The organism is Domibacillus epiphyticus (assembly GCF_001975785.1).
Lineage (GTDB): Bacteria > Bacillota > Bacilli > Bacillales > Domibacillaceae > Domibacillus > Domibacillus epiphyticus.
The window spans coordinates 1-54827 of sequence record NZ_MSFI01000007.1; the positions used below are offsets into that span (position 1 = coordinate 1).

At 44.1% G+C, this 54827-nt stretch carries 69 protein-coding genes and 2 other annotated features; of the genes, 1 reads left to right on the forward strand and 68 read right to left on the reverse strand.

Going from position 1 to position 54827, the window contains the following annotated elements; translation table 11 throughout:
- Positions 1-253: 253 nt before the first annotated feature.
- Positions 254-946, forward strand: coding sequence for a polysaccharide deacetylase family protein (locus BTO28_RS04215; RefSeq protein ID WP_076764309.1), 693 nt, complete (start codon positions 254-256; stop codon positions 944-946).
- Between the two features lie 18 nt (positions 947-964).
- Here BTO28_RS04215 and BTO28_RS04220 read toward each other — a convergent pair whose 3' ends face one another.
- The 68 genes from BTO28_RS04220 to BTO28_RS04560 all read right to left on the reverse strand — a co-directional run bounded on the left by BTO28_RS04220 (position 965) and on the right by BTO28_RS04560 (position 54686).
- Positions 965-1570 (reverse strand): KinB-signaling pathway activation protein, encoded by a 606-nt coding sequence (locus BTO28_RS04220; RefSeq protein WP_076764310.1) that lies wholly within the window; start codon positions 1568-1570, stop codon positions 965-967.
- Positions 1571-1699: 129 nt separating this feature from the next.
- Positions 1700-2758, reverse strand: a complete 1059-nt coding sequence (locus BTO28_RS04225; RefSeq protein ID WP_076764311.1) for an Mrp/NBP35 family ATP-binding protein — start codon at positions 2756-2758, stop codon at positions 1700-1702.
- A 74-nt stretch (positions 2759-2832) separates the two neighbouring features.
- Positions 2833-3513: an N-acetylmuramoyl-L-alanine amidase CwlD gene (cwlD, locus tag BTO28_RS04230; RefSeq protein WP_076764312.1), complete on the reverse strand. Its 681-nt coding sequence runs from the start codon at positions 3511-3513 to the stop codon at positions 2833-2835.
- A gap of 393 nt (positions 3514-3906) precedes the next feature.
- Complete coding sequence (gene rpsI / locus BTO28_RS04235; RefSeq protein WP_076764313.1) at positions 3907-4299, reverse strand: 30S ribosomal protein S9; 393 nt, start codon at positions 4297-4299, stop codon at positions 3907-3909.
- A gap of 25 nt (positions 4300-4324) precedes the next feature.
- Complete coding sequence (gene rplM, locus BTO28_RS04240; RefSeq protein WP_076764314.1) at positions 4325-4762, reverse strand: 50S ribosomal protein L13; 438 nt, start codon at positions 4760-4762, stop codon at positions 4325-4327.
- 150 nt (positions 4763-4912) lie between these two features.
- The gene (gene truA, locus BTO28_RS04245) at positions 4913-5656 is read right to left on the reverse strand and encodes a tRNA pseudouridine(38-40) synthase TruA (RefSeq protein ID WP_076764364.1); all 744 of its coding nucleotides are present in this window, start codon (positions 5654-5656) and stop codon (positions 4913-4915) included.
- 14 nt (positions 5657-5670) lie between these two features.
- Complete coding sequence (locus BTO28_RS04250) at positions 5671-6468, reverse strand: energy-coupling factor transporter transmembrane component T family protein (RefSeq protein ID WP_076764315.1); 798 nt, start codon at positions 6466-6468, stop codon at positions 5671-5673.
- Positions 6465-7328, reverse strand: coding sequence for an energy-coupling factor ABC transporter ATP-binding protein (locus tag BTO28_RS04255; RefSeq protein ID WP_076764316.1), 864 nt, complete (start codon positions 7326-7328; stop codon positions 6465-6467). The genes BTO28_RS04250 and BTO28_RS04255 overlap by 4 nt, the downstream gene beginning before the upstream one ends.
- Entirely contained in the window at positions 7304-8143 is an 840-nt protein-coding gene (locus BTO28_RS04260) for an energy-coupling factor ABC transporter ATP-binding protein (protein ID WP_076764317.1), read from the reverse strand. The genes BTO28_RS04255 and BTO28_RS04260 overlap by 25 nt, the downstream gene beginning before the upstream one ends.
- Positions 8144-8517: 374 nt before the next feature.
- Complete coding sequence (rplQ, locus tag BTO28_RS04265) at positions 8518-8910, reverse strand: 50S ribosomal protein L17 (protein WP_076764318.1); 393 nt, start codon at positions 8908-8910, stop codon at positions 8518-8520.
- A gap of 35 nt (positions 8911-8945) precedes the next feature.
- The gene (locus tag BTO28_RS04270; protein ID WP_076764319.1) at positions 8946-9890 is read right to left on the reverse strand and encodes a DNA-directed RNA polymerase subunit alpha; all 945 of its coding nucleotides are present in this window, start codon (positions 9888-9890) and stop codon (positions 8946-8948) included.
- Between the two features lie 152 nt (positions 9891-10042).
- Positions 10043-10432 (reverse strand): 30S ribosomal protein S11, encoded by a 390-nt coding sequence (gene rpsK, locus BTO28_RS04275; RefSeq protein ID WP_075397838.1) that lies wholly within the window; start codon positions 10430-10432, stop codon positions 10043-10045.
- 25 nt (positions 10433-10457) lie between these two features.
- Complete coding sequence (rpsM, locus tag BTO28_RS04280; protein ID WP_076764320.1) at positions 10458-10823, reverse strand: 30S ribosomal protein S13; 366 nt, start codon at positions 10821-10823, stop codon at positions 10458-10460.
- A 23-nt stretch (positions 10824-10846) separates the two neighbouring features.
- Positions 10847-10960, reverse strand: coding sequence for a 50S ribosomal protein L36 (rpmJ, locus tag BTO28_RS04285; protein ID WP_000868344.1), 114 nt, complete (start codon positions 10958-10960; stop codon positions 10847-10849).
- Between the two features lie 39 nt (positions 10961-10999).
- Positions 11000-11218, reverse strand: a complete 219-nt coding sequence (infA, locus tag BTO28_RS04290; protein WP_018395177.1) for a translation initiation factor IF-1 — start codon at positions 11216-11218, stop codon at positions 11000-11002.
- Positions 11219-11259: 41 nt separating this feature from the next.
- On the reverse strand, positions 11260-12006 hold the full coding sequence (gene map / locus BTO28_RS04295; protein WP_076764321.1) for a type I methionyl aminopeptidase: 747 nt from the start codon (positions 12004-12006) through the stop codon (positions 11260-11262).
- Positions 12006-12659 (reverse strand): adenylate kinase, encoded by a 654-nt coding sequence (locus tag BTO28_RS04300; RefSeq protein ID WP_076764322.1) that lies wholly within the window; start codon positions 12657-12659, stop codon positions 12006-12008. The genes map and BTO28_RS04300 overlap by 1 nt, the downstream gene beginning before the upstream one ends.
- 47 nt (positions 12660-12706) lie before the next feature.
- Positions 12707-14008 carry a preprotein translocase subunit SecY gene (secY, locus tag BTO28_RS04305; RefSeq protein ID WP_076764323.1) on the reverse strand — a complete coding sequence of 434 codons (1302 nt, stop codon included), beginning with the start codon at positions 14006-14008 and terminating at the stop codon, positions 12707-12709.
- Positions 14008-14448: a 50S ribosomal protein L15 gene (rplO, locus tag BTO28_RS04310; RefSeq protein WP_076764324.1), complete on the reverse strand. Its 441-nt coding sequence runs from the start codon at positions 14446-14448 to the stop codon at positions 14008-14010. Before rplO ends, secY begins: the two co-directional genes overlap by 1 nt.
- A gap of 32 nt (positions 14449-14480) precedes the next feature.
- On the reverse strand, positions 14481-14663 hold the full coding sequence (gene rpmD / locus BTO28_RS04315) for a 50S ribosomal protein L30 (RefSeq protein ID WP_076764325.1): 183 nt from the start codon (positions 14661-14663) through the stop codon (positions 14481-14483).
- 13 nt (positions 14664-14676) lie between these two features.
- Positions 14677-15177, reverse strand: coding sequence for a 30S ribosomal protein S5 (rpsE, locus tag BTO28_RS04320; RefSeq protein WP_076764326.1), 501 nt, complete (start codon positions 15175-15177; stop codon positions 14677-14679).
- 20 nt (positions 15178-15197) lie between these two features.
- Positions 15198-15560, reverse strand: a complete 363-nt coding sequence (gene rplR / locus BTO28_RS04325) for a 50S ribosomal protein L18 (protein ID WP_076764327.1) — start codon at positions 15558-15560, stop codon at positions 15198-15200.
- Positions 15561-15594: 34 nt separating this feature from the next.
- Positions 15595-16131 (reverse strand): 50S ribosomal protein L6, encoded by a 537-nt coding sequence (gene rplF / locus BTO28_RS04330; protein ID WP_076764328.1) that lies wholly within the window; start codon positions 16129-16131, stop codon positions 15595-15597.
- 30 nt (positions 16132-16161) lie between these two features.
- Positions 16162-16557: a 30S ribosomal protein S8 gene (rpsH, locus tag BTO28_RS04335; RefSeq protein ID WP_076764329.1), complete on the reverse strand. Its 396-nt coding sequence runs from the start codon at positions 16555-16557 to the stop codon at positions 16162-16164.
- Positions 16558-16586: 29 nt separating this feature from the next.
- Positions 16587-16772: a 30S ribosomal protein S14 gene (gene rpsN, locus BTO28_RS04340; RefSeq protein ID WP_046176559.1), complete on the reverse strand. Its 186-nt coding sequence runs from the start codon at positions 16770-16772 to the stop codon at positions 16587-16589.
- 24 nt (positions 16773-16796) lie between these two features.
- On the reverse strand, positions 16797-17336 hold the full coding sequence (gene rplE, locus BTO28_RS04345; RefSeq protein ID WP_076764330.1) for a 50S ribosomal protein L5: 540 nt from the start codon (positions 17334-17336) through the stop codon (positions 16797-16799).
- Positions 17337-17363: 27 nt separating this feature from the next.
- Positions 17364-17675, reverse strand: a complete 312-nt coding sequence (gene rplX / locus BTO28_RS04350; RefSeq protein ID WP_075397850.1) for a 50S ribosomal protein L24 — start codon at positions 17673-17675, stop codon at positions 17364-17366.
- Between the two features lie 42 nt (positions 17676-17717).
- A complete protein-coding gene (rplN, locus tag BTO28_RS04355; RefSeq protein ID WP_018395165.1) occupies positions 17718-18086 on the reverse strand; it encodes a 50S ribosomal protein L14 in 369 nt (122 codons plus the stop codon).
- A gap of 44 nt (positions 18087-18130) precedes the next feature.
- Complete coding sequence (gene rpsQ, locus BTO28_RS04360; protein ID WP_050182390.1) at positions 18131-18394, reverse strand: 30S ribosomal protein S17; 264 nt, start codon at positions 18392-18394, stop codon at positions 18131-18133.
- 19 nt (positions 18395-18413) lie between these two features.
- A complete protein-coding gene (rpmC, locus tag BTO28_RS04365; protein ID WP_045851860.1) occupies positions 18414-18611 on the reverse strand; it encodes a 50S ribosomal protein L29 in 198 nt (65 codons plus the stop codon).
- Entirely contained in the window at positions 18601-19035 is a 435-nt protein-coding gene (rplP, locus tag BTO28_RS04370; protein WP_076764331.1) for a 50S ribosomal protein L16, read from the reverse strand. Before rplP ends, rpmC begins: the two co-directional genes overlap by 11 nt.
- 1 nt (position 19036) lies before the next feature.
- Entirely contained in the window at positions 19037-19693 is a 657-nt protein-coding gene (rpsC, locus tag BTO28_RS04375) for a 30S ribosomal protein S3 (protein WP_076764332.1), read from the reverse strand.
- 3 nt (positions 19694-19696) lie between these two features.
- Positions 19697-20038, reverse strand: coding sequence for a 50S ribosomal protein L22 (gene rplV / locus BTO28_RS04380; RefSeq protein ID WP_046176553.1), 342 nt, complete (start codon positions 20036-20038; stop codon positions 19697-19699).
- A 19-nt stretch (positions 20039-20057) separates the two neighbouring features.
- Positions 20058-20336, reverse strand: a complete 279-nt coding sequence (gene rpsS, locus BTO28_RS04385) for a 30S ribosomal protein S19 (protein WP_018395159.1) — start codon at positions 20334-20336, stop codon at positions 20058-20060.
- A 60-nt stretch (positions 20337-20396) separates the two neighbouring features.
- Positions 20397-21227, reverse strand: a complete 831-nt coding sequence (rplB, locus tag BTO28_RS04390; RefSeq protein ID WP_076764333.1) for a 50S ribosomal protein L2 — start codon at positions 21225-21227, stop codon at positions 20397-20399.
- A 33-nt stretch (positions 21228-21260) separates the two neighbouring features.
- The gene (gene rplW / locus BTO28_RS04395; protein WP_076764334.1) at positions 21261-21545 is read right to left on the reverse strand and encodes a 50S ribosomal protein L23; all 285 of its coding nucleotides are present in this window, start codon (positions 21543-21545) and stop codon (positions 21261-21263) included.
- The gene (rplD, locus tag BTO28_RS04400; protein WP_076764335.1) at positions 21545-22168 is read right to left on the reverse strand and encodes a 50S ribosomal protein L4; all 624 of its coding nucleotides are present in this window, start codon (positions 22166-22168) and stop codon (positions 21545-21547) included. The genes rplW and rplD overlap by 1 nt, the downstream gene beginning before the upstream one ends.
- Positions 22169-22198: 30 nt before the next feature.
- The gene (gene rplC, locus BTO28_RS04405; protein WP_076764336.1) at positions 22199-22831 is read right to left on the reverse strand and encodes a 50S ribosomal protein L3; all 633 of its coding nucleotides are present in this window, start codon (positions 22829-22831) and stop codon (positions 22199-22201) included.
- A 35-nt stretch (positions 22832-22866) separates the two neighbouring features.
- Positions 22867-23175, reverse strand: coding sequence for a 30S ribosomal protein S10 (rpsJ, locus tag BTO28_RS04410; protein WP_018395154.1), 309 nt, complete (start codon positions 23173-23175; stop codon positions 22867-22869).
- A 394-nt stretch (positions 23176-23569) separates the two neighbouring features.
- Positions 23570-24757, reverse strand: coding sequence for an elongation factor Tu (gene tuf / locus BTO28_RS04415; RefSeq protein WP_076764337.1), 1188 nt, complete (start codon positions 24755-24757; stop codon positions 23570-23572).
- A 129-nt stretch (positions 24758-24886) separates the two neighbouring features.
- Positions 24887-26965 carry an elongation factor G gene (gene fusA, locus BTO28_RS04420; protein ID WP_076764338.1) on the reverse strand — a complete coding sequence of 693 codons (2079 nt, stop codon included), beginning with the start codon at positions 26963-26965 and terminating at the stop codon, positions 24887-24889.
- Positions 26966-27017: 52 nt separating this feature from the next.
- Positions 27018-27488, reverse strand: a complete 471-nt coding sequence (gene rpsG, locus BTO28_RS04425; protein WP_076764339.1) for a 30S ribosomal protein S7 — start codon at positions 27486-27488, stop codon at positions 27018-27020.
- Positions 27489-27530: 42 nt separating this feature from the next.
- Positions 27531-27953 carry a 30S ribosomal protein S12 gene (rpsL, locus tag BTO28_RS04430; protein ID WP_076764340.1) on the reverse strand — a complete coding sequence of 141 codons (423 nt, stop codon included), beginning with the start codon at positions 27951-27953 and terminating at the stop codon, positions 27531-27533.
- Positions 27954-28208: 255 nt separating this feature from the next.
- Complete coding sequence (gene rpoC / locus BTO28_RS04435) at positions 28209-31802, reverse strand: DNA-directed RNA polymerase subunit beta' (RefSeq protein WP_076764341.1); 3594 nt, start codon at positions 31800-31802, stop codon at positions 28209-28211.
- A 93-nt stretch (positions 31803-31895) separates the two neighbouring features.
- Positions 31896-35450, reverse strand: coding sequence for a DNA-directed RNA polymerase subunit beta (gene rpoB / locus BTO28_RS04440; RefSeq protein WP_076764342.1), 3555 nt, complete (start codon positions 35448-35450; stop codon positions 31896-31898).
- A 241-nt stretch (positions 35451-35691) separates the two neighbouring features.
- Positions 35692-36291, reverse strand: a complete 600-nt coding sequence (locus tag BTO28_RS04445; RefSeq protein WP_076764365.1) for a class I SAM-dependent methyltransferase — start codon at positions 36289-36291, stop codon at positions 35692-35694.
- Positions 36292-36360: 69 nt separating this feature from the next.
- Positions 36361-36723, reverse strand: a complete 363-nt coding sequence (rplL, locus tag BTO28_RS04450; protein WP_076764343.1) for a 50S ribosomal protein L7/L12 — start codon at positions 36721-36723, stop codon at positions 36361-36363.
- 70 nt (positions 36724-36793) lie between these two features.
- The gene (gene rplJ, locus BTO28_RS04455; protein ID WP_076764344.1) at positions 36794-37294 is read right to left on the reverse strand and encodes a 50S ribosomal protein L10; all 501 of its coding nucleotides are present in this window, start codon (positions 37292-37294) and stop codon (positions 36794-36796) included.
- A gap of 59 nt (positions 37295-37353) precedes the next feature.
- Positions 37354-37498: a sequence feature (ribosomal protein L10 leader region), on the reverse strand.
- A 45-nt stretch (positions 37499-37543) separates the two neighbouring features.
- Positions 37544-38245 carry a 50S ribosomal protein L1 gene (rplA, locus tag BTO28_RS04460; RefSeq protein WP_076764345.1) on the reverse strand — a complete coding sequence of 234 codons (702 nt, stop codon included), beginning with the start codon at positions 38243-38245 and terminating at the stop codon, positions 37544-37546.
- Between the two features lie 103 nt (positions 38246-38348).
- On the reverse strand, positions 38349-38774 hold the full coding sequence (gene rplK, locus BTO28_RS04465) for a 50S ribosomal protein L11 (RefSeq protein WP_045851841.1): 426 nt from the start codon (positions 38772-38774) through the stop codon (positions 38349-38351).
- A 164-nt stretch (positions 38775-38938) separates the two neighbouring features.
- A complete protein-coding gene (gene nusG, locus BTO28_RS04470; RefSeq protein ID WP_076764346.1) occupies positions 38939-39475 on the reverse strand; it encodes a transcription termination/antitermination protein NusG in 537 nt (178 codons plus the stop codon).
- 202 nt (positions 39476-39677) lie between these two features.
- The gene (gene secE, locus BTO28_RS04480; RefSeq protein ID WP_076764348.1) at positions 39678-39863 is read right to left on the reverse strand and encodes a preprotein translocase subunit SecE; all 186 of its coding nucleotides are present in this window, start codon (positions 39861-39863) and stop codon (positions 39678-39680) included.
- A gap of 34 nt (positions 39864-39897) precedes the next feature.
- Positions 39898-40044, reverse strand: coding sequence for a 50S ribosomal protein L33 (rpmG, locus tag BTO28_RS04485; RefSeq protein WP_076764349.1), 147 nt, complete (start codon positions 40042-40044; stop codon positions 39898-39900).
- Between the two features lie 66 nt (positions 40045-40110).
- Entirely contained in the window at positions 40111-40725 is a 615-nt protein-coding gene (sigH, locus tag BTO28_RS04490) for an RNA polymerase sporulation sigma factor SigH (protein WP_076764366.1), read from the reverse strand.
- A gap of 98 nt (positions 40726-40823) precedes the next feature.
- The gene (locus BTO28_RS04495) at positions 40824-41333 is read right to left on the reverse strand and encodes an NYN domain-containing protein (protein WP_076764350.1); all 510 of its coding nucleotides are present in this window, start codon (positions 41331-41333) and stop codon (positions 40824-40826) included.
- A 2-nt stretch (positions 41334-41335) separates the two neighbouring features.
- Positions 41336-42085, reverse strand: a complete 750-nt coding sequence (gene rlmB / locus BTO28_RS04500; RefSeq protein ID WP_076764351.1) for a 23S rRNA (guanosine(2251)-2'-O)-methyltransferase RlmB — start codon at positions 42083-42085, stop codon at positions 41336-41338.
- The gene (locus BTO28_RS04505) at positions 42082-42507 is read right to left on the reverse strand and encodes a Mini-ribonuclease 3 (RefSeq protein ID WP_095532645.1); all 426 of its coding nucleotides are present in this window, start codon (positions 42505-42507) and stop codon (positions 42082-42084) included. Before BTO28_RS04505 ends, rlmB begins: the two co-directional genes overlap by 4 nt.
- A complete protein-coding gene (gene cysS / locus BTO28_RS04510) occupies positions 42507-43904 on the reverse strand; it encodes a cysteine--tRNA ligase (protein ID WP_076764353.1) in 1398 nt (465 codons plus the stop codon). Before cysS ends, BTO28_RS04505 begins: the two co-directional genes overlap by 1 nt.
- Entirely contained in the window at positions 43895-44551 is a 657-nt protein-coding gene (cysE, locus tag BTO28_RS04515; RefSeq protein WP_076764354.1) for a serine O-acetyltransferase, read from the reverse strand. Before cysE ends, cysS begins: the two co-directional genes overlap by 10 nt.
- A 54-nt stretch (positions 44552-44605) precedes the next feature.
- Positions 44606-44831: a binding site (T-box leader), on the reverse strand.
- A 34-nt stretch (positions 44832-44865) separates the two neighbouring features.
- Positions 44866-46326 (reverse strand): glutamate--tRNA ligase, encoded by a 1461-nt coding sequence (gltX, locus tag BTO28_RS04520; RefSeq protein WP_076764355.1) that lies wholly within the window; start codon positions 46324-46326, stop codon positions 44866-44868.
- Between the two features lie 22 nt (positions 46327-46348).
- The gene (ispF, locus tag BTO28_RS04525; RefSeq protein ID WP_076764356.1) at positions 46349-46831 is read right to left on the reverse strand and encodes a 2-C-methyl-D-erythritol 2,4-cyclodiphosphate synthase; all 483 of its coding nucleotides are present in this window, start codon (positions 46829-46831) and stop codon (positions 46349-46351) included.
- Positions 46832-46836: 5 nt separating this feature from the next.
- On the reverse strand, positions 46837-47532 hold the full coding sequence (ispD, locus tag BTO28_RS04530; RefSeq protein WP_076764357.1) for a 2-C-methyl-D-erythritol 4-phosphate cytidylyltransferase: 696 nt from the start codon (positions 47530-47532) through the stop codon (positions 46837-46839).
- 22 nt (positions 47533-47554) lie between these two features.
- Positions 47555-48637: a PIN/TRAM domain-containing protein gene (locus tag BTO28_RS04535; protein ID WP_076764358.1), complete on the reverse strand. Its 1083-nt coding sequence runs from the start codon at positions 48635-48637 to the stop codon at positions 47555-47557.
- Positions 48638-48729: 92 nt separating this feature from the next.
- The gene (gene radA, locus BTO28_RS04540) at positions 48730-50103 is read right to left on the reverse strand and encodes a DNA repair protein RadA (RefSeq protein ID WP_076764359.1); all 1374 of its coding nucleotides are present in this window, start codon (positions 50101-50103) and stop codon (positions 48730-48732) included.
- 60 nt (positions 50104-50163) lie between these two features.
- Entirely contained in the window at positions 50164-52602 is a 2439-nt protein-coding gene (gene clpC, locus BTO28_RS04545) for an ATP-dependent protease ATP-binding subunit ClpC (RefSeq protein WP_076764360.1), read from the reverse strand.
- Positions 52603-52621: 19 nt separating this feature from the next.
- Entirely contained in the window at positions 52622-53677 is a 1056-nt protein-coding gene (locus BTO28_RS04550; RefSeq protein ID WP_076764361.1) for a protein arginine kinase, read from the reverse strand.
- A complete protein-coding gene (locus BTO28_RS04555) occupies positions 53677-54210 on the reverse strand; it encodes a UvrB/UvrC motif-containing protein (protein ID WP_076764362.1) in 534 nt (177 codons plus the stop codon). Before BTO28_RS04555 ends, BTO28_RS04550 begins: the two co-directional genes overlap by 1 nt.
- 14 nt (positions 54211-54224) lie before the next feature.
- Entirely contained in the window at positions 54225-54686 is a 462-nt protein-coding gene (locus tag BTO28_RS04560; protein ID WP_076764363.1) for a CtsR family transcriptional regulator, read from the reverse strand.
- Positions 54687-54827 lie beyond the last annotated feature (141 nt).

The following is a 54827-nucleotide window of genomic DNA, read 5'->3' on the forward strand; positions in this document are numbered from 1 at the left end:
CGTTGACGTTTTTATTGATTTTGTTCAGTTTTCAATGTTCAATTATGCTGTCTGACAGCAACTTTTATATAATACCATTTCGCCGTTTTCGTTGTCAACAACTTTTTTAAATTGTTATAACACGTTTGCGTCTTGCGCAGCGGCAAGATTTAATTTAACACGATTCGTTATAATAGGTCAATTGTTTTTTCGTATTTTTTTATTTTTTATCCATATACTCTTATTAATCCTTTTAAATCGGGGGCTTTAAACGATGATTCCATTCCTGTTTATACAAGCGAAACAACTCAAATGGGTCGCTTTTCTTCTTTTTTCAGTTTGTCTTTTTTTATTATCTCTTCACCCGGAAAGCGATCAGCCAGTGATTTCGACAAATGGTCCGATGAAGGCTATTTATGCCGGCCAAGATGGTATTTCTTTAACAGTGAATGCGGATCAGCAAGACCAAAACATCGGAAAATTAGTTAAACTGCTTATAGAAAATGAAACAACCGCTTCTTTTTTCGTAACATCTTCCTGGCTTGAACATCATCCTAAAACAACCAAATTGCTCGTCGACAGAGCATTTGACATAGGCGTTCTTATTACGGATTCTTCGAACGAAGACGTAATCGTTCAAGAGATCAACGCAGTCAAAAAAATCCTTTCCTCACACGGGAAAATTAATATTGTATTTTTGCGGGCAGCCGATGGTGTGGAACAGGATGGCATACTGCGTGTTGCGGAATCTAACGGGTACTTGCCAGTACAGTGGAGTGTGGATTTAAGAAACCGCCCCGCTTCATCTTTTGTCGAAAATGCTAAAAAAGGGGATATTGTCTTATTAAATCTTGATTCAGATCAACAGGTGACCAAAAAAATGATTTCTATATTGTCTGCCAAAGAGACACCGATCAGTCTATCTGAAATGATCGGCGGCCGAGCGGATATTCAGTACATTCCATAAAAAAAAGAAAGCCGGCGACTATCCGGCTTTCAGGATTTTTTTGTTGTATTTCGGTAAAAATAATAGTTGGAATGCATTACATGGCAATAATGTAAAGAGCATTAAATAGAGCCAGCTTTCTTCGTTTGCCTGCAGGACTGGAAGCCATTCAAGTGTTGTAACGACGACCATGAAAAAGAAAGCCGCAATAAATACGTTTTTATTTTTTCCTTTCCCTTTCAACCAGGCAACTGCCAGACCAACGATTAAAAGGATGAATGCAAGTATAAAATAAGATCCGATTGCTTCCCCTTCACTGCTGAATGCTTTAAATCGGAAATAGACAAGATCAAACAGTACGACAATAATTAATGCAATCTGAATAAAGCTCCAGTAAGAACGGAATAATCCTAGTCCAAATTGATGAATGGTTAAGTAAGCAAAGAAGCCCATTTGACTGATTACGCTAAATGTAAAACCAACGCCGATCAGCCAAGCAAGAACGGACAGCACTTCCCCCCATTCTCCATTTGCAAAAAGCGGTGCGAACTCGTTCCAACGGATAATAAATCCAAGAACGCCTGTTACCGCTCCGCCGATAAGCAATGTATGTGTAAAAAATCGTATCCAGTTTCGTATACCCACGTATAAATCCCCCTGTACATTCTTCTGTTACGATTGTATCAATACACCTGTGAAAAAGAAAGACGATGACAAGTGGACAATTCTTGTCTTTCATAAAAAAAACTTCCGGACCGCAGTCCGGAAGTTTTCTTATTTTGCCAGCTTTGTATCGAGCTTTTTAGCGATTTCCTGATAAATGGCACCCAGTGGATGGTCTTCTGCGTAAACAGATGGAGCGAAATCATTCTCGTTCCAGTCTGGCTGTTGCAGTGGAAGACGTCCAAGTAATTCAGTACGCAGTTCGTCAGCCAGCTTGTCTCCGCCTCCCTGGCCAAAAATGTATTCTTTTTCACCTGTGGCTTTATTTTCAAAGTAGGCCATGTTTTCAATAACACCTACAACCTCATGATCAGTCTGCAGTGCCATCGCGCCTGCGCGTGCTGCGACGAATGCAGCAGTCGGATGCGGTGTAGAAACGATAACTTCTTTACAATGCGGCAGCATCGTATGCACATCAAGCGCAACGTCACCTGTTCCTGGCGGCAAATCGAGCAGCAGGTAGTCAAGATCGCCCCACTCGACTTGTGAGAAAAAGTTGTTTAGCATTTTTCCAAGCATCGGCCCGCGCCAAATAACGGGTGCGTTGTCATCGACGAAAAACCCCATGGAAATGACTTTCACACCGAATCGTTCAACCGGCATTATTTTTTCTCCATTAATAGTCGGGCGTACTGCTATGCCCATCATATCCGGAACGCTGAATCCATATATATCGGCATCGACCAAGCCTACTTTTTTTCCTAGTCGGGCTAGGGAAATCGCCAGGTTGACGGATACGGTTGATTTACCGACGCCGCCTTTTCCACTTGCGATCGCTAAAAAGGTCGTCCCGCTTTCAGGAGAAAGCAAGTTTTTATTTTCACCTGCTGCCTTTGTTCCACGGAACTGGGCAATCTTCTCTTCTGACAGCTCAGTAAAACGGATACCAACTGATTCAACACCCGCTTCTTTTAAGGTGTTAACGATTCTCATTTGCAGCTGCAGCTGTTCAGGTGTGCCTGTTTGAGCAATAGCGACCTTCACGCTTACATGATTTTTTTCTTCTTTAATTGAAATTTCTACGATACCGTCTGTTTCCGCTAATGTTTTATGTAAAAAAGGGTCTTCTAGGGCATTTACGATATCGCGTACTTGTGATTCTGTAATCAATGGGTGCACCATCCTTCGTTTAAAGTTTTCGCATTCATTAGTATAGCATACTCTTCTATAGAAGGATGGAAAAGCTACTTAGTTTGAAAATATCGTAATATGCCCCGAGAAACGGAAGCCGCCGTTTTTTCCTGATATTCTTCATCCAGCAGCAAGCGCCGCTCTTGTGGATTTGACAAGAACCCGATTTCGACCAATGCACCAGGTATATCCGCTTCTTTTAAAATATAGACATGTCCAATCTCTGCAGGTGTTCGGTCTGTATTTTCTAAATTCCTTGTCAATTCCTTCTGAATCGATACAGCCACTTTTTTGTTTTCAGGCAGATGAGGAGCATAAAAGGTTTGTGCACCGCGCCAATCTTCTGTTGGAATCGCATTTAAATGAATGCTGATAAACAAATCTGCACCTGATTCGTTAATAAGCCGGCTTCTTTCTTGCAAATCTTCTATTTTTCTCGTGCGAATTCGCTCCGTCTCTTTTCGTGCAAGGTCCGTGTCCTCTTCCCTCGTCAATAAAACGACAGCTCCCTGACCGTTTAAATGTTCTCTTAGTTTTTTCGCGACCGATAACGCAATGTCTTTCTCAAGCGCATCTTCATCTCCCGCTCCGCCATCCACACCGCCATGTCCTGGATCAATCAAAATCGTAACCCCTGAGAGCGGCGGTTTCCATACATTAAAGACCGGCTTTATATCTTGATAAAAAAAGGCTGCGATTGTAATGAAAAGAATGACAATAGCAGTGCGTTTCATGGACAATCCCCCCTCATCACGACCAGTATATGATGGTGTGGCTGTTCAAATGAAAAAATCCTTTCTCCACATGAGAGAAAAGATTAGAGGATGGAACTCCATTGCCGTTATCATATTAAAAAGGAACCCAGAGTAGGCTGATTAAAATCCACAAAATTATGATGCATGATCTACCCCATGCTTCCCTCCTGATTAGACAGCATAAAAAGGCAGAGGAAAGAAGAGGTTTGAACACACTCCATACCCCCAAGACAATGAAACATCTATATGCACGTCACAAACGACTTGCCGCAATGAGTTTCAATGGTATAAGGAACTTTAAAATGCGGTCAGGTCAAATCATTAAAAAAGACCCCCAGCCAAAATGGCTGAGAGCCTTCCAAACGCCCAAAATTAACGTTTTGAGAACTGAGGTGCGCGACGAGCGCCTTTAAGACCGTATTTTTTACGTTCTTTCGCACGTGCATCACGTGTAAGGTAGCCGGCACGTTTAAGTGTCGGACGGAATTCTGGATCAGCTTGCAGAAGAGCGCGGGCGATTCCGTGACGGATCGCTCCTGCCTGTCCTGTGTAGCCGCCTCCGTTTACATTTACATGTACATCATAGCTGTTTACTGTTTCAGTCGCAACGAGCGGCTGGTTAATCACAGTGCGCAGCGCTTCAAATGGGATATAATCTTCAGCAGTACGGCCGTTGATTACGATTTTGCCTTCGCCTGGTACTAAGCGTACGCGAGCTACTGAACTTTTACGGCGTCCTGTGCCTAAGTATTGAACTTGTGACAATGTCATTTCCTCCTTTTAATTTTTATTATCCGCGAAGTTCGTAAACTTCTGGTTGTTGTGCTTCATGTTTGTGCTCTGCTCCAGCATATACGTGAAGTTTTTTGAACATTTGACGACCTAAAGAACCTTTTGGAAGCATGCCTTTAATAGCAAGTTCTAGCATTCTTTCAGGGTTTTTGTCACGCATATCTTGTGCTGTGCGTGTTTTCAAGCCACCTGGATACATGCTGTGGCGGTAGTAAATTTTCCCTTGAAGTTTGTTGCCTGTCAATTCAATTTTAGAAGCGTTGAGGATGATCACGTGATCACCAGTGTCAACGTGCGGTGTGAAAGTTGGTTTATGTTTGCCGCGCAAAATAGATGCTACTTCGCTTGATAGGCGGCCCAATGTTTTGCCTTCAGCATCGATAACGAACCATTTACGATCGATTTCGCCTGCTTTAGCCATATAAGTCGTACGCATTGTTTACCCTCCTGATTAATTATGTTTTTACGGTTCCATGTATTTATATCACGAATAAGTTTCCGGGGCTCATCGTGGGGTCAAATAACATACCATATGCTATAATATATCGTCTTCAATTCATTGTCAAGAAAAAATGCAACACTTGGTTTAGTTGTCATAGAAAACTTGCCATAAATACAAGCCTGCGGCGGGAGCAGTTTGTCCTGCATGCTGACGATTGCGGTCTGCCAAAATTTTCGCTACATCCTCTGGCTCCATGCGGCCGTTGCCCACTTTTATTAACGTCCCGACCATAATTCTCACCATATTATACAAAAATCCATTGCCGGTAAACCTCACTTCAAGGTCATTGCCGGTTTCAATAAACAATATATTGGTGACGGTTCTCACTTTATTTTCTTTGTCTGTTTTCGCTGAGCAAAAAGACGTAAAGTCATGCTCCCCAATTAAATGAGCTGCCGCTTTTTTCATGCGTTCCACATCCAATGGATACGGGTAATGATAGGCGTATGACGTACGAAACGGGTCGCGGTACGGCGTCCGGTAAATCCGGTAGCGATACTCTTTCCCCGTTACCGAATAACGTGCATGAAACGAGTCTGGCACTTCCTCGGTCCGCTTCACGGAAATATCCTGTGGCAATTCTCCATTTAATGCTCTCGCCCATCTATCGGCGGGCATAGCAAGCGGCGTGTCAAAGTGTACAATTTGCCCTAGCGCATGAACGCCGGCATCTGTACGCCCTGATGCGTGCGTTTTAACCGTCATTTTTTTATGGATTTTCCATAGTGCTTTCTCGAGCTCCTGCTGGACAGTACGGTCATTCAGCTGTGACTGATATCCTGAAAAGCGCGAGCCGTCATACATGAGCTCACATTTTATCCGCTTCAATTCCATCTCTCCCATTAACTTCTTAACATGAACAGCGCTGCACACAAAGCGACAAGGAGGAACATCGCTATCGTATCACGCGTGCTCCATTGCAGGATGCGGTATTTCGTCCTTCCTTCACTGCCTTTGTAGCCTCTCGCTTCCATGGCCACTGCCAGCTCCTCCGCCCGTTTAAACGCGCTTACAAACAGCGGAATCAAAAGAGGTATGACCGCTTTAACCCGTTCCGGTATCGATCCGCTCGAGAAATCCGCTCCCCTTGCCATCTGTGCTTTCATAATTTTATCCGTTTCATCAAGAAGTGTCGGAATAAAACGCAGTGAAATCGACATCATTAACGCCAGTTCATGTACGGGCAATTTTAATTTCTTTAACGGCCCAAACAAGCTTTCAATCCCGTCCGTTACCGAAATAGGCGGCGTTGTAAGCGTAAGGAGCGATGTAACGAAAATGAGCAATAAAAATCGGATTGAAATTAACACGCCCTTTATAACGCCGCCTTTGTAGATCGTCAAAAAACCGATCTGGGCTAAAATGTCCCCTTCTTTTGTAAAAAACACGTGAAGAAAGAACGTAAAAAGAATAAGAATAAGTACAGGCTTTAACCCATTGATTAAAAATCGCAGCTTTACTCTAGATAAAAGAACAATCAAACATGTAATGGCTCCGAGAACCGCATACGTCACGGCGTTATTGGCTAAAAACACGATGATAACAAACCCGAAAATAAATAACAGCTTTGCCCGCGGATCCATTTTGTGTACGACGGAATCTGCCGGCAAGTAACGGCCGACGATCATTTTCTCCATCATGTCATTTCACCGCGCAGTCTGCTCACTTCAGCGGCAAGTTCTTCCGGTGTTAAACACACTTTATCGAGCGGGTGTCCTAAATGCGACTCAAACATTCGCTGAAACCGGACTGTTTCCGGTATATCAAGGCCGACATTTGTTAAACTGTCCGCATCGCTAAAAATATCACGAGGGGCCCCGGTACGGTACACCTGCCCTTTATGCATAATGATGATTTTGTCGGCATAACGCGCTGCGTCTTCCATGCTGTGCGTCACAAGAACACACGTCAGCCCATTCTTCTTTTGAAGCGTGGCAAACATGTTCATTATGTCCTGGCGCCCTCGCGGATCCAGACCTGCTGTCGGCTCATCCAGCACAAGGACATCCGGTTTCATTGCAAGAACTCCCGCAATCGCCACACGCCTCATCTGTCCACCTGATAAATCAAACGGCGATTTCCCAAGTACCTCTTCCGGCAGGCCGACAAGCCCGATTGCTTCCCGGGTCCGCTTTTTTGCCTCTTCTTCGCTCACGCCAAAATTCATCGGACCAAAACAAATATCTTTTTCAACCGTTTCATCAAACAGCTGATGCTCCGGAAATTGAAAAACAATGCCAACACGGCGGCGCACATCTTTTAATTTTTTTCCCTTTCGCCCTGCCGCAATGGTCCGGCTTCCAATCTCGATTTCTCCTTTTAACGGCCTGAGCAACGCATTCAGATGCTGAAGAACAGTCGATTTGCCCGATCCGGTATGGCCGATAATCGCCACATACTGACCGGACGGAATAGTGAACGTCACGTCCATAATAGCCTGGCGTTCAAATGGCGTGCCGGCTGCATAACTGTATTCTACTTCTCGAAGTTTAATGTCCATAAATCCTTCACCAGCTCTTCTTCATTAAAATGACGCCTTGACAGCTGAAGACCTGCGTCTGTCAGCAGCTGACTCATTTGGACAGCAAACGGCACACCAAGTCCAAGATTAAGCAATTCCCGGTCCAGTTGAAAAATCCTCTCAGGTGTTCCCTCTGTATATAGCATGCCTTCATTCAATACAATAACCCGATCTGCTCTTGAGGCTTCCTCAAGGTCATGTGTAATTGAAATTACCGTCAGCCCTTCATTTTCGTTCAATTCTCGTACTGTATTGATTACTTCTTCCCTTCCGAGCGGGTCAAGCATAGATGTTGCTTCATCGAGCAAAACAATGTCTGGACGCAGGGCAATAACGCCGGCGATAGCAACGCGCTGCTTCTGTCCGCCGGAAAGATGGTGCGGCTCTTGATTCAGAAAAGCAGTCATGCCTACTTTTTCAAGAGAGGCAAACACACGCTCCTGCATAGCGCTATGTTCAACTCCGTTATTTTCTAACCCAAAAGCCACATCATCCTGTACGGTTGTTCCAACAAATTGATTATCCGGGTTTTGAAAGACCATTCCTAGTTTTTCACGAATCAACCATACATTTTCTTCAATTAATGCATACCCGCCAATCGAAACAGTTCCTTCCGACGGATAGTGAAGTCCATTTAGCATTTTTGCTAGTGTTGACTTTCCAGAGCCATTATGACCGACAATGGCCAGCCATTCTCCTTTATATACATCAAATGAAACATTGCGCAGTGCAAAAGCTTCCTGATCCGGATATTGAAAAGAAACCCCTTTGATTGAAATGACCTTCTCCTTCATCCTTTATCCCCCTATTCCTGCCAAAACAAAAAAAGCCCGCACCCCGAACCAAAGAATAAACATTCTTGCCGCGCTGCGGTCGGGTTGAGGGGTGCATGAGCTAGACGGGACGCACGTTTGAGCAAGTGGTACGCCCATCGTAACGCTCTAAGCTTGTTGAGTAAAAGTGCAAGGCCGCTTACCTGCGACAAGCATAAGCAGAGCACTGGCGGAGGCGTTTTGTGCCTCCAGAAGTGATTGGCTTATGACCTTGAGCCGATGGCGCCTGGAATTAGATAGTGTCCAAATACTTGCACTTTTTAAAAATATAAAAAAAGGGCAAAACAAAGCAAAGGTTTTGTTTTGTTCTGCCCATTTCGCGGTCTTATTGGCTATTAAACAAGCTCAATAATCACCATTGGTGCGCCATCGCCGCGGCGTGGACCGACTTTCATAATGCGAGTGTAGCCACCTTGACGCTCTGAGTAGCGTGGTGCAACATCATCAAATAATTTTTGAAGAGCGTATACTGGCTGCTCTTTCGTTTTGCCTTTTTTCTCTACTTCAACAGTAGAAGCGACTTCGTGACGAAGGAATGCTGCAGCCTGACGGCGGGCATGCAAATCACCACGTTTACCGAGTGTAATCATTTTTTCTACAACTGAGCGCAATTCTTTCGCGCGTGCTTCAGTCGTTTCGATGCGTTCACTGATGATAAGATCTGTTGTAAGATCGCGGAGCATCGCTTTGCGCTGAGCGCTTGTACGTCCTAGCTTTCTGTAAGCCATGAAGAAACCCTCCTTTATTGATGTCGTTGATTAAATCAATCTTCTTTTCGCAAGCCCAGACCGAGCTCGTCCAGTTTCGCTTTTACTTCCTCAAGCGATTTACGGCCAAGATTTCGGACTTTCATCATGTCGTCTTCGCTCTTGTTCGCAAGTTCTTGAACGGTATTAATGCCAGCGCGTTTCAGGCAGTTATAAGAACGGACGGAAAGATCAAGTTCTTCGATCGTCATCTCTAGTACTTTTTCTTTCTGATCTTCTTCTTTTTCCACCATGATTTCCGCATGCTGTGCTTCATCTGTCAAGCCAACGAAAATGTTAAGATGTTCTGTTAAGATTTTCGCACCTAAAGAAATGGCTTCTTTCGGTCCGATGCTGCCATCTGTCCATACGTCCAGTGACAACTTATCAAAGTTTGAAAGCTGTCCAACGCGCGTATTTTCCACCTGGAAATTCACGCGGGAAACAGGTGTATAGATGGAGTCGATCGCAATGACGCCGATTGGATGATCTTCTTTTTTATTGTGATCAGCCCGGTTGTATCCTCTGCCGCGCTGTGCCGTCAAACGCATACGGAAATTAGCATTTTCACCTAATGTCGCAATATGCAGATCCGGATTTAAAATTTCCACATCGCTGTCATGAGTAATGTCGGCAGCCGTTACGGTTCCTTGACCCTGTACATCGATTTCAAGCGTTTTTTCCTCATCGGAATAAATCTTCAACGCAAGCTTTTTGATATTCAAAATGATCGATGTAACATCTTCTACGACGCCTTCAATCGTTGAGAATTCGTGCAATACTCCATCAATCTGGATAGCAGTAACCGCAGCACCTGGAAGTGAGGATAATAAAATACGACGCAAGGAGTTACCTAGAGTTGTACCGTATCCGCGCTCAAGTGGTTCTACGACGAACTTACCAAATGTAGCATCATCGCTGATCTCAACCGTTTCAATTTTTGGCTTTTCAATTTCGATCATTCCATTTTCCCTCCTTCGATACGTCGAAACTTCGGCAAGCCGAAATTCCCCATGTTTACCATTCCCGATTTTACATAAAAAGTGGTCAATTTCTGAATCTAAACAGTTAATTTTCCATTATAACCGGAATAGTTATCCTTTATGCAGGAAGATTAAACACGGCGACGTTTTGGAGGACGGCAACCATTATGTGGAACTGGTGTTACGTCTTTAATAGCTGTAACTTCTAGTCCTGCTGCTTGAAGAGCACGGATTGCTGCTTCACGACCTGAACCAGGACCTTTAACTGTTACCTCAAGTGTTTTCATACCATGCTCGATTGATGCTTTTGCAGCTGTTTCAGCAGCCATTTGAGCAGCAAACGGAGTAGATTTACGTGATCCTCTAAAGCCTAGAGCACCTGCACTTGACCATGATAGAGCGTTACCGTGAACGTCTGTAATAGTTACGATTGTGTTGTTGAAAGTTGAGCGGATGTGTGCAATACCAGATTCAATATTCTTTTTCACACGACGCTTGCGAGATTGTTGTTTACGAGCCATGTCTAAACTCAGCCTCCTTTACCAATTATTTTTTCTTGTTAGCTACAGTTTTACGCGGGCCTTTACGAGTACGCGCATTGTTTTTTGTGTTTTGACCACGTACTGGAAGTCCGCGGCGATGACGGATACCACGGAATGAACCGATTTCCATCAAACGTTTAATGTTAAGAGATACTTCACGGCGAAGGTCACCCTCCACTTTTAAGCGGTCTACGATATCACGGATTTTATTTAATTCATCTTCCGTCAAATCACGAACGCGCGTATCTTCAGACACACCTGCTTCAGCTAGAATCTTCTCAGCTGTTGGTCTGCCAATACCAAAAATATAAGTTAACGAGATAACTACACGCTTATCGCGTGGAATATCAACACCTGCTACACGTGCCATAAAATGTGCACCTCCCTTTAGAATTAGCCTTGTTTTTGTTTATGCTTAGGGTTTTCACAAATAACCATAACTTTGCCGCGTCTGCGAATAACTTTACATTTCTCGCAGATTGGCTTTACTGATGGTCTTACTTTCATTTCTCCAACCTCCTTAATAGTCCGGAGCGCCATATATGTTTATTTGTAACGGTACGTGATCCGTCCGCGTGTTAAATCATACGGTGAAAGTTCTACTGTTACTTTATCGCCAGGCAGGATACGGATAAAGTGCATACGAATTTTACCTGAAACGTGAGCTAAAATTGTATGTCCATTTTCCAATTCTACCTTAAACATGGCGTTTGGCAAAGTTTCAGTTACTGTACCTTCAATTTCAATTACATCGTCTTTCGCCATTTTTTCATCTCCCTTCACTTTTCATCCCGATCGGCGGATGCCTAAGCTTTCGTCAAAATGTCGAAGCCTGTTTCGGTTATCGCAATTGTATGTTCAAAATGAGCACACATTTTTCCATCCTGGGTAATGACAGTCCAATTATCCTCAAGTGTCTTTACGTAACGACGACCGGCATTGACCATCGGTTCGATCGCGAGCACCATTCCGGGTTTTAGCACTGGACCTTTTCCCGGCGGACCGTAATGAGGAATTTGCGGAGCCTCATGAAGGTTCTGCCCGACACCATGCCCAACATACTCACGAACGATTGAAAAGCCATTCGATTCCACATACGTTTGAATTGCATGGGAGATGTTTGAAAGACGTTCACCCGGTTTCGCTTCATTGAGCCCGATGTAAAGCGATTCCTCTGTTACTTCGAGAAGCTTCTCCGTCTCAGGTGCAATCCGGCCGACAGAATATGTCCAAGCCGAGTCGCCATGATAACCCTTATAGTAAGCACCAATATCAACGCTGATGATATCACCTTCTTCTAATAGACGGTCACTGGGTATTCCGTGCACCAGCTCTTCATTAACTGAAGCGCAAATGCTGCCTGGAAAGCCGTTGTATCCTTTAAAAGAAGGCTCAGCTCCGAAACTTCTAATGAACTTTTCAGCCACTGCATCAAGCTCTATCGTACTTACACCGGGGGAGATATGTTTTTGCAATTCCTGGTGTGTCAGCGCTACAATGCGCCCCGCTTCTTTCATAATCTCCAGTTCTCGAGGGGTTTTACAAATGATCATTATTTACGCAGGCCTTCAAGAAGCTGATCAATGTCTTCAAATACAACATTGATATCTTGCTGGCCGTTAATGTTTTTCAAATATCCTTTTTCGCTATAAAAAGCAAGCAATGGTTCCGTTTGCTTTAAGTTAACGTCAAGGCGGTTTTGAACCGTTTCCGCATTATCATCTGCACGTTGATAAAGTTCACCGCCGCAGCGATCGCATTTATCTTCTTGAGATGGCGGATTGAATTCAAGATGATACGTCGCACCGCAGCTTTTGCATATGCGCCGGCCTGTTAAGCGTGCCATTAGAATATCTTTATCGACATCCACGTTAATGACATAATCAATTTTACGGTCAAGGTTTGCTAGAATGTCTTCAAGCGCCTCTGCCTGAGCAACTGTACGAGGGAATCCATCAAGAAGGAAACCTTGTTCGCAATCGGCTTTCGCAAGGCGTTCGTTCACAATTCCGATTGTTACTTCATCCGGAACGAGCTCCCCTTTATCCATAAATGATTTTGCTTTCAAGCCAAGTTCCGTTTCATCCTTCATTGCTGCACGGAACATGTCACCTGTTGAAATGTGTGGAACACCATACTTTTCAACAATTTTTTCTGCCTGAGTCCCTTTACCAGCACCCGGCAATCCCATTAACACGAGATTCATTGAAATACCCCCTCAGTCTGTTAGAGTGAAGCCGCGCCTCACCAAGCTTACTTCATAAAGCCTTTATAATGACGCTTTACAAGTTGTGCTTCAAGCTGCTTCATTGTTTCAAGTGCCACACCGACGACGATCAACAGCCCTGTACCGCCAATTTGCGCCGCTGGTGGAAGACCCGCGAATTGAATGAAGAATACAGGCAGCACAGCAACGACTGATAGGAAAATTGCACCGACGAATGTCAGACGGTAAAGCACATTTGTCAAATAATCCTGTGTGTTCTTCCCGGGACGAATACCCGGAATATATCCACCCTGCTTTTTCAAGTTATCTGCAACTTGTTCAGGGTTTACTTGAATAAAAGCATAGAAATACGTAAACGCAACAATCAGTGCAACATAAATGATCATCCCGACCGGCTTCGTATAATCAAAGATGTTTTGAATGGTGTTCGTCACATCATTTGAACCGAAAAACGAGCCGATTGTCTGTGGCGTAATCAAGAATGAAATTGCAAAGATGACCGGGATTACTCCCGCAGCGTTTACTTTCAACGGAAGATGAGTCGACTGACCGCCAACCGGTGCTATTCCGCCTTCTGCTCCGACACGTTTCGCGTATTGAATTGGAATTTTCCGCAGCGCCTGCTGAAAGAAAATTACACCTACGACAATTGCCAGTACAGCTACCAAAATCAGAAGCAAAACTAAAATACGCAGGAAAAGCTGATCGCCCGCTCCTTCGATTTGCTGTACATAAATTTGGTTTACCGCTCCTGGAATTGCAGCAGCAATCCCTGCGAAAATGATAATCGAAATTCCGTTGCCGACTCCTTTGGCCGTGATTTGTTCACCCAGCCACATAAGAAAAGCCGTACCTGCAGTCAGCACAAGTGCAATTAACAAGTATCCGGCAAAACTATTGTTTTCGACAAGCAGGCCGCCATACAAACGGTTAAATCCGTATGACATGCCCAGGCCTTGAATGAAACCGAGCACGATTGTGAAGTAACGGGTAAACTGAGTCAGTTTACGCCGTCCGACATCCCCTTGCTTGGACCATTCAGTGAACTTGGGTACTACATCCATTTGCAAAAGCTGCACGATGATGGACGCTGTAATGTAAGGCATAATTCCCATTGCAAGAATTGAGAAGTTTTGGAGAGCTCCTCCACCGAACGTGTTAAGAAATCCAATCAAACCGGCCTGTTCCTGCATGCGGAGAACATCCGCATTAACATAGGGAACAGGAATGAATGTGCCAATACGGAATACGATTAACATAAGAAGGGTGAATATAATTTTGTTTCTTATATCACCCACGCGCATAAAATTGGAGATTGTGCGAAACATCAGATCACCTCAGTCTTACCGCCGGCCGCTTCAATTGCTTCTACCGCAGCAGCAGAGAATTTGTGAGCTTTAACAGTAAGCTTTTTCTCTACGTTGCCGTTCGCAAGAATTTTGATTCCTGCTTTTTCGCTTTTCACAATGCCGCTTTCGATAAGAAGTTCAGGTGTAACTTCTGCTCCTTCTTCGAAACGATTCAATGTATCGATGTTCACGACCGCATACTCTTTACGATTTACATTCGTAAAGCCGCGTTTTGGAAGACGACGGAATAAAGGAGTCTGTCCGCCTTCAAATCCTAAGCGTACACCACCGCCAGAACGTGCGTTTTGACCTTTATGACCTTTACCAGACGTTTTTCCGTTGCCGGAACCAGTACCGCGACCTACACGGTTACGTTCTTTACGTGAACCTGCAGCTGGTTTCAATTCATGAAGTTTCATGCTCGAGCACCTCCTTATTCTATAAAATGTAATTATTTTTCTGTAACAGTCACAAGATGAGCCACTTTGTTGATCATGCCGCGAATTGCCGGATTGTCGTTTTGCTCAACAGTCTGATGCATTTTGCGAAGACCAAGTGCCTTTACAGTTTCGCGCTGATCTTGCGTACGTCCGATCAGGCTGCGAGTGAGGGTAATTTGTAATTTTTCAGCCATTATGATTCCCTCCTTATCCTAACAGTTCTTCTACAGATTTGCCGCGAAGTTTTGCAACTTCTTCAGCTGTTTTCAATTCTTTCAAGCCTTCGATTGTAGCACGAACCATGTTGATAGGTGTGTTTGAACCGAGTGATTTGGAGAGAATGTCACCAACACCAGCAAGTTCAAGTACCGCACGGACAGGTCCGCCTGCGATAACTCCTGTACCTTCAGAAGCAGGTTTCAATAATACTTCACCAGCACCGAAATGACCGATCACCTGGTGAGGCAAAGTTGTGCCAACCATTGGTACAGATACAAGGTTTTTCTTTGCATCTTCAATCGCTTTACGGATAGCATCTGGAACCTCTTGCGCTTTACCAGTTCCAAAGCCTACATTACCATTTTTATCGCCAACGACAACGAGTGCAGTAAAGCGGAAACGGCGTCCGCCTTTCACAACTTTCGCCACACGGTTGACCGTTACTACGCGTTCTTCAAGTTCGAGTTTGTTTGGATCAATGCGACGCATTAAATGTGTCCCTCCTTTTATTAGAATTCAAGGCCATTTTCACGAGCAGCGTCAGCCAAAGCTTTAACGCGGCCATGATAAAGGTAGCCCCCACGGTCGAATACAACAGAAGCGACACCTTTTTCAGTTGCGCGTTTAGCGAGCAATTCGCCAACTTTCGCAGCAGCTTCCTGGTTGCCTGTTGATTCAATACCGAAATCTTTTTCAATTGTTGAAGCACTTGCAAGTGTAACACCATTTACATCATCGATCAATTGAGCGTAAAGGTGCTTGTTAGAACGGAATACGTTCAAGCGTGGACGTGCTGCTGTACCTGCGATTTTCGCACGAACACGAGCGTGGCGTCTTTTACGCGTTTTATTTTTATCAGGTTTTGTAATCATCCCGAGGTCACTCCTTTCCGTTGCCTACGCGGCATTATTTACCTGTTTTACCTTCTTTGCGTCGTACTTGTTCGCCTTCATAGCGAATACCTTTGCCTTTGTATGGCTCAGGAGGACGAACTTGGCGAATATTCGCAGCAATCGCGCCTACGCGCTCTTTGTCGATACCTTTAATGCTAATTTTTGTATTAGCCGGTACGTCGATTTCGATGCCTTTTTCAGCTTCGAATTCCACTGGATGAGAGTAACCTACGTTCAATACAAGTTTCGTTCCTTGTTTTTGAGCACGGTAACCGACACCGATCAACTCAAGGTTTCTTTCGAATCCTTTTGATACGCCTTCAATCATGTTAGCAAGAAGAGCGCGAGTTGTTCCGTGGATTGTACGGTGTTCTTTTGACTCTGAAGGACGGACAACTGTGATCGTGTTGCCTTCTACTTCAATCGTCAAATCTTTATTAAACTGACGTGTCAATTCACCTTTAGGACCTTTGACAGTCACTTCATTGTTGTTATTTGTAATCGTAACGCCTTCTGGCAATTCGATTGGTTTTTTTCCTACGCGTGACATAGTTTCGCACCTCCATTCGTTAAAAAGTTATTACCAAACGTAAGCGAGTACTTCGCCGCCTACTTGTTTAGCGCGGGCTTCTTTATCAGTAACTACACCTGTTGATGTAGAAAGAATCGCAATACCAAGTCCATTAAGTACACGTGGCACTTCATCCGCTTTCGCATAAACACGAAGTCCAGGTTTTGAAATACGCTTCAAGCCTGTGATTACACGCTCGTTTCCGCTATATTTCAAGAAAATACGGATAACACCTTGTTTATCGTCTTCGATGAATTCAACGTCGCGGATAAAACCTTCACGTTTAAGAATTTCAGCGATTTCACGTTTAATATTGGAAGCAGGTACTTCCAGTTTTTCGTGACGAACCATGTTCGCATTACGAATGCGAGTTAGCAAGTCAGCAATTGGATCTGTCATAACCATTTTTTTTACCTCCTTCCGGAATCAGTGTATTACCAGCTGGCTTTTTTAACGCCAGGAATTTGACCTTTATAAGCTAGTTCACGGAAACAAATACGGCAAAGTTTAAATTTGCGGTATACAGAGTGTGGACGTCCGCAGCGTTCGCAGCGTGTGTACTCTTGCACTTTAAACTTCTGTGTGCGTTTTTGTTTCGCAATCATTGATTTTTTAGCCACGTTTTCGCCTCCCTTATATAGCGATTACTTTTGGAACGGCATTCCAATTAGTGTTAACAATTCACGAGCTTCTTCGTCCGTGTTGGCAGTAGTGACGATAACGATGTCCATGCCGCGTACTTTTGATACTTTATCGTAATCAATCTCAGGGAAGATTAACTGTTCTTTAACACCAAGAGTGTAGTTGCCACGACCGTCGAACGCTTTTTTAGAAACGCCGCGGAAGTCACGTACACGTGGAAGTGAAACAGAAACAAGTTTATCAAGGAATTCGTACATGCGCTCGCCGCGAAGTGTTACTTTCGCACCGATTGGCATACCTTCACGAAGACGGAATCCCGCGATTGAATTTTTCGCACGAGTGACCATTGGTTTTTGACCAGTGATTTGCTGCAATTCTTCAACTGCAGTGTCCAATACTTTCGCGTTTTGAACAGCTTCACCGACACCCATATTCACAACGATCTTTTCAATTTTAGGCACTTGCATTACAGAAGTGTAGTTGAACTTGCTCACGAGAGCAGGTGTGATTTCTTTTTGATACTTTTCTTTTAGGCGGTTCACTTAGAATACCTCCCTTCTTATGACATATTATTTATCTAAAGTTTCACCGGATTTTTTAGCTACGCGGACTTTTTTGCCGTCCACTTCTTTATAACCTACACGAGTAGGTTCGTTTGTTTTCGGATCCAACAGCATTACATTGGATACGTGAATAGCTGCTTCCTGGCTAAGGATGCCGCCTTGCGGATTCAATTGTGAAGGCTTCGCGTGTTTTTTCACGATGTTGACACCTTCAACAAGAACACGGTCTTTTTTAGGAAAAGCTGCAAGAACAACACCTGTTTTGCCTTTATCTTTACCTGTGATGACCATGACTTTATCGCCTTTTTTCACGTGCATGTTGCGCACCTCCTTGATTGGCCTTTTATTTGTTCAACTCAATTAGATTACTTCCGGAGCAAGGGAAACAATCTTCATGAAATTGCTGTCGCGAAGTTCGCGGGCAACCGGGCCGAAAATACGTGTGCCACGTGGGCTCTTATCGTCACGAATGATAACGCACGCGTTTTCGTCGAAGCGGATGTAGGAACCGTCATTACGGCGAACGCCGCGTTTCGTACGAACGATAACCGCTTTTACCACTTCACCTTTTTTGACAACGCCACCTGGTGTTGCTTGTTTTACTGTACACACGATAACATCTCCGACGTTAGCTGTTTTACGGCCAGAACCACCGAGGACTTTGATCGTTAAAACTTCACGTGCACCAGAATTGTCTGCTACTTTTAAACGTGATTCTTGCTGGATCATTTAGGTTACCTCCTTTCGGACTTTAACATCTATCCGAACATAAATTAGATGATGACTGCTTTTTCCACTACTTCTAAAAGGCGGAAACGTTTTGTTGCAGAAAGCGGGCGAGTTTCCATGATGCGTACTACGTCACCGATTTTTGCTTCGTTGTTCTCATCATGAGCTTTAAACTTTTTAGAGTACTTTACGCGTTTTCCATAAAGTTTGTGTGTTTTATATGTTTCAACAAGAACCGTTACTGTTTTATCCATTTTGTCGGATACAACGCGGCCTGTGTAAACTTTGCGCTGATTGCGTTCGCTCATCGTGCAAACCTCCTTTCAATTATCGGTTATCAATTTCCCGTTGACGAATCACGGTTTTCATGCGGGCGATTGCTTTACGTACTTCACGAATACGAGCAGTATTCTCAAGCTGTCCCGTCGCCAATTGAAAGCGAAGGTTGAAAAGTTCTTCTTTGAGCGACTTTACTTGTTGTTCAATTTCAGCAGTGGTAAGTTCACGGATTTCATTAGCTTTCATTTGATTCACCACCAATTTCTTCGCGTTTTACAACCTTGCATTTTACTGGCAGCTTATGAGATGCCAGACGAAGTGCTTCACGTGCTACTTCTTCAGAAACGCCGGCAATTTCAAACATGATTTTGCCTGGTTTTACAACTGCCACCCATCCTTCAGGTGCCCCTTTACCGGAACCCATCCGTACTTCAAGTGGTTTTTTCGTATATGGTTTGTGAGGGAAAATTTTAATCCAAACTTTACCGCCACGTTTCATGTAACGAGTCATTGCAATACGGGCAGATTCGATTTGACGGTTTGTGATCCAAGAAGCTTCAACAGCTTGAAGACCATATTCACCAAATGCTACTTCTGTTCCGCCTTTTGCTTGACCACGCATTTTGCCGCGGTGTACACGACGATATTTAACGCGTTTTGGCAACAACATATTATTTGCCTCCTTCCTGAGTTTTCTTCTTCGCAGGAAGAACCTCTCCACGGTAAATCCATACTTTTACGCCAAGCTTGCCGTAAGTTGTGTCTGCTTCAACATGTGCATAGTCGATGTCAGCACGAAGAGTATGAAGTGGAACAGTTCCTTCACTGTAATGTTCAGCACGGGCAATATCTGCTCCGCCAAGACGTCCTGAAACCTGAGTTTTAATTCCTTTTGCACCAGAACGGATTGTCCGTTGGATTGCCTGTTTCTGCGCACGGCGGAATGATACACGGTTTTCAAGTTGACGAGCGATGTTTTCCGCTACAAGTTTAGCATCAAGGTCAGCGCGTTTCACTTCAACGATGTTTATGTGAACACGTTTAGCTGTTAATTCATTCAAAGCTTTGCGAAGTGCTTCTACTTCAGAACCACCTTTACCGATAACCATACCTGGTTTAGCAGTGTGAATTGTGATGTTTACACGATTCGCAGCACGTTCGATTTCAACACGGGATAGAGAAGCATCTTTAAGACGTTCTTCGATGTATCCGCGCACTTTCAAATCTTCATGAAGAAGATCAGCGTAGTCTTTTTCAGCGTACCATTTTGAATCCCAGTCGCGAATGATCCCGACGCGCAGTCCATGAGGATGTACTTTTTGACCCACGAATTATCCCTCCTTCTTTTCTGCCACGACGATTGTGATGTGGCTTGTGCGTTTGTTAATTGCGCTTGCACGTCCCATTGCACGTGGACGGAAACGTTTCAATGTTGGTCCTTCGTTAACGTAAGCTTGAGTTACAACAAGGTTGTTTACATCAAGATCATAGTTATGCTCTGCATTTGCAATAGCAGAATTTAATAATTTTTCAATTACTGGAGATGATGTTTTGGGCGTATGTTTCAAGATCGCCACTGCTTCTCCTACTTGCTTGCCTCGAATCAAGTCAATAACTAGACGTGCTTTACGAGGAGCAATGCGAACTGTTCTTAAGACAGCTTTAGCTTCCATTGAAATATCCTCCTCTCAATTAGCGTCTTGTTTTCTTGTCGTCTGCAACGTGCCCTTTGTAAGTACGCGTTGGAGCGAATTCACCAAGTTTATGTCCAACCATATCTTCAGTTACGTATACAGGTACGTGTTTGCGACCATCGTATACTGCGATAGTGTGTCCGATGAATGTTGGGAAAATTGTAGAACGGCGTGACCAAGTTTTAATAACTTGCTTCTTTTCCGTTTCGTTCAACTTTTCAACTTTATTGAATAAATGATCATCAACAAAAGGTCCTTTTTTCAAACTGCGGCCCATTTGTGTACCTCCCTTCGTGATTGGACTACGGTTCGTATATAGAACCGTAGGACAATTACGTTATTTTTTACGACGACGAACGATAAATTTATCGGATTTGTTAACTTTTTTACGAGTTTTGTAACCAAGAGCTGGTTTGCCCCACGGTGTAACAGGACCTTTACGGCCGATAGGCGCGCGTCCTTCACCACCACCATGTGGATGGTCGTTCGGGTTCATTACAGAACCGCGTACTGTAGGTTTTTTACCTAACCAGCGAGAGCGACCTGCTTTACCGATGTTAACAAGTTCATGCTGCTCGTTACCAACTTGACCAATTGTCGCGCGGCATGTTGCAAGAATCATGCGAACTTCGCCTGAGTTCAAGCGTACGAGTACATATTTACCTTCTTTACCAAGCACTTGAGCTGAAGTACCTGCAGAACGAACTAATTGTCCGCCTTTGCCTGGTTTCAATTCGATGTTGTGGATAACTGTACCAACCGGGATATTTGCAAGTGGAAGTGCATTTCCTGCTTTAATATCAGCTTCCGGTCCGGACATGATTTCCGTTCCAACTTGGATGTTTTTTGGAGCTAAGATGTAGCGTTTTTCTCCGTCAACGTAGTTCACGAGTGCGATGTTAGCCGAACGGTTCGGATCGTATTCGATTGTAGCAACGCGGCCTGGAATGCCATCTTTATCGCGTTTAAAATCGATAATACGATATTGGCGTTTATGACCGCCGCCTTTATGACGAACAGTAATTTTACCTTGGTTGTTACGGCCGCCTTTCTTTTTCAAAGGCTCGAGCAATGATTTCTCCGGCGTGCTTGTTGTAATTTCAGCAAAGTCAAGAGTTGTCATATTACGACGACCGTTAGTGGTCGGTTTGTATTTTTTAATCGCCATTTCGTGTCCCTCCTCTTCTATTTTATAGGTTTATTAAGCTTCGAAAAGTTCGATTTCTTTGCTATCTTGCGTTAATGTGACGATTGCTTTACGGCGTTTGTTTGTATAACCCGCATGACGTCCCATACGCTTGAATTTACCTTTGTAGTTCATAACGTTCACGTTTTTAACTTTTACGCCGAAGATCTCTTCAACAGCAGTCTTCACTTGCGTTTTGTTTGCGCGTACGTCCACTTCAAACGTATATTTTTTTTCAGCCATAACAGCCATAGATTGTTCAGTAATAACGGGGCGCTTAATTACATCGCGTGCATCCATTATGCAAGCACCTCCTCTACTTTTTCAACCGCTGCTTTTGTCATGATAAGTTTATCATGTCCAAGCAGGTCAAGGATGTTGATGCCGGCTGCTTCAACCACTGTTACGCCAGGGATGTTGCGAGCGGACAATGCAACAAATTCGTTAACTGTATCTGTTACAATCAATGCTTTTGAGTTAACAGACAAGTTATTCAAGACATTAACAAATTCTTTTGTTTTTGGCGCATCGAAATTCAATGCTTCCAAAACAAGAATGTTTTGTTCTTGTACTTTTGATGACAAAGCCGATTTCAACGCTAGACGACGTACTTTCTTTGGCAGCTTGTAGCTGTAGCTGCGTGGAGCCGGTCCAAATACAGTACCACCGCCACGCCATTGTGGAGAGCGGATAGAACCTTGACGCGCGCGTCCAGTTCCTTTTTGACGCCATGGTTTACGACCGCCACCGCGTACTTCAGAACGGGTTTTTACTTTATGGTTACCTTGACGCAAAGATGCGCGTTGCATAACCACTGCTTCAAATACTACATGTTCGTTTGGTTCGATTCCGAATACAGCGTCATTTAACTCGATATCGCCGACTTCAGAACCAGATTGGTTTAATACTTTAACTTTAGCCATTCCTGTTTCCTCCTTTCCTAAAAAAGTTGATTAGTTTGCTTTAACCGCAGATTTCACTTGGATCAAGGCTTTTTTAGATCCTGGAACGTTTCCTTTAATAAGAAGAACGTTGCGCTCAGCATCTACTTTCACTACTTGCAAGTTTTGTACAGTTACTTGCTCTCCGCCCATACGGCCAGGGAGAAGTTTGTTTTTGAATACGCGGTTTGGCGCTACAGGTCCCATTGAACCCGGACGACGATGGTAGCGGGAACCATGAGACATAGGGCCGCGGCTTTGCCCGTGACGCTTAATAGCACCTTGGAAGCCTTTCCCTTTAGAAATTCCTGTTACGTCGACGATATCGCCTTCTGCAAAAATATCAACTTTGACTTCTTGACCAATTTCAAGATCATTGTCGATGTTACGGAACTCACGAATGAAGCGCTTAGGTGCGATGCCTTCGCCTGCTTTCTTTACGTGTCCAAGTGACGGTTTGTTCGCAAGCTTTTCACGCTTGTCTTCAAAACCTAATTGAACCGCTGTGTAGCCGTCGCTTTCGACTGTTTTCTTTTGAAGGATAACGTTTGGTGCTGCTTCGATTACAGTTACCGGGATAAGGTCACCGTTTTCAGCAAACACTTGCGTCATACCTACTTTTCTTCCTAAGATTCCTTTGGTCATGAGTCACACCTCCTGATTAATTGTTAGTTTATTTATTATAGTTTAATTTCGATGTCAACGCCTGACGGCAAGTCTAAACGCATCAATGAATCAACTGTTTTTGGAGTTGGGTTCACGATATCGATTAAACGTTTATGAGTACGCATTTCGAACTGCTCACGAGAATCTTTGTACTTATGAACCGCACGTAGGATTGTGTAGATAGATTTCTCAGTTGGAAGCGGGATTGGACCTGATACACTTGCACCAGAACGTTTAGCCGTTTCAACAATTTTCTCAGCTGATTGATCAAGAATACGATGATCATATGCTTTCAAACGAATACGAATTTTTTGTTTTGCCATTATTTTCCCTCCTTTTATCGCCTATTTAGCTAATAGACATACTCCGCGAAAATTTTTACCTGACATCAACGCCATGGCAAAGCGGCCGGGTGTGTCAGCAACCTTCCGCATCATCGCTGTCAAAAACCAACATTGATTATTATACCCCCTTTACGGGAGGATTGCAACAATAGAATCAAATTTTTATATATAGAAAAAATCCATTGTCTTAAACGAGTTTCTTCTATATTAAAATGACAGACTAATCACTTTGTAATAATGATAAACCCCTCAAAAAACAACTGCTTTACTGTGCAGCTCAAAAAAATAAAAGGCGACATTTTGGTCACCTATACTAAAACAAGAAATCCACCCCGATAACCGGGATGGATTGAATCATTCACAAGGAACGATATTATTTTTGGATTGTTGCTACAACGCCAGCGCCTACAGTACGGCCGCCTTCACGGATTGAGAATTTAGTACCTTCTTCAATCGCAATTGGAGCGATCAATTCTACAGACATTTCAACGTTATCGCCAGGCATAACCATTTCTACGCCTTCAGGAAGGTTGCAGATACCAGTTACGTCAGTTGTACGGAAGTAGAACTGCGGACGGTAGTTAGTGAAGAATGGAGTATGACGTCCACCCTCTTCTTTAGAAAGAACATAAACTTCCGCTTTGAAAGTTGTATGTGGTGTGATTGTACCTGGTTTCGCAAGTACTTGACCACGTTGGATTTCTTCACGCGCTACGCCGCGAAGAAGTGCGCCGATGTTGTCGCCAGCTTCAGCATAATCAAGAAGCTTACGGAACATTTCAACACCTGTTACAGTTGTTGATTTTGGCTCCTCAGTCAAACCGATGATTTCAATTGTATCACCAACTTTGATTTGTCCACGCTCAACGCGTCCAGTTGCTACTGTACCACGGCCAGTGATTGAGAAAACATCCTCAACAGGCATCATGAATGGTTTGTCAGTGTCGCGTGTTGGAGTTGGGATGTACTCATCAACTGCAGCCATAAGCTCATGGATTTTTTCTTCCCATGCAGCATCTCCTTCAAGTGCTTTAAGAGCAGAACCTTTGATAACAGGAATGTCATCGCCAGGGAAATCATATTCAGAAAGAAGGTCACGAACTTCCATTTCTACAAGCTCAAGAAGCTCTTCATCGTCTACCATGTCGCATTTGTTCATGAATACAACTAGGAATGGTACACCTACTTGACGAGAAAGAAGGATGTGCTCACGAGTTTGTGGCATTGGGCCATCAGCAGCAGATACTACAAGAATACCGCCGTCCATTTGAGCTGCACCAGTGATCATGTTTTTAACATAGTCAGCATGTCCAGGGCAGTCTACGTGTGCGTAGTGACGAGTTTCAGTTTCGTACTCAACGTGTGCAGTTGAGATTGTAATACCGCGCTCGCGCTCTTCTGGAGCACCATCGATTTGATCGTATGCACGCGCTTCTGCACCACCAGTTTTTGCAAGAACTGTTGTGATTGCAGCTGTTAGAGTTGTTTTACCATGGTCAACGTGGCCGATTGTGCCAATGTTAACGTGTGGTTTAGAACGGTCGAATTTTGCTTTTGCCATTAGGAAGTTCCTCCTTCAAAATATAAAAATTAGTATTTGTATATATAGTTCTTCCCCGGAAAAAAGGTTTTTCCGGAAGAAGGGAAAGCTTACAATAGTATTTATACTTGATTAACACGTATAAATCAATTATTCGCCTTTATTTTTTTTGATGATTGTTTCCATGACACTCTTCGGCACTTCTTCGTAATGATCGAAGTGCATTGAGTAGTTACCGCGTCCTTGCGTGTTAGAACGAAGTGACGTTGCGTAACCGAACATTTCAGAAAGTGGAACGAACGCTTTAACAACTTGAGCGTTTCCGCGTGCTTCCATACCTTCTACGCGTCCACGGCGTGATGTAATATCACCCATGATATCGCCTAGATATTCGTCAGGAATAACAACTTCAACTTTCATTAGCGGCTCAAGAAGTACCGGGTTACATTTAGAAATTGCGTTTTTAAGGGCCATAGAGGCAGCAATTTTAAACGCCATCTCAGATGAATCGACATCATGGTAAGAACCGTCGAAAAGGCGGGCCTTAACATCGATCAATGGATAGCCGGCAAGAACACCATTTTTCATAGCGTCTTCAAGTCCTGCTTGAACTGCTGGAATGTATTCACGTGGTACGGAACCACCGACGATACCATTTTCGAATTCAAATCCTGCTCCTTCTTCGTTAGGAGAGAACTCGATCCAAACGTGACCGAATTGTCCGCGACCACCAGATTGACGGGCAAATTTACCCTCAACTTGTGCGCTTGAACGGAACGTTTCACGATATGATACTTGTGGAGCACCAACGTTTGCTTCTACTTTGAACTCGCGACGCATACGGTCAACGATGATGTCAAGGTGAAGCTCACCCATACCTGCGATAATAACTTCACCAGTTTCCTGGTCAGTATGCGCATGGAATGTAGGGTCCTCTTCTTGAAGTTTTTGAAGCGCTGTTGTCATCTTATCTTGGTCGGCTTTTGTTTTCGGCTCAACTGAAAGTGAGATAACTGGCTCAGGGAACTCCATAGATTCAAGAATAACAAGGTTTTTCTCATCGCAAAGCGTGTCGCCTGTTGTTGTATCTTTCAATCCAACAGCAGCGGCGATATCGCCCGCGTATACTTCCGAAATCTCTTCACGAGAGTTAGCGTGCATTTGAAGGATACGTCCTACACGCTCACGCTTGCCTTTCGTTGAGTTTTGTACGTATGAACCAGATGAAAGAACACCTGAATATACACGGAAGAATGTTAATTTACCGACATATGGATCCGTCATAACTTTAAACGCAAGAGCCGAGAATGGCGATTCATCGCTTGATTCACGTTCCACTTCTTCGTCGCTGTCTGGAAGTGTACCTTTGATTGCTGGTACATCAACTGGTGCTGGAAGGTAGTCGATAACAGCGTCAAGCATAAGCTGAACGCCTTTGTTTTTAAATGCAGATCCAACCATTACAGGGAAGAATTCTACATTGATAACACCTTTGCGGATCGCAGCTTTGATTTCTTCATTCGTCAATTCTTCGCCGCCAAGGTATTTCTCCATTAATTCTTCATCAAGCTCCGCTACAGCTTCAATCAGCTTTTCACGGTACTCTTCTGCTTGGTCTTGGTAATCAGCAGGAATGTCAACAACTTCGATTTCAGTACCAAGGTCATTGCCATACATTGTTGCTTTCATTTCAATTAAGTCAATGATGCCTGAGAACTCGTCTTCAGCACCGATTGGCAATTGAATTGGATGTGCGTTCGCCATTAGACGGTCATGGATTGTGCCGACAGAGTAAAGGAAGTCTGCACCCAATTTGTCCATTTTGTTGACGAATACAACACGTGGAACACCGTATGTTGTCGCTTGACGCCATACTGTTTCCGTTTGCGGCTCAACACCGGATTGAGCATCAAGAACCGTTACAGCACCATCAAGTACACGAAGTGAACGTTCAACTTCAACTGTGAAGTCTACGTGTCCAGGTGTATCGATGATGTTAACGCGATGACCTTTCCATTGAGCAGTTGTTGCTGCAGATGTGATTGTAATACCACGCTCTTGCTCTTGCTCCATCCAGTCCATTTGTGAAGCACCTTCGTGCGTTTCACCAATTTTGTGAATACGGCCAGTGTAATAAAGGATACGCTCAGTCGTTGTCGTTTTACCAGCATCGATGTGAGCCATGATTCCAATGTTACGAGTGTTTTTTAAGGAGAACTCTCTTGCCATCTATTGTCTTTCTCCTTCCTGAATTAGGGTAGGTTTAAATTAGTTTTAAAAATTACCAGCGGTAGTGAGCGAATGCTTTGTTCGCTTCCGCCATTTTGTGCGTATCTTCACGTTTTTTAACAGAAGCACCGCTGTTGTTTGCTGCATCAAGGATTTCCGCTGCAAGGCGTTCTTCCATTGTTTTTTCACCGCGAAGGCGTGCATAGTTTACCAACCAGCGGAGGCCGAGTGTTGTACGGCGTTCCGGACGAACTTCAACTGGCACTTGGTAGTTTGCACCACCGACGCGGCGAGCGCGTACCTCTAGTACCGGCATGATGTTTTTCATCGCCTGGTCGAATACTTCCATTGGATCATTACCCGTGCGTTCACGGATTGTGTCAAAAGCTGCGTAAAGGATGGCTTGGGATTTTCCACGCTTCCCGTCAACCATCATTTTGTTAATAAGACGTGTAACTAATTTTGAGTTGTAAAGCGGATCAGGCAATACGTCTCTTTTTGCTACAGGACCTTTACGTGGCATGTGTTTTCCTCCTTTCGGAAATTAGGTTTTTAAGTTTATTTATTATGCTTTAGGAGCTTTAGGGCGTTTTGTACCGTATTTAGAACGGCCTTGACGACGAGTTTCAACGCCGGCAGTATCAAGCGCACCACGTACGATGTGGTAACGTACCCCCGGTAAGTCTTTTACACGTCCGCCGCGAATCAAAACAACGCTATGCTCTTGAAGGTTATGGCCGATACCAGGGATATAAGCTGTTACCTCAATACCGTTGCTCAAACGCACACGCGCATATTTACGAAGCGCTGAGTTTGGTTTCTTCGGCGTCATTGTACCAACACGTGTGCAAACACCGCGTTTTTGCGGAGAAAGTACATTCGTTTGGGATTTCTTAAAGCTGTTGAATCCTTTATTAAGCGCCGGAGACTTCGATTTAGTGATCTTTGATTTACGAGGCTTACGTACTAACTGATTAATAGTAGGCATGTAAAGATCCTCCCTTCCTTTTTTTCTAAGCCCACACTTCCAGGTGGCTCATTTTTGGGCAAAAACAAAGTTCTTGCAGAAATCTACAAAAACATCATTTGCATATAATAGCAACAATTGTTTTGTTCCTATATATAAATTCTAAGAATGATCATATAGGAGCACCTTGATCATATTATCACTTTCACTTTTTAGTGTCAACTATCTTCCGAAAAAAATTACCGGTGTTTGTACATACAAACACCGGTAACATAATTATTCAACCGGAACTGATTCTTCCACTTGTTTCAAATTTGCTTCGGATCGGCGGTAACGCTGCATACCAGTACCCGCTGGAACGAGTTTTCCGATAATGACGTTTTCTTTCAATCCGAGCAATTCGTCGCGTTTTCCTTTGATTGCTGCGTCTGTCAAGACACGTGTTGTTTCTTGGAATGATGCAGCTGACAAGAATGAATCTGTTTCCAATGACGCTTTTGTAATACCAAGCAGGATTGGACGTCCTGTTGCCGGTGTGCCGCCTTCGAGAAGGACTTTTTCATTCGCGTCACGGAACTGATGAATTTCAAGCAGACTGCCTGGAAGAACATCTGTGTCACCCGCTTCGAGAACACGCACTTTACGCAGCATTTGACGCACCATGACTTCTACGTGCTTATCGCCGATTTCTACACCTTGCATACGGTATACTTTTTGCACTTCGCGAAGCAAGTATTCCTGTACAGATGTAACGTCTTTGATTTTCAAGTATTCTTTCGGATCAATTGAGCCTTCAGTCAGTTCTTGACCGCGGGAAATTTGATCGTTGACAGTGACTTTCAAGCGCGCTGTATATGGCGCTGTATATGTGCGAGTTTCCACATCGCCCTGAATAACGATTTCCTGTTGTCGGTCGCGACCTTCATTGATCGAAGTAACCGTACCATTGATTTCCGAAATAATCGCCTGACCTTTTGGATTACGCGCTTCAAAAATCTCCTGGATACGCGGAAGACCTTGTGTGATATCGTCTCCTGCTACACCACCTGTATGGAACGTACGCATTGTAAGCTGTGTACCTGGCTCACCAATAGATTGGGCAGCGATAATACCGACTGCTTCCCCAACTTCTACTTCTTGGCCTGTCGCCAAGTTGCGTCCATAACATTTTTTACATACACCATGGCGTGTATTACATGTGAACGCAGAACGGATCCATACTTTTTCAACGCCTGCTTCCACTACGACTTTCGCTAAATCCTCGTCGATTTGCTCGTTTTCACGAACAAGAACTTCGCCCGTTTCCGGGTGCTTAATCGCTTTGCGTGAATAACGTCCAACAAGACGTTCTTCAAGCGCTTCGATAATTTCTGTTCCATCTTTAATCGAGCTGATTTCCAAACCGCGGTCTGTTCCACAATCATCTTCACGGACGATAACATCTTGTGCTACGTCAACAAGACGGCGTGTTAAGTAACCTGAATCGGCTGTTTTCAATGCGGTATCGGCAAGACCTTTACGCGCACCATGCGTCGAAATAAAGTACTCGAGTACTGTCAGACCTTCACGGAATGAAGATTTGATCGGAAGTTCGATGATACGGCCGGCCGGATTGGCCATGAGTCCGCGCATACCCGCAAGCTGTGTAAAGTTTGATGCGTTACCACGGGCGCCGGAGTCACTCATCATAAAGATTGGATTTCGTTTATCGAGTGATTCCATCAATTTGCCTTGAATGACATCTTTCGCTGCACTCCAGACGGAAATAACGCGGTCGTAGCGTTCTTCTTCCGTAATTAAACCACGGCGGAACTGCTTCATTACGTTATCCACTTTGTCCTGTGCTTCTTTCAAAATCTCTTCTTTTTCACCAAGAACGACGATGTCCGCAACCCCTACAGTAATACCCGCTTTTGTCGAATATCTGAAGCCGAGGTCTTTCATGCGGTCAAGCATTTTTGATGTTTCCGTAATTTTGAAGCGTTTGAACACTTCAGCAATGATGTTACCAAGGATTTTCTTTTTGAACGGCGACACAATTTCCTGTTTCGCGATGTGTTCACGCACATCCACACCCGCATCCACGAAATATTTCTCCGGCGTTTTCACTTCAAGGTTGCTGCTTGTCGGCTCGTTAATGAACGGGAATGTATCCGGTAAAATTTCGTTAAAGATCAATTTACCAACCGTCGTAACAAGAAGCTTTTTATTTTGTTCTTCTGTAAAGGTTTGATTTTCAAGCGATGATGCCGCAACCGCCACACGTGTGTGAAGGTGAACATAGCCATTTTGGTAAGCTAAGATCGCTTCATTTGTATCTTTGAAAACAGCCCCTTCACCTACTGCTCCTTCGCGTTCAAGCGTTAAGTAGTAGTTGCCGAGTACCATATCCTGAGACGGTGTAACAACCGGTTTTCCGTCTTTCGGATTCAAGATGTTTTGCGCAGCAAGCATGAGCATGCGTGCTTCCGCCTGTGCTTCAGCAGAAAGCGGAACGTGAACCGCCATCTGGTCACCATCAAAGTCAGCGTTATATGCTGTACAAACGAGCGGATGGAGACGGATTGCGCGTCCTTCAACAAGCGTCGGCTCAAATGCTTGAATACCGAGACGGTGAAGCGTCGGTGCGCGGTTCAATAATACCGGATGTTCTTTAATGACTTCTTCAAGGACATCCCATACGTCAGATTGAACCCGTTCGATTTTACGTTTTGCACTCTTGATGTTGTGCGCAAGACCTCTTTCCACGAGTTCTTTCATCACGAATGGTTTGAATAATTCAAGGGCCATTTCTTTCGGAAGACCACATTGATACATTTTCAAGTTTGGTCCAACAACAATAACGGAACGGCCTGAGTAGTCAACACGTTTTCCGAGCAAGTTTTGACGGAAACGACCTTGCTTCCCTTTCAGCATATGAGAAAGAGACTTTAATGGACGGTTACCAGGACCTGTTACCGGGCGTCCTCGGCGTCCATTGTCGATCAGCGCATCAACCGCTTCCTGAAGCATACGTTTTTCATTTTGAACGATGATGCTTGGTGCACCTAAGTCAAGAAGACGTTTCAAACGGTTGTTTCGGTTGATTACACGGCGATACAAGTCATTCAAGTCAGATGTCGCAAAACGGCCGCCGTCAAGTTGTACCATCGGGCGAAGTTCAGGCGGGATAACTGGCAGAACGTCAAGAATCATCCAATCCGGTTTGTTGCCCGAATGACGGAATGCTTCAATCACTTCAAGACGCTTGATCGCACGAGTACGACGCTGTCCTTGAGCTGATTTTAACTCTTCTTTTAACTGCTCTGTTTCTTTTTCAAGATCAATGTCCTGAAGAAGTTTTTTAATCGCTTCCGCACCCATAGAAGCCTGGAATTTGCTTCCGTATTTATCACGGTACGTACGGTATTCTTTTTCAGAAAGAAGCTGTTTCTTTTCAAGCGCCGTATCCCCAGATTCTGTCACAACGTATGAAGCAAAATAAATAACTTCTTCGAGTGCACGCGGGGACATATCTAGAACGAGACCCATGCGGCTTGGGATACCTTTGAAATACCAGATGTGTGAGACAGGGGCAGCTAGTTCAATGTGACCCATCCGTTCACGGCGTACTTTTGCTTTCGTTACTTCAACGCCGCAGCGATCGCAGACAACGCCTTTATAACGAACTCGCTTATATTTACCGCAATGACATTCCCAGTCCTTTGTCGGACCAAAAATTCGTTCGCAGAACAAGCCGTCTTTTTCCGGCTTAAGCGTACGGTAGTTGATTGTTTCAGGCTTCTTAACTTCTCCGTAAGACCATGAACGAATCTTGTCCGGTGAAGCAAGACCAATTTTCATATACTCGAAATTATTAACATCGATCAAGGGGCCTACCTCCCTTTTCTTTTTACCAAATTCCTTGAAAGCGCCCAAAAAGCGCTGAAAACAAGCGCTTTTTGGACAAATTTATTTAATGGTTCATTCTGTTGATCCGATTGGCTCAGTACCAGCAGGTTCAGGTGCGATATTTAACGTATCTGCCTGTTGAACGTCATCTTCATCTTCAAGATCACGCATTTCAATTTCCTGATCATCACCGGACATAATTTTTACGTCCATACCAAGACTTTGCAATTCTTTAATAAGTACTTTGAATGACTCAGGAACACCTGGTTCTGGAACATTTTCGCCTTTGACAATCGCTTCGTATGTTTTCACACGTCCGACGATGTCATCGGATTTAACAGTCAAGATTTCCTGCAATGTATAAGCAGCGCCATATGCTTCAAGCGCCCACACTTCCATCTCTCCGAAACGCTGACCGCCAAACTGTGCTTTACCGCCGAGCGGCTGCTGTGTAACGAGTGAGTAAGGACCTGTTGAACGGGCATGAAGTTTGTCATCAACCATGTGCGCCAATTTGATCATATACATGATTCCAACGGATACACGGTTATCAAACGGTTCGCCACTGCGTCCATCATAAAGAATGGTCTTTGCATCACGGCTCATGCCTGCTTCTTCAATTGTTTCCCACACATCATCCTCTGAAGCACCATCAAATACAGGTGATGCAACATGAATGCCAAGGTAGCGGGCAGCCAATCCTAAGTGAAGCTCAAGCACCTGTCCGATGTTCATACGGGATGGTACGCCGAGCGGATTAAGCATGATATCTACAGGTGTGCCGTCTGGCATATAAGGCATATCTTCTTCCGGCAAGATACGGGAAATAACACCTTTATTACCATGGCGTCCGGCCATTTTATCGCCTTCAGAAATCTTCCGTTTTTGAACAATGTAAACCCGCACGAGCTGGTTTACACCCGGTGGCAGTTCATCACCATCTTCACGGTTAAAGACTTTTACATCAAGTACAATACCGCCGCCGCCGTGAGGGACGCGAAGCGATGTATCACGGACTTCTCGAGCTTTTTCACCAAAGATGGCATGAAGAAGGCGTTCTTCCGCTGTCAGTTCTGTTACCCCTTTAGGTGTTACTTTCCCGACAAGTAAATCACCATCTTTGACTTCCGCACCGATTCGAATAATACCGCGATCATCGAGGTTGCGAAGTGCATCTTCTCCAACATTCGGTATGTCACGCGTGATTTCTTCCGGTCCGAGTTTTGTATCACGTGACTCTGACTCATATTCTTCAATATGAATGGAAGTATACACATCATCTTTTACAAGTCTTTCACTCATGATGATGGCATCTTCATAGTTGTAGCCGTCCCATGTCATGAATGCGACAAGAACGTTTCGTCCTAATGCTAGTTCACCAAGTTCCATTGAAGGACCGTCAGCGAGGATTTCTCCTTTTGTAACGCGGTCTCCTACAGCAACAATTGGACGCTGGTTATAACATGTTCCCTGGTTAGAACGGATGAATTTTTGAAGTTTGTATTTATCAAGATCGCCTTTTACTTCCTGTCCATCTACTTCTTGAATACGACGGACGAAAATTTGGCGTGCTTCTACTCGTTCAACAATTCCTTCGTGTTTACAAATAACGGCCGCACCAGAATCTTTTCCGGAAACGTACTCCATACCTGTTCCTACAATCGGCGCTTCTGGCTGCATTAATGGAACAGCCTGACGCTGCATGTTCGCTCCCATGAGGGCACGGTTGGAGTCATCGTTTTCAAGGAACGGGATACACGCTGTCGCAGCCGATACAACCTGCTTCGGCGATACATCCATGTAATCCACACGTTCGCGTTTAACAACGGTGTTTTCACCGCGGAAACGCGCAACAACTTCCTCTTCCGCAAATGAACCATCTTCGTTAAGCGGCACATTCGCCTGGGCGACAACGTAGTTATCTTCTTCATCAGCTGTTAAGTAATCAATTCTTTCCGTCACGCAGCCTGTATCAGGATCAACACGGCGGTAAGGCGTTTCGATAAAGCCGAAACGGTTCACTTTTGCAAATGAAGATAATGAGTTAATCAACCCGATATTTGGACCCTCAGGCGTTTCAATCGGACACATGCGCCCATAGTGAGAGTAATGAACGTCACGCACTTCAAAACCTGCGCGTTCACGCGTCAAACCACCAGGACCGAGTGCCGAAAGACGGCGTTTATGGGTTAATTCAGCCAACGGGTTCGTTTGATCCATGAACTGAGAAAGCTGTGAGCTTCCAAAGAATTCTTTAATCGACGCAATAACCGGGCGAATATTAATCAATTGCTGTGGCGTAATTGTTGCAGTGTCCTGAATCGACATACGCTCACGAACAACACGTTCCATACGGGACAAACCAATTCGGAATTGGTTTTGCAGTAGTTCTCCGACAGAACGAAGGCGGCGGTTGCCAAGATGATCGATATCATCAGTGTCGCCTACACCGTAAAGAAGATTGAAGAAATAGCCGATTGACGCAATAATATCAGCCGGAGTAATATTCTTCACGTTCATTTCCGGGAAACCATTCCCGATAATGTTGATGACCTGTTCGTCTTCGCTATTCGGCGCATACACTTTAATAGATTGAACCGTCATGTCATCTTCAATTACACCGCCTGATTGACGGTAAGATTTAAAAGATACCCCATTTTCAAGATGAGGGATAATTTTATCAAGCGTACGACGGTCAAGAATTGTTCCTGCCTCTGCGATAATTTCACCTGTTTCAGGATCAGCAAGAGCTTCAGCAAGACGCTGGCCAAACAAGCGATTTTTCGTATGAAGCTTTTTATTCATTTTATAGCGGCCTACGCTGGCAAGATCGTACCGTTTCGGGTCAAAGAAACGAGAGACTAGAAGGCTCTTCGCGTTTTCAACTGTTGGCGGCTCGCCCGGACGAAGTCGCTCATAAATTTCAATTAGCGCTTTTTCCGTTGTTTCTGTGTTATCTTTTTCAAGCGTATTACGTAAATATTCGTTATCACCAAGCAAGTCGATGATTTCTTGATCAGTACCAAACCCGAGCGCACGCAGTAAAACCGTTATTGGCAATTTACGCGTCCGGTCAATACGGACATATACAATGTCTTTGGCGTCTGTTTCATATTCTAGCCAGGCACCACGGTTTGGAATAACAGTCGCAGTAAAGCCGCGCTTTCCATTCTTGTCCAGTTTTCCGTTGTAGTACACACTTGGAGAACGAACAAGCTGAGAAACGATAACGCGCTCTGCACCGTTAATAATGAATGTTCCTGTTTCGGTCATAAGCGGGAAATCGCCCATGAAAACTTCCTGATCTTTCACTTCGCCCGTTTCTTTGTTTAAAAGACGGACTTTCACGCGGAGCGGAGCGGAGTAGGTTACATCTCGCTCTTTTGATTCATCCACGGGATATTTTGGCTCGGCAAGGCTATAATCGATAAATTCCAATGCCAGATTGCCTGTGAAATCTTCAATCGGAGAAATGTCCTGGAACATTTCACGCAGTCCCTCATCAAGAAACCATTGATAGGAGGCTGTTTGAATCTCAATCAAATTCGGTAATTCTAATACTTCACTAATGCGCGCATAGCTTCTGCGCTGGCGGTGTCGTCCATACTGAACTAGTTGACCTGTCAACTGATTCACCCCTCAAATCAAGCGTTATAATTGCCTATAATTCCTCTTAAGGCAGAGTATTCTCATACTCAATAAGACAAAAAGAAAAAGGTTTTGTCAAAGAAAACCTCATTTTTATCACAAATGGCCCTATTTTGTTGTCATTGTTCCCATTTCAATGAAAAAATATTCTCATTGACAAACGGGCACAAATATTATATTGGCATTTTATAATGATAGCATACGGTTTTTTTTGGGTCAATTATTTTTTCGCATGCAAAATAAAATAGCCTTTTGACTTTGCTGCTGTATCACATGAACCGGCTAGTCTCTCTAATTCTTTTATTGCTGAAGGAGCTCCTTGTTTCTTCTGAATGACAACCCAAATTTCTCCGCCATCAGCAAGTTTCGCAAATCCGTTTTGTAAAATGTCGAACACCGTTTGTTTTCCGGCACGAATCGGAGGATTTGTCAGCACTGCGGCGAATCCCTCTTCCGACACATTTTGCAGACGGTCACTTTCATAAATCAATAGGTTTTCAATCTTATTCAGGCGGGCATTTTCCCGTGCTAGCCTGAGCGCCCGATCATTTACATCGATCATATGAACAGTGCGTTCCGGCTGTTCTGCCGCAAGCGAAATACCAATCGGTCCGTACCCGCATCCAGCATCAAGAATCGGCCCTTCAATGTCCGGCCATTCAAACGTATCAATCAGCAGTCTCGAACCAAAATCGACTTCCGATTTCGAGAAAACACCGGCATCTGTATTAAAACGGTATTCTTTTCCTCGCAGCGTAAATGTAAATTGCTGCGGACGGTGTTCACTGTCTGGATTTTTAGAAAAGTAATGATCGCTCAAAGAAATTTCTCCTTTCAACAAACAAAAGCCCGCTGATTCCAGCGGACTTTTGCGTCATTGTATCAAAAATTACTTCACTTCTACAGAAGCGCCAACTTCTTCAAGTTTCGCTTTGATTTCTTCAGCTTCTTCTTTCGCTACGCCTTCTTTAAGTGATTTTGGAGTGTTATCAACAAGCTCTTTCGCTTCTTTCAAACCAAGACCAGTGATTTCGCGAACAACTTTGATAACTTTGATTTTTTGATCGCCTGCTCCAGCAAGAACAACGTCAAACTCAGTTTTTTCTGCTGCCGCTTCGCCGCCAGCACCACCTGCTACTGCTACTGGTGCAGCTGCTGTTACGCCGAATTCTTCTTCGATTGCTTTTACAAGGTCGTTCAATTCAAGAACGGACATTTCTTTGATTGCTTCAATGATTTGCTCTTTAGACATTTTGTATTTCCTCCTTAGTGTGTTTTAAAATAGTATATTCGTTTAAGCCGCTATACGGCTTGCCTTACAATTACGCGCCTTGTTCTTCTTTTTGATCGGCCACTGCTTTCGCTGCAAGAGCGAAATTGCGGATTGGCGCTTGAAGAACGCTGAGTACCATAGAAAGAAGACCTTCGCGTGAAGGAAGTTCTGCAAGTGCTTTAACTTCTTCAACAGAAACGAAATTGCCTTCAAGTACGCCCGCTTTAATTTCAAGTGCTTCGTTTTTCTTCGCGAATTCATTCAAAATTTTAGCTGGAGCGACAACATCTTCGCTGCCGAATGCAATCGCATTAGGACCTGTAAGGAACTCTTCAAGACCAGTAATGCCTGCTTGTTCAGCTGCACGGCGAGTCATTGTATTTTTGTATACTTTGAACTCAACACCCGCATCACGAAGCTGCTTACGAAGTTCCGTTACTTGAGCCACAGAAAGACCGCGGTAGTCAACGATAACTGTCGATGGGCTGTTTTTAAGTTTGTCGGCAATTTCACCGACAAGTGCTTGTTTTTTCTCGATAATGCTGCTCATCTGCTACACCTCCTGTAGAATTTGTACGAGCGGGATCCGCTCACAATTTAATACCGTCACGGGAAACGTAAAAACCTCTATGTCCCGGAAGACATAGAGGCACGAAAAGCGGACAAAATTGTCGCACTATCTATTTCGCTGTCCTCGGCAGGATCATTAAGTCAAAAAGACCCCTGCTGTCTACGGTACAAATGTACATGTATATTTACAACAGATTTCACTTTACCAGAGAAATCGTTCATTGTCAATTTATTTTTTCGCTGCTACAGATGATGGATCGACTTTTACACCAGGACCCATTGTTGATGTAACAGAAACGTTTTTCATGTATACACCTTTTGCTGCTGAAGGTTTTACTTTCATCATTGTGTCGAAAATAGCTGTAAAGTTTTCGATCAACTTTTCGTTTTCGAATGATACTTTACCAACTGGAACATGAATGTTGCCAGCTTTATCAACGCGGTATTCTACTTTACCTGCTTTGATTTCTTGAATTGCTTTTTCAACGTCAAATGTAACAGTACCTGTTTTCGGGTTTGGCATTAAACCTTTTGGTCCGAGTACGCGACCAAGTTTACCAACTTCACCCATCATGTCAGGTGTTGCAACGATAACATCAAATTCAAACCAGCCTTGCTGAATTTTGTTAATGAAGTCGCTGTCGCCCACGTAGTCTGCACCTGCAGCTTCCGCTTCTTTTGCTTTTTCGCCTTTTGCGAATACAAGAACGCGTTGTGTTTTACCTGTTCCATTTGGAAGAACAAGCGCACCGCGAATTTGTTGATCCGCTTTTTTCGGGTCAACGCCAAGACGGAATGCCGCTTCAACTGTCGCGTCAAATTTCACCGTGCTTGTTTTTTTCACAAGATCAATTGCTTCTTCTACTGAGTATTGCTTTGTGCGGTCAACTAGTTTCGCCGCATCTTGAAATTTTTTACCATGTTTAGTCATGTTTATATCCTCCTTATGTGGTTTTAACGGATTTACCTCCCACGAATAAAGGTTGCGAGTGAAGTAATACCTTCACAACGCAACCCCAAAAACAGACAGCTGATTAATCTTCGATCACAATACCCATGCTGCGGGCAGTACCTTCGACCATGCGCATAGCTGCTTCAACATCAGCTGCGTTTAAGTCAGGCATTTTTGTTTCAGCGATTTCACGCACTTTATCACGCTTAACCGTTGCAACTTTATTGCGGTTCGGTTCTCCAGATCCTGATTCGATACCGGCTGCTTTTTTAAGCAAAACAGCTGCAGGCGGAGTTTTTGTGATGAATGTAAATGAACGGTCTTCAAAAACCGAAATTTCAACCGGAATGATCAAGCCTGCTTGATCCGCTGTGCGCGCATTGAATTCTTTACAGAATCCCATGATGTTAACACCAGCTTGACCCAGTGCCGGACCTACCGGCGGTGCAGGGTTTGCTTTACCTGCAGGAATTTGCAGTTTTACAACTTTAATTACTTTTTTAGCCACGAGACACACCTCCTTAAGTCCGTGATGTGGTACATGGGGCTTTGCCCCTCCCACTCTGTCTATCTTTATTTAAATAAAGACGATTATAAAATGAGTCTTAACAGCACAAGACGTACTGACCTAAGAAATAGTATCATTTTTTACATAATAATTCAAGCCGTTTTTTAGGATAATTTGTTTACTTGATCAAAATCAAGTTCAACAGGCGTTTCACGACCGAACATGTTTACGAGGACTTTCAGCTTGCCTTTATCCTGATCAATCTCTTCAACAGTTCCTTCAAAGTCCGCAAATGGCCCTTCTTTTACAACGACCGTTTCGCCAAGTTCATACTCCACATCAAGGCGGCGTTCGTCCATGCCCATTTGCTTCAAGATTGATGTGACTTCATCCGGCAATAAGGCTGTAGGTTTCGAACCGTGTCCAGATGAACCGACAAAGCCGGTGACGCCCGGTGTATTTCGAACAACGTACCAAGAATCATCTGTCATGACGATTTCAACAAGCACGTACCCCGGGAATACTTTTCGTTTCGTGACTTTCTTTTTGCCGTTTTTCACATCGGTTTCTTCTTCTTCCGGTACGATTACACGAAAGATTTTATCCTGCATCCCCATTGATTCAACGCGTTTTTCAAGATTAGCTTTTACTTTATTCTCGTAACCCGAATACGTGTGTACAACATACCAATTTTTTTCCATAGAAAGGGACTTGTGTCCTTCCCTCCTTTTCATTTAAACCAAATGAAAAAACCCGTTATACGGGCTTCTTGTTTCTTTGGGCCCGCACGGTGCGGGTAGCAAAGGCGGCGTCCTGAATGTTCACTTTCGCCTTTGATCTTATCAATTTCCATTATAGCACGGAAAAACATTGAGTATTCAAGTGAATTTTCCAGAAGGCTGATTACAATTCTAAAACCCATCGTACGAGCGATGAAATGCCCAGATCCACGACAGCAAAAAAGAGAGAAAGAAATACAACGGTTGTAATAACGGTAATTGTATACGTCGTTAGTTCTTTCTTTTTCGGCCAGCTGACCTTTCCCATTTCCGAGCGCACGTTACGAAAAAACTGTGTAATGCGTGACATTTACTGAAAACCTCCAAAAAGAAATCCGCCGGTGTCACTTCGTCTGTTTATGAACAGTATGTTTATTGCAGACACCGCAAAATTTTTTTATTTCCAGGCGTTCGCCGCTGTTGTCTTTAACAGTTGTCGAATAGTTTCGTGATCCGCAATCCGTACATTCAAGCGGCACTTTTTTCGCCATTTTAATCACCTAACCATTTCAATTCTTAAAACGTATCATTGAAAGCGGTATTTCGTCAAGTTTTCATTAAATGGTAATCTCTCTAAATTCAAGATACCGTTCTAATTTCCTTTTTACCCGCTGCAAGGCATTGTCAATCGATTTCACATGACGGTTTAATTCTTCTGATATTTCCTGATACGAACGACCGTCCAAATACAATGCAAGTACCTGCCTTTCAAGGTCGCTTAGCAGCTCATTCACTTTGCCTTCTATGTTGGAAAACTGTTCGCGGTTAATAATTAATTCTTCCGGGTCCGTTACTTTTGCACCTATTAATACGTCCATTAACGTCCGGTCTGATTCTTCATCGTAAATAGGCTTATCAAGGGACACATAGGAATTGAGTGGAATGTGTTTTTGACGTGTTGCGGTTTTAATAGCGGTAATGATCTGCCGGGTTATGCAAAGCTCCGCAAACGCTTTAAACGTGCTGAGCTTGTCCCCTTTAAAATCACGGACGGCTTTGTAGAGACCGATCATGCCTTCCTGTACGATGTCTTCTTTATCGGCGCCGATTAAAAAATACGATCGCGCTTTTGCTCTAACAAAGTTCCGGTACTTATGAATTAAATAATCGAGGGCATCACTGTCGCCGTTGTGCACAAGTTCCACTAACTGCTCATCGTTCAGCGTATCCATCGTCACACTTATTGAACGGTTCAAGCTTACACATCCCCTCTGCCTGCCAAACATTGCTAGTAATATTATACAGCAAGAATTTTTTTTGCGTCAATCATTCATTTTTCGCCGCGGCGCCACTTTTCCAATATTTCCGTTTGTTCTTTGCTGAGTGGTATTCGAGCCTGCAGCTTGACTTCACTGATGGCATCAAGATTTTTTTCAATTGATTTTCGCATCTCGCTAAGCTCTGTCAAAAGTTCCCTCGCTGACACACGGAGGGCACCCTGTCCGAAGACAGCCCATTGCTCCGTGTAATCTGAGGTTGCCACCGTAACTTGATCACGCACGTTATTCAACTCAATCGCCAGCTTTTCGATTCGTTCATCCGCCGATTCGTTTTCTCTTGTAAAAATGACTTCCACTTTTGAATCGTGATATTTCTTTTCAGTCCCTTTCACAAAATGAGCATCAAACACAACAATGACACGGCAGCCATGCACTCCTTGATATTCCGCCATTAATTTGACAAGACGATCACGAGCGCCGGCAAAGTCCGTATCCTTTAACTGACGCAGCTCCGGCCAGGCGCCGATCATGTTATAGCCGTCTACGAGTAAAATATCCATCGTTACAGCCCCAGAGGATGGCGCTTCCGGTACACTTCATACATGAGTAACGCTGCGGCAACAGATGCATTTAACGATGTCACATGCCCGCTCATCGGCAATTGAATTAAAAAGTCACACTTTTCTTTGATAAGACGGCTCATGCCTCGTCCCTCACTGCCTATGACGAGACAGAGAGGCATTGATCCGTCAAAGCGGCGGTAATCTTCCGCACCGGAAGCATCTGTTCCCGCAACCCAAATACCCCGCTCTTTTAATTCGTCAATCGTCCGCGCCAAATTCGTCACACGTGCAACTGGGATATATTCAATTGCGCCTGTCGAAGCTTTCGCCGCTGTTGCTGTCAGGCTTACCGAACGGCGTTTTGGAATGATAATCCCGTGCGCACCAACAGCATCCGCTGTCCTCATAATCGAACCGAGATTATGAGGGTCCTCCAATTCATCCAGCAGAATAAAAAAGGGCGGTTCGCCGCTTTCTTCCGCTTTCTCGAACAAATCATCAATTTCTGCATATTGGTATGCCGCAACAGATGCCGCCACCCCTTGATGATTTTCCGGCACAACTTGTTCAATTTTCCGCTTCGGCACCAATTGTACCGGAATGCCTGCTTCCTTCGCTTTGTTTAAAATTTGCTGCATCGATCCTTTTTGTGAACCTTCCTGAACCCATAGCTTATTAATATCGCGGCCGGACTTTAACGCTTCAAGCACGGGATTCCGCCCAGCAATCCATTCCTGTTCCTGTGTCATGCGTTCGCCCCCCTTTTTTCATCACTTTCTTCCAAAATATTGTGTATGATTTCTTCCATCCGCTCCAGCTGCCCGGTTAAGAATAAAAAACCGATGAGCGCTTCAAAAGCCGTGCTATGATTGTATGTCTGCACATCTGTGTTTTTTGGCACATGACCGGATTTTGCATTACGCCCTCGTTTGGCAACCGCTTCTTCTGATTCGGTTAAAAAACGTTCCTCACGCAAACGGTGAAGCTGTGCCGCTTGCGCTTTTGCCGACACGTAACGAGTCGAGGCACGATGAAGATCATTCGGTTTCACGCGGCCAGACTCCAGTAAAAATTTACGGATATACACCTCATATACGGCATCCCCCATATAGGCAAGTGCCAGCCCATTCAGCTGCTGTGCATCCTTTAATGGTACCATCAACTGTTTCATCATCCGCGTCTCCATCTAATGCCCTGCGATGTGTCTTCAAGAATGATGTTTAATTCTTTCAGCTGGTCGCGGATTTCATCTGCACGGGTAAAGTTGCGGTCTTTACGCGCTTGATTTCGCTGTTCGATTAAATCTTCAATTTCTTCATCGAGCAATTCCTCACCTTGAATGGTAAGTCCAAGCACAAAAAACATATCTTCATACTTCGATAAAAACGTATCAATGACCTGGACTGACGTGTGCTGTTCAAGCAAGTATACATTCGCGTCTTTCGACAGATCAAACAACACGGATATGGCGTTTGCTGTGTTAAAGTCATCATCCATCTCAGCAAGGAAGCGGTCGTGATGAGCGTTCACTTTTTCAAGCCACTGATCGTCGTCATTTGTTAAATTGGTGCTGGACTGCTTGCGGTGCTTCAAATTTTCGTATGCAATTTTTAACCGTCCAAGTGCAGCTGCTGAGCTGTCGAGCAGTTCTTTATTGTAGTTAACCGGATGGCGGTAATGAACAGACAGCATGAAGAAACGCAATACTTGCGGGTCTATTTCCTTTATAATGTCATGAACGAGCACAAAGTTGCCGAGTGATTTCGACATTTTTTCATTGTCAATATTAATATATCCATTATGGAGCCAGTAACGGGCAAATGGTTTGCCGGTAACTGCTTCCGACTGGGCAATTTCATTTTCATGGTGGGGGAATGTTAAATCCTGCCCGCCTGCATGAATGTCAATTGAATCGCCGAGGTATTTCCGCGCCATTGCTGAGCATTCAATGTGCCAGCCAGGACGCCCTTCTCCCCACGGGCTTCCCCAGGAAATTTCGCCTTCTTTTGCTGCTTTCCATAACACGAAATCAAGCGCATCATCTTTCTTTTCCCCGGCGCCGATCCGTGCACCCACTTTAAGCTCATCAATTGACTGGTGAGACAGTTTTCCGTATCCATCAAACTGGCGTGTCCGGTAGTACACATCTCCTCCTGACTCATAAGCAAATCCTTTTTCAACGAGCTGTTCGATAAATTCAATGATTAATTCAATATTTTCCGTTACACGCGGATGAACATCTGCTTTCTGGCAGCCGAGCGCATGTGTGTCTTCAAAGTATGCGTTAATAAATCGGTCCGCAATAACCGGCACTTCTTCACCCAATTCATTTGCTGCGCGTATTAATTTATCATCGACATCCGTGAAGTTGGATACGTATTTCACATCGAAGCCACGGTATTGAAGATGACGGCGAACTGTATCAAACACGATGGCCGGCCGGGCGTTACCGATATGAATGTAGTTATATACAGTCGGACCGCACACATACATTTTTACTTTGTCTTTTTCAAGCGGAATAAACTCTTCTTTTTTTCGTGTAAGCGTGTTGTACATCATTACGGGCATTGCTCGTAATCCCCTTTCTTTGCTTCATCCATTTCTTTTTTCAAGCGGGCAATTTCTGCTTCCATGCTTTTCAAGCGGTCTGCGACTGGATCCGGCAAATTGCGGTGATTCAAATCCTTTTCCACTTTCCGGCCATCCTGCACAACAATACGGCCCGGAATGCCAACAACCGTAGAGTTTGGCGGTACATCTTTCAAGACGACGGACCCGGCACCGATTCTTGCATCTTCACCAACTGTAATGGAACCGAGCACTTTCGCACCTGTTGCGATGAGTGCGCCATCTTTCACTGTCGGATGCCGTTTCCCTTTTTCTTTTCCTGTTCCTCCGAGTGTAACTCCTTGATAAAGCGTTACATGATTCCCAATTTCACAAGTCTCCCCGATGACGACACCCATGCCGTGATCAATAAACAGACCTCTTCCAATCCGGGCACCAGGATGAATTTCAATACCGGTGAAAAAGCGGCTGATTTGTGAAATAACCCGGGCAATAAAATAAAATTTCCGCTTATAAAAACCGTGAGCAAGTCTATGAGACCAAATCGCGTGCAAACCCGAATACGTTAAAATCACTTCTAAATAGCTGCGTGCAGCCGGATCCTGTTCAAAAATTGTATCAATATCTTCTTTCAGCACTTTAAACAATGCTGTCCCTCCTCTCGGCACTTTGTTTGATCCATACAAAAAACGCCTCTGAAAGACAGAGACGTTTATAAACGCGGTTCCACTCTGTTTGAAAAACAGCACTAGCTGCTTTCCCAACTTAACCTGTTAACGGGCGGGGACCCGCCGCCGCTTACTGAATGTTCAGCGGCAGACTCCGAGGGGCACTTCTGCGGGCAGAGAGGCCTGAATCGCTCTCAGCCAGGTGGCGATTCTCTCTGAAAGGCATCTGCCGCATACTTTTCCTCTTCAACGTTTTTTGTATTTATACACTCTATTATATACGGGTGCTTCTTTTAATCAAGAATGGCATTAAGTCTTTTTAAAACTTTTTCTTTTCCGAGCAATTCAATTGCTTTTGGCAAATCCGGACCGTGTGTCTGACCGGTAACCGCCGCACGGATCGGCATAAACAGTTTTTTCCCTTTATGGCCTGTTTCTTTTTGAACATCTTTCATCGCTTTTTTCACGCCGGCAGCTTCAAAAGGATCAAGCGCGGACGCTTTTTCAGCAAACGCGCGGAGCACTTCCGGCACTTGCTCTTCAGAAAGAACTTCTTTTGCCTCATCTTCATATTGAACATCTTCCTTAAAAAATAAACCGGATAGTTCTACAATTTCAGCACCAAAGCTCATTTTTTCTTGATATAGAGCGATTAAGCTCTCCACCCATTCTTCCTGTTCAGGAGAGAATGCTTCATCAATTAGGCCGGCTTTTACTAGATGAGGCCGCGCCAGTTCCACAACGCGCTCAACAGGCTGTTCTTTCATGTATTGGTTGTTCATCCAGAGCAGCTTCTGCTTGTCGAAGAAAGCCGGGGATTTCGAAAGCCGGTCTGCATCAAATGATTCAATAAACTGCTCTTTTGTAAAGATTTCTTCTTCCTCTTTTGGCGACCAGCCCAGCAGTGTAATGAAGTTTAATAGCGCTTCTGGCAAGTAGCCCAGCTCTTCATATTGTTCAATAAACTGAATGATGGATTCGTCGCGTTTGCTCAATTTCTTTCTATTTTCATTCACGATTAATGTCATATGACCGAAAACAGGCGGTTTAAAACCGAGAGCTCGATAAATGAAGAGCTGTTTCGGCGTATTAGAAATGTGATCATCCCCGCGAAGAACATGTGTCATTTTCATTAGATGGTCATCGATGGCGACAGCGAAATTATATGTCGGTGTACCGTCTTGCTTAACGATGACAAAGTCGCCGCCAATCCCATCGGACTCAAATGATACTTCCCCTTTTACCATATCATTGAACGCGATCGTTTCGCCTTCTGGCACCCGGAAACGAATGCTTGGACGGCGCCCTTCCGCTTCTAGCGCAGCCTGTTCTTCTTGTGTTAAATGGCGGCATTTTCCGGAGTAGCCGGCAATTTCATTCCGTTCTTGCTGCGCTTCACGCTCTGCTTCAAGTTCTTCGGCTGTGCAGTAGCATTTATACGCTTTTCCCTCTTCTAATAGTTTCTCGTAATATTTTTTGTATAAATCATTTCGCTCAGACTGGCGGTACGGTCCATATTCGCCGCCTGCATCCGGACCTTCATCCCAATCGATGCCGAGCCATTTTAAATATTGAAGCTGGCTTTCTTCTCCTCCTTCAATATTTCGTTTTTGATCGGTATCTTCAATACGGATAATAAATTTCCCGCCAAGATTTCGTGCATATAAGTAATTAAAAAGTGCTGTCCGCGCATTGCCGATGTGAAGATGTCCTGTTGGACTTGGCGCGTAACGTACACGTACTTCATTTGTCATGCTGTATTCCCTCCCGTGCTGTTTAAGCTTGTTTTTTTACTAACAGAACCACTGCCTGCGAAGCGATTCCTTCACCGCGCCCGGGGAATCCGAGTTTTTCGGTTGTTGTCGCCTTCACATTTATCTGGCTTGTTTCTGCTTCTAACAGTTGCGCAATACGCGTCTGCATATCGCCAATATACGGAGCCATTTTCGGCTTCTGGGCAATGATCGTACAGTCAATATTGCCCAGTAAATAGCCTTTTTCTTTCACCATCATCCATACATGCTGGAGCAGCTTTGCTGAATCCGCATCCTTAAAAGCCTCATCTGTATCAGGGAAATGACGGCCGATATCTCCTTCTCCAATTGCACCGAGGCACGCATCCGCTATCGTATGTAAAAGTACATCTGCATCCGAGTGGCCGAGCAATCCTTTTTCATACGGGATCGTGATGCCTCCGATAATAAGCGGCCGTCCTTCCGTTAATTGATGAACATCGAATCCTTGTCCAATTCGAAACATATAAGTCACACCTGTCTTTCCATTCTTTTCGCAATGATCGCCCGGGCAAAATACATATCTTCCGGTGTCGTTAATTTAATATTATCATAATCGCTTTCAACAATTTGAACCCGATAACCGGTACGCTCTACAAGCGATGATTCATCCGTTCCGAGAAATTGTTCCTCTTCCGCCTTTTGCTGGGCATGCAGCAAAACGGATTTTTTAAACGCTTGCGGGGTCTGCACCGACCATAAACTTGCCCGGTCTATCGTTTTCGATACCGTTCCACTAGCTGCTTTTTTTATTGTATCTTTCACCGGAACGGCAGCAATTGCCGCTCCACTATCATGTGCGCTTTTGACGAGCATTTCAATTGTACCCCGTGTTATAAAGGGTCTTGCACCATCATGAACGAGAACAATGTCCGATTCCGGCGGGAGAACTTTTAAGCCGCTGTATACACTGTGCTGGCGTTCTTGACCGCCCATTGCAAATGCGCAAACTTTTTTTATGTTATACGTTAAAAGAAGCTGTTCAAATTCGGATTGCTCATCTGGATGAACAGACAACACAATTCCTTTACAGCAAGGATCTGATTCAAACACCTCAAGTGTGTGAATAATTACTGGCTTTCCCTCAAGTTCAAGCAGCAGCTTATTGAGGCCTGCTTTCATCCGTTTTCCTTTTCCCGCAGCCGGTATCACGACAAAGTATTTCATTCATTTAAACCCTTTCTTTTGGTCATGCTAGTTTCGGTTTCGCAAAAATCATCCGGCCGGCCGATGTTTGCAGTACACTTGTTACCACAACTGCGATCTGTTTGCCGATAAAGTCACGTCCATCTTCTACGACGATCATCGTACCGTCATCAAGGTAAGCAATGCCCTGTCGCTGTTCTTTTCCGTCTTTAATAACGAGAACATTCATTTCTTCCCCTGGGATTACGACCGGTTTCACTGCATTTGCGAGATCGTTAATGTTTAACACTGGCACCTGTTGAAACTCGCATACTTTATTTAAATTAAAATCATTTGTGACGACGATGCCGCCCATTTCTTTTGCCAGTTTTACAAGCTTTGAATCGACTTCATGAATATCTTCATAATCTTTCTCGGTCATTTCAACCTCAATCGGGATTTCTTTTTGCATCCGGTTCAAAATATCAAGACCACGGCGTCCTTTTGTTCTTTTTAGTGTATCTGATGAATCAGCGATATGCTGTAATTCTTCCAGAACAAATTGCGGGATAACGATTGTGCCATCTAAAAAGCCCGTGGCGCAAATGTCTGCAATACGTCCATCGATAATCACACTCGTATCTAAAATTTTAAACGATTTGACTGGCTGTAAAGGCGCTATTTCCTCCGTTTGTACTTCTTTTCGTTTTGACGCTTTATTGGAAGAGAAAAAGGTTGTTAGCTCATCACGCCGCTTAACACCGAATTGAAATCCGAGATAGCCAAGACCGATTGTCAGCAATATTGGCACAACAGTATTAACGATTGGAAGCTGTAGCTGTGCAAGCGGAATGCCGACTAAAATGGCGACGAGCAGCCCGATCACAAGACCAAGACCACCCATTAAAATATCCGTAAGTGGTGCATGTACGATACGGTCTTCTATCCACTTAATGAACTCCACAATGTAATCCACTGCCCAGAACGTCAGCAAGTAAAATGCGAGTGCACCTAAAAGCGCAGTGACATAGGGGTTATTAATAAATGGATGATTAAGATGAAAGTATTGGAATAAGTCCGAAATAAGAAATACGCCGAGCGTACCGCCTAAAATGATGAACCCACCCTGTACAAGGCGCTTTAACATGTTTATTCACCTCCTTTTATTCTTCTCATTATAAACACGTTTCGAGCCCCGCGCTATTAATACGAGACTGAAACGCATTTAGTTCCATTTTTTTATTTACCGAATATGGTTTTTAATGCTTCATTTACTGTTGATACGCCGACAATTTCAACACCAGCTGGCGGCGACCAGCCCCCGAGATTGTTCGCCGGGATAACAAGCCGGGTAAAGCCTAACTTCGCCGCTTCATTGACGCGCTGTTCGATTCGGGAAACTCGCCTTACCTCACCCGTTAACCCAACTTCTCCAATTAAACAATCTGTCGCACCAGTCGGTTCATCACGAAAACTAGAAGCAATGCTGACGGCGATGGCAAGATCGATCGCCGGTTCATCCAGCTTCACACCGCCTGCCACTTTTAAATAAGCATCTTGATTTTGCAGAAGCAGGCCCACCCGCTTTTCCAGCACCGCCATAATGAGCGTCACGCGGTTATGATCCATCCCGGTAGCCATCCGTCTCGGGTTGCCGAAAACAGTCGGTGAAATGAGCGCTTGAATTTCAACGAGTACAGGGCGTGTCCCTTCCATTGAGGCCACTACCGTTGAACCGGATGTTCCTTGTGTCCGTTCTTCTAGAAAAATTTCCGATGGATTTGCAACTTCCTCAAGTCCAATTTCTTTCATTTCAAAAATACCCATTTCATTTGTCGAGCCAAATCGGTTTTTTACCGCCCGCAAAATGCGGTATGTATGATGCCGTTCTCCTTCAAAATAAAGTACGGTATCTACCATATGCTCAAGTAGACGCGGTCCGGCAATTGACCCCTCTTTTGTTACGTGACCGACGATAAAAATGGCAATGCCGTTTATTTTCGCAATTCTCATCAGCTCTGCTGTACATTCACGCACCTGGGAAACACTGCCTGGGGCTGATGTCACTTCCGGATGATAGATTGTTTGAATCGAATCGATAATAACAAATGACGGCTTCATCTGGTCAATAGCCGAATGAATGAGCTGTAAATTTGTTTCAGAGTAAATATATAAACTTTCATTGTTGATGCCCATACGCGAAGCCCGCATTTTCGTTTGCTTAACGGATTCCTCCCCGGAGATATACAACACATTGCTTCCATTAGATGATAGCTGTGATGAAACTTGCAAAAGTAATGTTGACTTCCCGATGCCAGGATCACCGCCGATTAATACCAGTGACCCGGGGACAACCCCGCCGCCGAGAACGCGGTTGAATTCTCTTAAGTCTGTTTCAACACGCGGCTCCTGCACGGTTTCCACATCAACAAGCCGCGACGGCTTTGATACTGTCGCTGTATCTGAATGCATAAATGTCCGTTTCGGCGTCCCTGTAATCTCCGTTTCCTCTACCATTTGGTTCCACTCGCCGCATCCAGGACATTTTCCCATCCATTTTGGTGATTCATATCCGCACGATCCACAAACGAATTTCGTTTTTTTCTTTGCCATCGTCCCTACCCCTTTCAACAAAAAACAGCGGGTCTATTGAAGACCCGCTGAATGAACTTTTTACGATGCGGACCCAGCCGCTGTGCGAACAGTAAATTCGCCATTTTCATCAACATCGACAGTCACTTGCTGACCGGTTAACACATTTCCTTTCAGCAATTCCTCAGAAAGGCGGTCTTCTACCTGCTTTTGCAGTGCACGGCGTAATGGACGCGCACCATACTCTGGATCATAGCCTTCGTCGGCAATTTTTTCTTTTGCCTTATCTGTCAGCTCTACCATAATATCCTGCTCTTTCAAACGGCTTGTCAATTGGTCTGTCATCAATGAAACGATTTCTTTCAAATGTTTTTTCTCAAGCGCGTGGAAGACGATAATTTCATCAATACGGTTAAGGAACTCCGGACGGAAAGCACGCTTCAGTTCATCCATCACTTTTCCTTTCATATCTTTGTGATCCTGCGACGCGTCTTGAATGTTAAAGCCAACGTATTTATTTTTCTGAAGTGACTGCGCTCCTACGTTGGATGTCATAATTAGCACTGTATTGCGGAAATCAACCGTACGCCCTTTCGAATCCGTTAAGCGTCCGTCTTCAAGTACTTGAAGTAAAATATTAAAGACATCTGGATGTGCTTTTTCAATTTCATCAAGCAATACGACAGAATATGGTTTCCGGCGGATTTTTTCCGTCAGCTGGCCGCCTTCTTCATATCCAACATAGCCTGGAGGCGAACCAACAAGGCGTGATGTGGAGTGTTTTTCCATGTACTCGGACATATCAATGCGGATCATCGCATCTTCATCGCCAAACATGGATTCAGCCAGTGCTTTTGCCAGTTCGGTTTTACCGACACCTGTTGGACCGAGGAAAATGAATGAACCAATGGGACGTTTTGGATCTTTCAATCCCGCACGCGCGCGGCGAACAGCTTTTGAAATAGATGTCACCGCTTCTTCCTGCCCGATCAATCGGGAATGAAGGATCTCTTCAAGATTCAGCAAGCGGTCTGTTTCTGTCTGTGCGAGTTTCGATACAGGAATACCTGTCCAGCTTGATACAACCATCGCGATATCTTCCATTGTTACTTCACTGTTTTCAGTACCCTGTTTTTCTTTCCAGCTGTTCTTGGTCTTCTCCAGCTCTTCACGCAGTTTCTGCTCTGCATCTCTTAATGAAGCCGCCTTTTCAAACTCCTGGCTTTGGACAGCCGAATCTTTTTCATTTTTTAACGCCTCGAGTTTTACTTCAAGCTCTTTTAAATTAGGCGGTGTCGTAAAGGAGCGTAAACGAACTTTAGAACCTGCCTCATCGATCAAGTCAATCGCTTTATCCGGCAAGAAACGGTCTGAAATGTAACGATCGGACATTTTTACTGCTGCTTCAATCGCTTCATCAAGAATGGAAACACGGTGATGCGCTTCATAGCGATCGCGCAATCCTTTCAAAATTTGAATGGATTCCTCAAGAGTCGGCTCATCTACCTGGATCGGTTGGAATCGACGTTCAAGCGCGGCATCTTTTTCAATATACTTCCGATATTCATCAAGCGTTGTTGCACCGATACATTGCAGCTCACCGCGCGCAAGAGATGGTTTCAGGATATTTGACGCATCAATGGCTCCTTCTGCTCCACCTGCACCAATTAACGTATGCAATTCATCAATGAACAAAATAATATTTCCTGCCTGCCGAATTTCATCCATCACTTTTTTCAGGCGGTCTTCAAATTCGCCGCGGTATTTTGTACCCGCTACGACAGTTCCCATATCGAGCGTCATAACGCGTTTATTCCGCAGGGTCTCCGGCACCTCATTATTGATAATTTGCTGTGCAAGACCTTCTGCAATCGCTGTTTTACCAACACCGGGTTCCCCGATCAACACCGGATTGTTTTTTGTCCGGCGGCTGAGCACCTCAATAACCCGTTGAATTTCTTTACTCCGGCCAATAACTGGATCAAGACTTCCTTCGCGGGCAATGACGGTCAAATCACGCGCAAGACCATCAAGTGTCGGTGTACTGACATTGGATGCCTGACCGCCCTGCGTACCACCTGACTCGCTGCTGCCAAGAAGCTGAAGCACTTGCTGACGAGCTTTGTTTAAGCTTACACCCAGATTGCCAAGTACACGTGCAGCGACGCCTTCTCCTTCACGAATCAAACCGAGCAAAATATGCTCTGTTCCCACGTAAGAATGACCTAGTTTACGTGCTTCATCCATAGACAATTCAATTACTTTTTTTGCACGGGGCGTATAGTGAACCGTTTTGGAAGCACCGTCCCCTTTGCCGATTAATTCTTCTACTTCTTCCTGAATTTTTTCAGCACCGAGACCTAATGCATAAAGAGCTTTTGCAGCGATGCCTTCTCCTTCACGAATAAGACCAAGTAAAATATGTTCCGTTCCAATATTGTTATGTCCCAGTCGAATGGCTTCTTCCTGTGCAAGTGCTAGTACTTTTTGAGCTCTCTCAGTAAAACGACCAAACATCATATTTCTTTTCCCCCTTATATTAATTTGTCTCTTGCATAGATAAACGTTCCCGAATAAGCGCAGCCCGACGGATATCGCGCTCCTCTGCCCGCAGAGGACCCCCTGCATACTGCTGCAAAAAGCCTGGCTGCGTTAAAATCATTAATTCATTTAAAATACTTTTGGATATATGTTGAATATACCCTAAATCTATCCCTAATCTAACGTTCGACAAACATTGAAAAGCTTCATTTGTTTCTATAATCCGGCTGTTTGCTAAAATACCGTATGATCTGAAAATACGATCTTCAAGCTGTAGTTTGGATGTTTTTACAAGGGCGTCCCGTGCGGACTGTTCTCTCGACATTAACTCATGGACAACGCTTCCCAGGTCTTCAATAATATCTGTTTCCGATTTCCCTAATGTAAGCTGATTGGAAATTTGAAAAATATTTCCTAATGCTTCACTGCCTTCCCCGTAAATTCCTCTAACGACCAGCCCGAGTTGGCTGATCGCTGGAATAATCCGGTTCATCTGACGCGTTAACACTAAAGCCGGCAGATGGATCATAACCGATGCCCGAAGTCCGGTCCCTACATTTGTCGGACAGCCTGTTAAATAACCCCGTTTTTCATCAAAAGCATACTGAACACTTTCTTCAATCACATTGTCAATCTTATTCGCTTCATCCAGCGTTTCTTGCAACTTTAAACCGGATGAAAGACATTGAATTCGAAGATGGTCTTCTTCATTCACCATAATGCTTATATCTTCCTGCTCTGAAATAAACGCTGCACCATACAGGGAAGACTCCGCTAAAAGAGGGCTGATTAAGTGCTTTTCAACAAGCACTCTTTTTTGAAGAGGAGAAAGATCCTCCATCTTAAGAAGTTCAAGTGAAAGCTTTTCCGATACCGCATCATTTACTTGCTTCACAATTTTTTTCGCATCGTCAAATTGAAAAACGGTCGGAAAACAAACTTCATCAAGATTACGGGCAAGACGCACACGGGTACTAAGTACAACATCTGAATGAGGACCTGTGCCGCTCATCCATGAACTTGCATGCTGATTAATAAAACGTTCCAGTGACATTATGAACCGCCTCCTTCACCCGACAGCTTCTGCTCCACAGCCCTTATTTGATCACGTACATCTGCAGCCTGTTCAAAATATTCACTGGCAATCATCTCATTTAGCTTTTCACGCAGCAGCTGAAGTTCCTTTTGCAAATGGAGTGCGCCGCCCATTCTCTCTGGGATTTTGCCTTGATGCATAGTATTGCCACCATGAAGACGTTTTAAAATAGGTGTAAGCTTAGAATCAAATGTTGTATAACAATTCGCACAGCCAAATTTCCCAGTCTTTAACAACTGTTGAAACGTCATATGGCATTTTTCACAAGTGACTTCTTCTTCCCGAAATGCAGGATTGGATGAAAAAAGAGGTTCGGAATTGAACAGACCCCCGAGCAGGTTATTTAAGGAAAATGCCGGATGTCCGCTAAATAAATATTCACCTTTTTCATGAGCACATTTTTCACACAAATACACTTCTGTTTTTTCTCCATTTACAGTTTTAGTAAAATGAAGAGCTGCCGGCCGGTCATGGCATTCTTGACATATCAAAACGTCCACCTGCTTTACTGGTATTTAAGAGATAATAAAAATGACTTCATCATACGCGCTCTCAATTCATCGCGATCGGGTAGTTCAAGATACAGCACAGAGCGATCCATAACACTTATCATTATTTTCGCCTCTCTTGTGGAAATTACCTTCTCCTCTAGGAGACGATAAATAAAATCTTCTCCATTCGATTGGGATAACCGTGTTCCAACAAGGGCAAGCAGCTGATCAATTAGATCGCTCTGCTCTTGTACAGTCACTTTTATAATTCTAATATATCCCCCACCGCCACGCTTACTTTCAACAATGTAACCTCGCTCAATGGTGAAACGGGTGTTAATGACATAGTTGATTTGAGAAGGAACACACTGGAACTTGTCTGCAATTTCGCTTCTTTTAATTTCAACGATTTCGCTTCCACTATGTTCGAGTACTTGTTTCAAATACTGTTCAATAATATCAGAAACGTTTCTCACCTAACTCCCCACCTTGACTTTGACTATATTTGACGATAATTATAAAGGAAACCGGATGTTCATTGCAATTTATTTGCTTTTTTAACATACAAAAAAGACAACCTGATTTCTCAAGTTGTCTTAACGTGCCAGGCGGCGTCC

What these genes read in the sequence shown, in the direction of transcription:
- BTO28_RS04215 (WP_076764309.1), top strand. Translation starts at nt 254, where the DNA reads ATGATTCCATTCCTGTTTATACAAGCGAAACAACTCAAATGGGTCGCT.
- cwlD (WP_076764312.1), bottom strand. Translation starts at nt 3,513, where the DNA reads ATGAAACGCACTGCTATTGTCATTCTTTTCATTACAATCGCAGCCTTT.
- rplM (WP_076764314.1), bottom strand. Translation starts at nt 4,762, where the DNA reads ATGCGTACGACTTATATGGCTAAAGCAGGCGAAATCGATCGTAAATGG.
- BTO28_RS04250 (WP_076764315.1), bottom strand. Translation starts at nt 6,468, where the DNA reads ATGATGGAGAAAATGATCGTCGGCCGTTACTTGCCGGCAGATTCCGTC.
- BTO28_RS04255 (WP_076764316.1), bottom strand. Translation starts at nt 7,328, where the DNA reads ATGGACATTAAACTTCGAGAAGTAGAATACAGTTATGCAGCCGGCACG.
- BTO28_RS04260 (WP_076764317.1), bottom strand. Translation starts at nt 8,143, where the DNA reads ATGAAGGAGAAGGTCATTTCAATCAAAGGGGTTTCTTTTCAATATCCG.
- rplQ (WP_076764318.1), bottom strand. Translation starts at nt 8,910, where the DNA reads ATGGCTTACAGAAAGCTAGGACGTACAAGCGCTCAGCGCAAAGCGATG.
- BTO28_RS04270 (WP_076764319.1), bottom strand. Translation starts at nt 9,890, where the DNA reads ATGATCGAAATTGAAAAGCCAAAAATTGAAACGGTTGAGATCAGCGAT.
- rpsK (WP_075397838.1), bottom strand. Translation starts at nt 10,432, where the DNA reads ATGGCTCGTAAACAACAATCTCGCAAGCGTCGTGTGAAAAAGAATATT.
- rpsM (WP_076764320.1), bottom strand. Translation starts at nt 10,823, where the DNA reads ATGGCACGTGTAGCAGGTGTTGATATTCCACGCGATAAGCGTGTAGTT.
- rpmJ (WP_000868344.1), bottom strand. Translation starts at nt 10,960, where the DNA reads ATGAAAGTAAGACCATCAGTAAAGCCAATCTGCGAGAAATGTAAAGTT.
- infA (WP_018395177.1), bottom strand. Translation starts at nt 11,218, where the DNA reads ATGGCGAAAGACGATGTAATTGAAATTGAAGGTACAGTAACTGAAACT.
- map (WP_076764321.1), bottom strand. Translation starts at nt 12,006, where the DNA reads ATGATCATTTGTAAAACCCCTCGAGAACTGGAGATTATGAAAGAAGCG.
- BTO28_RS04300 (WP_076764322.1), bottom strand. Translation starts at nt 12,659, where the DNA reads ATGAATCTCGTGTTAATGGGATTGCCGGGTGCTGGTAAAGGGACTCAG.
- secY (WP_076764323.1), bottom strand. Translation starts at nt 14,008, where the DNA reads ATGTTTCGCACAATCTCCAATTTTATGCGCGTGGGTGATATAAGAAAC.
- rplO (WP_076764324.1), bottom strand. Translation starts at nt 14,448, where the DNA reads ATGAAACTTCATGAATTGAAACCAGCTGCAGGTTCACGTAAAGAACGT.
- rpmD (WP_076764325.1), bottom strand. Translation starts at nt 14,663, where the DNA reads ATGGCTGAAAAATTACAAATTACCCTCACTCGCAGCCTGATCGGACGT.
- rpsE (WP_076764326.1), bottom strand. Translation starts at nt 15,177, where the DNA reads ATGCGTCGCATTGATCCAAACAAACTCGAACTTGAAGAACGCGTAGTA.
- rplR (WP_076764327.1), bottom strand. Translation starts at nt 15,560, where the DNA reads ATGATTACAAAACCTGATAAAAATAAAACGCGTAAAAGACGCCACGCT.
- rplF (WP_076764328.1), bottom strand. Translation starts at nt 16,131, where the DNA reads ATGTCACGCGTAGGAAAAAAACCAATCGAATTGCCAGAAGGCGTTACG.
- rpsH (WP_076764329.1), bottom strand. Translation starts at nt 16,557, where the DNA reads ATGGTTATGACAGATCCAATTGCTGACTTGCTAACTCGCATTCGTAAT.
- rplX (WP_075397850.1), bottom strand. Translation starts at nt 17,675, where the DNA reads ATGCACGTGAAAAAAGGCGATAAAGTCATGGTCATCACAGGTAAAGAT.
- rplN (WP_018395165.1), bottom strand. Translation starts at nt 18,086, where the DNA reads ATGATCCAGCAAGAATCACGTTTAAAAGTAGCAGACAATTCTGGTGCA.
- rpsQ (WP_050182390.1), bottom strand. Translation starts at nt 18,394, where the DNA reads ATGAGCGAACGCAATCAGCGCAAAGTTTACACAGGCCGCGTTGTATCC.
- rpmC (WP_045851860.1), bottom strand. Translation starts at nt 18,611, where the DNA reads ATGAAAGCTAATGAAATCCGTGAACTTACCACTGCTGAAATTGAACAA.
- rplP (WP_076764331.1), bottom strand. Translation starts at nt 19,035, where the DNA reads ATGTTGTTGCCAAAACGCGTTAAATATCGTCGTGTACACCGCGGCAAA.
- rplV (WP_046176553.1), bottom strand. Translation starts at nt 20,038, where the DNA reads ATGGAAGCTAAAGCTGTCTTAAGAACAGTTCGCATTGCTCCTCGTAAA.
- rpsS (WP_018395159.1), bottom strand. Translation starts at nt 20,336, where the DNA reads ATGGGCCGCAGTTTGAAAAAAGGACCTTTTGTTGATGATCATTTATTC.
- rplB (WP_076764333.1), bottom strand. Translation starts at nt 21,227, where the DNA reads ATGGCGATTAAAAAATACAAACCGACCACTAACGGTCGTCGTAATATG.
- rplW (WP_076764334.1), bottom strand. Translation starts at nt 21,545, where the DNA reads ATGGATGCACGCGATGTAATTAAGCGCCCCGTTATTACTGAACAATCT.
- rplD (WP_076764335.1), bottom strand. Translation starts at nt 22,168, where the DNA reads ATGGCTAAAGTTAAAGTATTAAACCAATCTGGTTCTGAAGTCGGCGAT.
- rplC (WP_076764336.1), bottom strand. Translation starts at nt 22,831, where the DNA reads ATGACCAAAGGAATCTTAGGAAGAAAAGTAGGTATGACGCAAGTGTTT.
- rpsJ (WP_018395154.1), bottom strand. Translation starts at nt 23,175, where the DNA reads ATGGCAAAACAAAAAATTCGTATTCGTTTGAAAGCATATGATCATCGT.
- tuf (WP_076764337.1), bottom strand. Translation starts at nt 24,757, where the DNA reads ATGGCAAAAGCAAAATTCGACCGTTCTAAACCACACGTTAACATTGGC.
- fusA (WP_076764338.1), bottom strand. Translation starts at nt 26,965, where the DNA reads ATGGCAAGAGAGTTCTCCTTAAAAAACACTCGTAACATTGGAATCATG.
- rpsG (WP_076764339.1), bottom strand. Translation starts at nt 27,488, where the DNA reads ATGCCACGTAAAGGTCCTGTAGCAAAAAGAGACGTATTGCCTGATCCG.
- rpsL (WP_076764340.1), bottom strand. Translation starts at nt 27,953, where the DNA reads ATGCCTACTATTAATCAGTTAGTACGTAAGCCTCGTAAATCAAAGATC.
- rplL (WP_076764343.1), bottom strand. Translation starts at nt 36,723, where the DNA reads ATGTCTAAAGAGCAAATCATTGAAGCAATCAAAGAAATGTCCGTTCTT.
- rplJ (WP_076764344.1), bottom strand. Translation starts at nt 37,294, where the DNA reads ATGAGCAGCATTATCGAGAAAAAACAAGCACTTGTCGGTGAAATTGCC.
- rplA (WP_076764345.1), bottom strand. Translation starts at nt 38,245, where the DNA reads ATGACTAAACATGGTAAAAAATTTCAAGATGCGGCGAAACTAGTTGAC.
- nusG (WP_076764346.1), bottom strand. Translation starts at nt 39,475, where the DNA reads ATGGAAAAAAATTGGTATGTTGTACACACGTATTCGGGTTACGAGAAT.
- secE (WP_076764348.1), bottom strand. Translation starts at nt 39,863, where the DNA reads ATGTCACGCATTACACAGTTTTTTCGTAACGTGCGCTCGGAAATGGGA.
- rpmG (WP_076764349.1), bottom strand. Translation starts at nt 40,044, where the DNA reads ATGGCGAAAAAAGTGCCGCTTGAATGTACGGATTGCGGATCACGAAAC.
- sigH (WP_076764366.1), bottom strand. Translation starts at nt 40,725, where the DNA reads ATGGATACGCTGAACGATGAGCAGTTAGTGGAACTTGTGCACAACGGC.
- BTO28_RS04495 (WP_076764350.1), bottom strand. Translation starts at nt 41,333, where the DNA reads ATGGATATTTTACTCGTAGACGGCTATAACATGATCGGCGCCTGGCCG.
- rlmB (WP_076764351.1), bottom strand. Translation starts at nt 42,085, where the DNA reads ATGACACAGGAACAGGAATGGATTGCTGGGCGGAATCCCGTGCTTGAA.
- BTO28_RS04505 (WP_095532645.1), bottom strand. Translation starts at nt 42,507, where the DNA reads ATGAAACAGTTGATGGTACCATTAAAGGATGCACAGCAGCTGAATGGG.
- cysS (WP_076764353.1), bottom strand. Translation starts at nt 43,904, where the DNA reads ATGCCCGTAATGATGTACAACACGCTTACACGAAAAAAAGAAGAGTTT.
- gltX (WP_076764355.1), bottom strand. Translation starts at nt 46,326, where the DNA reads ATGACAAATGAAGTACGTGTACGTTACGCGCCAAGTCCAACAGGACAT.
- ispF (WP_076764356.1), bottom strand. Translation starts at nt 46,831, where the DNA reads ATGTTTCGAATTGGACAAGGATTCGATGTTCATCAATTAACGGAAGGA.
- ispD (WP_076764357.1), bottom strand. Translation starts at nt 47,532, where the DNA reads ATGAAATACTTTGTCGTGATACCGGCTGCGGGAAAAGGAAAACGGATG.
- BTO28_RS04535 (WP_076764358.1), bottom strand. Translation starts at nt 48,637, where the DNA reads ATGTTAAAGCGCCTTGTACAGGGTGGGTTCATCATTTTAGGCGGTACG.
- radA (WP_076764359.1), bottom strand. Translation starts at nt 50,103, where the DNA reads ATGGCAAAGAAAAAAACGAAATTCGTTTGTGGATCGTGCGGATATGAA.
- clpC (WP_076764360.1), bottom strand. Translation starts at nt 52,602, where the DNA reads ATGATGTTTGGTCGTTTTACTGAGAGAGCTCAAAAAGTACTAGCACTT.
- BTO28_RS04550 (WP_076764361.1), bottom strand. Translation starts at nt 53,677, where the DNA reads ATGTCACTGGAACGTTTTATTAATCAGCATGCAAGTTCATGGATGAGC.